This window comes from Ensifer sp. EB106-03-01-XG145 (assembly GCF_058792075.1).
Genome location: NZ_JBYTEC010000010.1, coordinates 111,429 through 168,353, shown reverse-complemented (window position 1 = coordinate 168,353; position 56,925 = coordinate 111,429). Strand labels below are relative to the sequence as shown.

The window sequence follows — 56,925 nt, the reverse complement described above, 5'->3', positions numbered from 1 at the left end:
GATCAAGGAAGTCGAGATCATCCCGCTCGAGATTGTCGTGCGCAACGTTGCCGCCGGCTCGCTGTCCAAGCGCCTCGGCATCGAGGAAGGCACCGTTCTCCCCCGTTCGATCATCGAGTTCTACTACAAGGCCGATGCACTGGAAGACCCGATGGTCTCCGAAGAGCACATCACCGCCTTCGGCTGGGCAAGCCCCCAGGAACTCGACGACATCATGGCGCTCGCCATCCGCATCAACGACTTCCTTTCGGGCCTGTTCCTGGGCGTCGGCATTCAGCTCGTCGACTTCAAGATCGAGTGCGGCCGTCTGTTCGAGGGCGACATGATGCGCATCGTGCTCGCCGACGAGATCTCGCCGGATAGCTGCCGTCTCTGGGACATCGAGACCCGCGAGAAGCTCGACAAGGACCGCTTCCGCCGCGACCTTGGCGGCCTCGTCGAGGCCTACCAGGAAGTCGCCCGCCGTCTTGGCATCATGAACGAGAACGAACCCGTGCGCGGCACCGGTCCGGTTCTGGTGAAATAACTTTCGGGGAAAATCAAAGTGATCAAGGCACGTGTAACCGTGACGCTGAAGAACGGCGTTCTCGATCCGCAGGGCAAGGCAATCGAAGGTGCGCTCGGCGCACTCGGCTTCGACGGCATCGGCCAGGTCCGTCAGGGCAAGGTTTTCGATCTGCAGATCGAATCCACAGACAAGGCCAAGGCCGAAGAAGACCTCAAGGCGATGTGCGAAAAGCTGCTCGCCAACACGGTGATCGAGAACTACAGCATCTCGTTCGCCTGATCGATCAGGCATGAAGATCGGTCCGTGCCTTCGGGCGCGGATCCAGACGTTAAGAAACGCCGAAGCAGCACGAACGCCCAACGGAGCGGTGCTGCGATCGGGAGATGCCTGGCTCGTCGGGGTGGGGCATCAAGATTTGATCTCGCCGCTAACGGAGACAGAGATATGAAGTCAGCCGTCGTTCAGCTTCCGGGCCTCAACCGCGACCGCGACATGATCGCGGCCCTCACCAAGATTTCCGGCAAGGCTCCGGTCACCGTCTGGCAGACGGAAACGGATATCCCCGATGTCGATCTGATCGTCATCCCGGGCGGCTTCTCCTATGGCGACTATCTGCGCTGTGGCGCGATCGCAGCGCGCATGCCGGTCATGCAGGCGATCAAGGCCAAGGCGGAAAAGGGCGTCAAGGTTCTCGGCGTCTGCAACGGCTTCCAGATCCTCGTCGAGGCCGGCCTCCTGCCAGGCGCGCTGATGCGCAATGCCTCGCTCAAGTTCGTCTGCCGCGAGATCAAGCTCGAAGTGGTCAATGCCGAGACCGACTTCACCCGCGCCTATTCGAAGGGCCAGATCATCCGCTCGCCGGTCGCCCACCACGACGGCAACTACTTCGCCGATGCCGAGACGCTGAAGACGATCGAAGGCAATGGCCAGGTGGTGTTCCGCTATGCCGAAGGCACCAACCCGAACGGCTCGATGAACGATATCGCCGGCGTGATGAATGCCGAGGGCAACGTGCTCGGCATGATGCCGCATCCGGAAAACCTGATCGAAGCGGCGCATGGCGGCTCCGACGGCCGCGGCCTCTTCGCTTCGGCGCTCGAAGTAATCGCCGCTTAACCATCCGGCTGATAGAAGGCATCCGACCGACCCCCCAAATGCGAGCGAGACCGTCGATGCCTTCATTTGTCCCTGCACGCCTGGCCGGCCTTGCCTGCGCAACGTTTGGCCTGACCCTTCTCGCTTCGTGCCAATCGCCGAAGCCGCCGGCACCGAGCCCGAACACGGCTGCACTGCCGACCATGGAGCGCGTGGCGCTTGGCGCCAACGGCTGCTGGTTCAAATCGGGCGATTCCGAGTTCAAGTCCTATCGCCTGGCGCCGGAGCTTAATTCCTTCTCCGGCCGCCCGCGCATACTGATCGTGCCGCGCAAATCGCCGGAAGCACGCCCGCTCGCCGTCGTTCAGGCTGAGGGCAACCCGGCACGCCTGCAGGCCTTCGGACCGTTAATGAGCGAACCCGTCGGCACGCGCATGGCCGCCGATATCAAGCGCTGGGCTGCCGGCGGACAGGGCTGCAAGTAGACCTCAGTCGAATTGGCGAATTGATCCAAGGGCCGGTGCACCTCAGCGATGCGCCGGCCCTTTTGTATTGTTCTTGAGTGGTTCTTGCCCGAAAGGCTAGCGCCAGAACGGGACAGTCGATTCCTGGCGCGCGTCCTTCTCGGAAACACCGATATCCCTGAGTTGCCAATTGCTCATTTCCCCGAGCGCCAGACGACCGCGTCGCTTCGCTGCCAGCTTGCAATAGAGCCCCCATAGGCGCTTCAGTACGCTTTCGCGTTCCTCTGAATAGTCGCCACCAAACAATGTGCTGGTGCGTTCGACGGACTTCGCTTCCGAGCGGGACAAACAAATTGTATCGATTGTACTCATTGATAACCCCAATGCAGCGATTGCTATCGCTGTATTGGTGATAATTGACATATTCCGCGCTGTAATCTAAAGAATTGTCACTATGACAAATTGGCTCCCGGACATTCAGCAGGGTCACGGTCCGCTTTATGCGCGGATTGCCGACCAGATCGAACAGGCAATTGGCAACGGCGCCCTGCCCGTCGGCGCCAAATTGCCACCGCAGCGCAACCTCGCCTACGACATCGGCGTGACAATCGGCACGATTGGACGCGCCTATAACATCGTCCGCGAACGCGGACTTGTGAGCGGTGAAGTCGGTCGCGGCACCTATGTACTAGATCATCCCGAAAGCCGTCCGCCGGAGCAGGCGGATCCGCTGACGACCTCGCTCGCCGGCACCCGGCCGCTTGTGGCGCCTGCCGGCAAGTTGAGGTTCGACAGCACAGCTGCACCCGATATCGGCCAAGGCACGGTCTTGAGCGAGGTGCTTGGCGAGATCAGTCACGACCACCATGCGGACATTGCAAGCTACGCCCGCAACTTCCCGGATCACTGGTTCGAGGCGGGTTGCCTATGGCTGGCGCGCGGCGGCTTCCGCCCGAAGCCGGAAAACATCGTGCCGACGCTCGGTGCCCATGCGGGCGTGGTTGCCGTCATCACTGCGGTTACCGCGCCTGGCGACCGTATCGCCTTCGAGACGCTCACCTATTCGCAGGTGAGCCGCAGCGCCGGCCTGGTCGGCCGCCGGACGACGCTGGTCGAAAGCGACGAGTTTGGCATGATCCCCGAGGATTTCGAGCGCGTCTGCGCGCAGCAACATCCGAAGCTCGCGTTCCTGATGCCCAGCGCACAGAATCCGACCGTCGCCGTCATGCCGCTCGCGCGCCGCCAGGCGATCGCCGACATCGCCCGCAAATATGGCGTCTGGCTCGTTGAGGACGATCTCTATGGCGCCATGACCGGTGATCAGACGCCGCTCTTGGCGGAGCTTGCGCCGGAACGCACCTTCCTGGTTGGCGGTCTTTCGAAGTCGGTCGCTGCCGGTGTCCGCGGCGGCTGGGTCGCCTGCCCTCCGCATTTCAGCCAACGTATCCGCATTGCCCACAAGATGGTGAGCGGCGGTTTGCCGTTCATCCTGGCTGAGCTCTGCGCGCGCCTCGTGCTTTCCGGTTCGGCTGCAATCCTGCGCAGCAAGGGCATTGAAGAGGTGCGCGCCCGCGAGGCGATGGCCCGCGAAATCTTCGAAGGCATCGAGTTCACCTCGCACCCCTGTATTCCGTTCCTCTGGATGAAGCTGCCCGACCCCTGGCTCTCCGGCACCTTCAAGCAGGCTGCCCTGCAGGAGGGCGTGCTCGTCGACGACGAGGACGAGTTCAAGGCCGGACGAACCGACCGCGTCTTCCACCGCATTCGCATCGGTTTTTCCTCGCCGCCGGACCGAGCCCAGGTAAGAGCAGGTTTTCAGGCGCTGAAGCGGCTGCTCGACAGCGGCCGGGCGGGCTACGATAGTTTTGAGTGACTACAGAAATCCTCGGGGTGACTTTCGGGCAAGCTTGCGCAACATACTACTTTAGCAGTTTTGCGCATATGATTCGCCTTTAAGGATTCCGCATGCCGCTACCGTTCAGCCCCGCCTCGTCGCGTCGCATCGCATATCTTTTTCTCGCCACGACCACGTTGACCTCCGCCGCCCCGGCCCTTGCCGCGGACGGCGTTTTCGACGAAATGCGCTTCGGCGTGACGACGTCGATCGCTGCCGGCGATAAACAGGAAGACGGGGTCTTTCCGTCATTCACCGTGTACTTCGACCCGTTCGACGCCGATGGGGCGACCGACCTCGGCGAAAAACTGCTGCGCCCACGGGTCTATACCGGCGCGGCGGTTGCGACGTCGTCTAACGGGGTCAATCAGGCCTATGGCGGTTTGAGCTGGACCTTCGACATGACCCAGCGCCTGTTTGTCGAATTCGGCGCCGGCGGCACGATTCATGACGGCGACCTCGATGACCCCAATGGTTCCGGTCCCCAACTCGGCTGCCGCCTTCTCTTCCGCGAATACGCCGCTGCTGGCGTCCGCCTCGACGAGCACTGGAACGTCTCGGCGACCGTGGAACATGCTTCGCATGCCAATCTGTGCGACGGTCCGAACAACGGCCTGACACGCGCCGGCCTTGCGCTCGGCTACAAGTTCTGACGCTGGTCGCCGCACTGCCTTCTGCAAAGCTTATACGGGCGTCAACCGCTGTTGATCGCCCGTATTTTTCTGTCGCGCCGCGCCGCAGCATAGGCTAAAGAAGCCGCAAAGCGCTCCCTGTGTCTGTTGCGGTTCGCACGCGCCATATTCCTCTTAAGTGGATTGCGCGCCGCCCGAAGGATTTGACGGTCGACGATGACGATTTCGAACACCCGCCCCATCACCCCGGACCTCATCGCATCGCACGGGCTGAAGCCCGACGAATACGAGCGCATCCTGAGCCTGATCGGGCGCGAGCCGACTTTCACCGAGCTCGGCATCTTTTCGGCGATGTGGAACGAGCACTGCTCCTACAAGTCCTCGAAGAAGTGGCTGCGCACGCTGCCGACCAAAGGCCCGCGCGTCATCCAGGGGCCGGGCGAAAACGCCGGCGTGGTCGATATCGATGATGGCGACTGCGTCGTCTTCAAGATGGAGAGCCACAACCACCCGTCCTATATCGAGCCCTACCAGGGCGCTGCGACCGGCGTCGGCGGCATCCTGCGCGACGTCTTCACCATGGGCGCCCGTCCGGTTGCTGCGATGAATGCGCTCCGCTTCGGCGCGCCTGATCATCCGAAGACCCGCCACCTCGTTTCCGGCGTCGTTGCCGGCGTCGGCGGCTATGGCAATTCCTTCGGCGTTCCGACCGTCGGCGGCGAAGTCGAGTTCGACGCCCGCTACAACGGCAACATTCTCGTCAACGCCTTTGCCGCCGGCCTCGCCAAGAGCGATGCGATCTTCTACTCCAAGGCCGAAGGCGTGGGTCTCCCCGTCGTCTATCTCGGCGCCAAGACCGGCCGCGACGGTGTTGGTGGCGCGACCATGGCCTCGGCCGAGTTTGACGAGTCGATCGAAGAAAAGCGCCCGACCGTCCAGGTCGGCGACCCCTTCACCGAAAAGTGCCTGCTTGAAGCCTGCCTCGAGCTGATGCAGACCGGCGCCGTCATCGCCATCCAGGACATGGGTGCGGCCGGCCTCACCTGCTCGGCCGTCGAAATGGGCGCCAAGGGCGACCTCGGCATCGAGCTCAACCTTGATAGCGTTCCCGTTCGCGAAGAACGCATGACCGCTTACGAGATGATGCTGTCGGAAAGCCAGGAGCGCATGCTCATGGTGTTGGAGCCCGCCAAGGAAGAAGTCGCCAAGGCGATCTTCGTCAAGTGGGGCCTCGACTTTGCCATCGTCGGCAAGACCACAGACGATCTGCGCTTCCGCATCCTGCACCAGGGCGAAGAAGTGGCGAACCTGCCGATCAAGGAACTGGGCGACGAAGCGCCGGAATACGATCGTCCCTGGACCCCTGCCAAGACCTCGACTCCGCTGGCAACCAACGACATCCCGGCTGCTGACGTCGCCGACGCACTCGTGAAGCTCGTCGGTTCGGCCAACAACTCCTCGCGCCGCTGGGTCTACGAACAGTACGACACCCTGATCCAGGGCAACTCGCTGCAGCTTCCGGGCGGTGACGCTGGCGTCGTGCGCGTCGAGGGTCACGTCTCCAAGGCGCTGGCCTTCTCCTCCGACGTAACGCCGCGTTACGTCGAAGCCGATCCGTTCGAAGGCGGCAAGCAGGCGGTCGCCGAATGCTGGCGCAACCTGACGGCAACCGGCGCGCTGCCGCTGGCAGCCACCGACAACCTCAACTTCGGCAACCCGGAACGCCCGGAAATCATGAGCCAGCTGGTCCATGCCATCAAGGGCATCGGCGAAGCATGCACCGCGCTCGACTTTCCGATCGTTTCCGGCAACGTCTCGCTCTACAACGAGACCAATGGCCAAGGGATCCTGCCGACCCCAACGATCGGCGGCGTTGGCCTGATCAAGGACTGGTCGAAGATGGCGCGCATCCGCTTTGCTGCGGAAGGCGAAACGATCCTGCTTGCCGGTGCACCTGTTGGCCTGGGCACCCACATCGCCCAGTCGGTCTACATGCGAGACGTTCACGGCCGCACCGACGGTCCGGCGCCGCATGTCGATCTGGCGCATGAACGCAAGGTGGGCGATTTCGTCCGCGGCCTCATCGTCGATGGCCTCGTGACGGCCGTTCACGATTGCTCGTCGGGTGGCCTGGCGCTTGCGGTCGCCGAAATGGCGATGGCCTCGGGCATTGGCGCCACGGTTGATGCCGTCGCCGGTCACGACCCGATCGCGACCTTCTATGGCGAAGATCAGGGCCGCTACGTCGTAACTGTTGCCGCTGGCGCACTCGACGCGGTTACCGCCCGCGCTAAGGCCGCAGGCGTTGCCCTGCCCGTCATCGGCAAGACCGCTGGCGATGCCGTCAAGCTCGGCGATGCCAGGGCGGTTTCGGTCGCTGAGCTGCGCTCGACCCACGAAGGCTGGTTCCCGGAATTCATGCAGGGCGATCTCGCTCCCGAGAACTGAGAAACGACGACGGGAGCCGCTGATCGGCGGCTCCCGTCTGGCTCTTCGCATGCCTCGAAAGGTGTCATCTGGGGACGCGATCAAGCGTGATCATCTGATCGTACCGGCGCCAGCAACTGGCCGCCCTCACCCAATTCAGCAATTGCGTTCCGCCCCTGAATCGTGGTTCCCTAATTTCATGGATGGCGTCGGCAGGCTGCTGACGTTGCAGAATAAAAAGGGAGTTGGCGTATCATGCCCATGACACCAGGCGACATCGAAGACATGATCAAGGCAGGGATTCCCGGTGCCAAGGTCACGATCCGCGATCTGGCCGGTGACGGCGACCACTATGCCGCCGAAGTCGTGGCCGAGGCGTTTCGTGGCAAGACCCGCGTGCAGCAGCACCAGATGGTCTACAACGCACTCAAGGGCAACATGGGCGGTGTTCTACACGCCCTCGCCCTGCAGACGAGCGCGCCGGAGTAAGCCGGAATGGCTGACCTGATCAAGGAACTCGTCAGCGGCGTCGTTGACAGTGCATTGAAGGAAATCCTCAAGAAGACCGGCGTCAAGCGAACCTCGACCAAGCGGACAAAGCGCCGGACGCGGACGACTTCGTCCGGCGGCGGCATCCTCGCGGATATCCTCGAAGCGGCCATTCGCAAGCCGGCCAAGAAGCAGGTCAGCCGTCGCAAAACGGCTGCGGCGCGCAGCAAGACCCGGCGCCGCACCGCTTGACTGCATGTTTCCTTAACTCGTCGCGGATTTATGGACGAAAACATGCAGAAAATCAAAGTGCTACAGCGACCTTTGCGCGCCTGAGAAGACGCGCGGCGCTGTAGTGGTAATAAAACCACATCTTGAGGCCCATCAATATTTGTTGCGATTGGGTGGTGAAAATCACCAATATGCATGCTATCTAGAACCCAATCGATATCCGGCCCTTGAAGCCGGCGCAGGAAGGAAGACGAGATGAGCGGAATTCACGAATTCATCGACAACGAAGTCAAGACAAACGATGTGGTGCTCTTCATGAAGGGTACGCCGCAGTTCCCGCAGTGCGGCTTCTCCGGTCAGGTTGTCCAGATTCTCGACTACATCGGTGTCGACTACAAGGGCGTCAACGTGCTCGCCGATGCTGACCTGCGCCAGGGCATCAAGGATTACTCCAACTGGCCGACGATCCCGCAGCTCTACGTCAAGGGCGAATTCGTCGGCGGTTGCGACATCGTGCGTGAAATGTTCCAGGCCGGAGAACTGCAGTCTCACCTTGAGGCGCAGGGCGTTGCCGTCAAGGGCGCCGCCGCCTGATCTAAGGATGCCTCGTCCCGATCTTTCGGAGAAGGCGGGCAACCGCCTTTTTTGATTCTGGCCGTAATTCCGCATCGCCTAATTTTCGTTGTCCTTCAGAAGGACTTGCGCGTGCGATTCGCGCAGGTGCCGCCAAGATACGTTCAGAGCGCGCTTCCTTCGGGGAGCGAAGGGCCGGATGTCCGGCCTGTCATGAATCGGTTGCGATCGTTCGGCATAAGCTGCCTGTAGAGGTTCTCGCCTCGCCCCCTTGGCGCCCGGAAAGTCCGGTCCCTGCCGCTCGACGCTTCCTTCGCTTCATGCCGGCCCGGTCCGTGCGGTTGGTTTCCAATCGCCCCGGTTGCCCCCGCTCAAATTCGATATGTCTGCTGGCATGGCGTCAGCCGACACCCTTCTTTTCCGGATTTGCTCCGGACCAACCTGTTTCGCTTGCGCCCGGTGCGCCGCTAGGACTTTTTGCAAATGACCAGCACGACCAACGAAGACGCCCGGCCCGGGGTCACGAAATTCCAGTTCATCGCGCTGATGGCCATGCTGATGGCAACCAACGCCATCTCGATTGACATCATGTTGCCAGGTCTGCAGCAGATCGGAGCCAGCCTCGGCGTCGCCTCTGAAAATGAGCGGCAGTACATCATCACCGCCTATCTGCTCGGCATGGGGGTGGCACAGCTGTTCTTCGGCCCGCTTTCGGATCGCTTCGGGCGTAAGCCACCGCTGATTGCCGGCCTTGCCCTCTATGCGCTCTGCGCGCTGGCGATCGCGATCGTACCGAGCTTCGGCCTCATGCTGGCGCTGCGCTTCGTGCAGGGCGCCGGTGCTGCGGCGACGCGCGTCATCACCATCTCGATCGTCCGCGACGTCTATGGCGGCCGACAGATGGCTGAGGTCATGTCTCTGGTCATGATGGTGTTCATGATCGTGCCAGTTGTGGCGCCTTCGATCGGCCAACTCATCATCAGCCTTGCCGATTGGCACATGATCTTTGTCGTCGTCGCACTCTATGCCGTGATGAACATTGCAATCGTCGTGTCGAAACTCGGCGAGACGCTCGATCCGGCCCATCGCCGCGCCTTCACGCCGGCGGTCATCCTCAGCGGTTTCCGCATGGTGCTGACGAACCGGGTGTCGCTGCTTTACACGCTCGCGACCTCGGTGATCCTTGGTGCACTGTTCGGCTTCATCAACTCGGCGCAGCAGGTGCTCGTCGGCGTCTACGACCTCGGCGTGTGGTTTCCGCTTGTCTTCGCCGCCTTTGCCAGTATGATGGCGGTCGCTTCCTTCACCAATTCCCGCCTTGTCCGCCGCTTCGGCATGCGGCCGCTATCCCATGCGGCACTCATCGGCTTCACGCTGGCGAGCTTCGTCTGGATGTCGGCCTCGCTCTATGCGCCGCTGCCCTTCCCGGTCTTCGTGGTCCTCTACTGCGCCACGATGTTCCAGTTCGGGCTGATCGCGCCGAACTTCAACGCCATGGCCATGGAGCCGCTCGGCCATGTTGCCGGAACTGCCTCCTCGGTTCTCGGATTCATGCAGACGATCGGCGGAAGCGTGATTGGAGCCTTCATCGGCCAGTCCTTCGACGGCACCGCAACGCCGCTCGCCACTGGCTACTTCACTGTCGCCGCGATCGGTCTCGTGTTCGTTCTGATTGCCGAACGCGGCAAGCTCTTCAAACCGCACCATCAGCCGGCCGGTTGATCCCAGAACCGGCCAGTCCTCATTTTTGAAGAATTTACGGGCTCATCCAATGACCACCATCACCAATCAATCCGAACATATCGACGGGGTTTCCGGGGCTCAGCGCCTCAACATGGGCATCGTCGAGTTCATCATCACCATCGCCGTCATGACGGCGAGTGTCGCCATCGCCATCGATAGCATGCTGCCGGCGCTGCCGGCGATCGGCCAGTCGCTGAATGTCGCCAACACCAATGATAGCCAGCTGGTGATCGGCGTCTTCTTCCTCGGCTTCGGCATTTCGCAGATCTTCTTCGGCAGCCTTTCGGATGCCTTCGGCCGTCGCCGCGTGCTGCTCGGCGGCCTCGCCTTCTTCACCGTGTCGATGTTTGCGGCCGCCCTCACCCAGAGCTTCGAGACGCTGCTCATCCTGCGTTTCATTCAGGGCATCGGCGCGGCCGCGATCCGCATCACCACCATGGCGATCGTGCGCGACTGCTTCGGCGGCCGCGAGATGGCGCGTGTGATGTCCTATGTCATGATCGTCTTCATGATCGTGCCGATCGTTGCGCCCTCGATCGGCCAACTCGTGATCCTTTATGCCAACTGGCACTGGATCTTCATCCTGATCGGCGTCATCGGCGCGATCCTGTTCGTCTGGGCCTTTTCCCGCATGAAGGAGTCCCTGCCGCGCGAGGAGCGCATGCCGCTCTCCGTCGGCGCAGTCGCGTCGGGTTTCAAGACCGTTCTCACCAACCGCATCACCTGCGGCTACATGATCGGCATGACGCTCTTCACCGCGGTCATCTGCGCCTACATCGTCACGGTCCAGCAGATCTTCGGCGAGGTCTATGGCCTCGGTGACTGGCTGCCGATCGCCTTTGCCGGCACGGCCGGCGGCATCGCGGTCGCGAACTTCGCCAACGGCTTCTTCGTCCGCAGCTTCGGCATGCGCCGGATCTCGCACGTCTCGATGATCCTGTTCACGCTGCTTTCGGTCGTCGGCTTCGTGATGTCGCTCTCCGGCACGCCGGCCTTCGTCGTCAGCTACCTGATGTTCTCGGTGCTCCTGATGTTCTTTGCGGTGATCGCGACGAACTTCACCGCGATCAGCCTGGAGCCGATGGGGCACCTTGCCGGCACGGCGACGGCGATCACCGGCTTTGTCTCGACCACCGGTGGCGCCTTGATCGGCGGCACCGTCGGCCAGCTCTTCAACGGTACGCTGCAGCCGCTCTTCGGCGGCTTCGCCCTCTTCGGCATCCTGACGGTTCTGGCGACGCTCTGGGCCGAGAAGGGTAAGCTCTTCACCCATCCTGGCGACAAGGACGTCACCATGGATCACGGCGGCGGCCACATGTAACCGGCGGCCGTATGGCAAAAAAGAAAGCCCGCCTGGAGCGATCCGGGCGGGCTTTTCATTTGCTGTCGGCTTCGAACGGCTTAGACCGTGAAGACCTCGCGGCGAAGCGTCTCCCAGCTCTCCTTGTCGGTCGCGAGCAGCAGGCCGCCGTTGAGATGGGCAGGCAGATAGGGCGAACCGTCGAAGCGGGCCGCATAGGCACCGGCTTCCTGCGAAATCAGCGTTCCCGCCAAGTGATCCCAGGGCATCAGCTTCTGGTACATCAGGAAGTGCAGATGCCCGGCGGCGAAGATGCGGTATTCGTGGGCCGCGCAGCGGTAGCTGGTGGCCATACGCACCTTGGCCATATTGGCCATGACTTCACGCCGTGCTTCCTGCTGATAAAAGCCTGTCGAGGCGCCACCGACCATGGCTTCGAGCGGTACGCCCGCCGTCACCGACATACGCTCCTGCGAGCCGTCAGGGCGGCACATCCAGGCGCCCGATCCCTTCTCCGCGATCACCCAGTCATTGCCGAGCGGATCGTAGATGATGCCGGCGACCGTTTCGCCCTTGGAGACCACGCTCGCCATCACGCCGAAGAGCGGCAGGCCAGCGGCGAAGTTGAAGGTGCCGTCGATCGGGTCGACGACGACGGCGAGATCGGCCTCGTTGAGCTTGTCGAGAAGGGTCGGATCGGCCGCGACCGATTCTTCGCCGACGAACAGAGCGCCCGGTGCCACCTCTTCGATACGTGACTTGATCAGCCGTTCGGCCGCCTCGTCGCCTTCGGTCACGAGATCGATCGCTTCCGACTTCATCCGGACATCGCCTGCATCAAGATTGCGGAACCGCGGCAGGATCTCTTTGACCGCCGCTTCCTGCAGGAGGTTGGCAAGGCCGGCGATGTCAACGGAATGGCTCATTCTTTGGGCTCCGGTGTAAGGGACAGGAAATCGAACAGCTTGGGATCGAGCAGATGCGACGGGTTCACGTGACCGAGCGCGCGCAGCATCGTGTCCTTGCGGCCGGGCATGCGCCGCTCGATATCGGCCAGCATCGCCTTCATGGCGTTGCGCTCGAGACCGTCCTGCGAGCCGCAAAGGTCGCAAGGGATGATCGGAAACTCCATCGCGGAGGCAAACTTGGAAAGATCGTCCTCGGCCGCATAGGCGAGCGGGCGAAGCAACATCAGATCGCCTTCGTCGTTCAGCAGCTTCGCCGGCATCGAGGCGAGCCGGCCACCATGGAAGAAGTTCATGAAGAAGGTTTCGAGGATGTCCTCGCGGTGGTGGCCGAGCACCAGTGCGTCGCACCCCTCTTCGCGCGCAATGCGATAGAGGTTGCCGCGGCGCAGCCGCGAACAGAGCGAACAGTAGGTCGCCCCCGTCGGTACCTTTTCCTTCACGATCGAATAGGTGTCGCGATACTCGATGCGGTGCTTGACGCCGATCGATTGAAGATATTCCGGCAGGATATGCTTCGGGAAGTTCGGTTGGCCCTGGTCGAGATTGCAGGCGATCAGTTCTACCGGCAGCAATCCGCGCCATTGCAGGTCCATCAGCAGCGCCAACAGGCTGTAGCTGTCCTTGCCGCCGGAAAGGCCGATCAGCCAGCGCTTCGCGCCCTTCAGCATGCCGAAGTCGTCGAGCGCCTGCCGTGTCTGGCGCAGCAGGCGCTTGCGCAGCTTGTTGAACGAGACGGAGGACGGCATGCGGCTGAACAGCGGATGCGTGCCGGCGTCGATCTCGCCCTCATCGAAAGTGGTTTCGGCCTGGTCTTGCGACACGTTAAGCGAAAGGTCCATGGCGGGGATCCTGTGCGGCAGGCACGGGCGCAACCCGCGCCCGGCAAATCTTGGCCTGCACTTGCCCGCTCCGGCCGTCAAGATCAAGGGAAATCGGCCGGATTGTGCTGGTTGCGATGCCGCAGAAGGTCCTAGGACCCGAAGACCGACCAGCCGGTGCGCGCTGCCAGCATCTCAAGCGCCAGCGAGCCGAGCAGCGAGTTGCCGTTTTCGTTGAGACCAGGAGACCAGACGGCAACCGACGCCTTGCCAGGCGCCACCGCCAGAATTCCGCCACCCACGCCGCTCTTGCCCGGCAGGCCGACGCGGTAGGCAAAATCGCCCGAGCCGTCATAGTGGCCGCAGGTCAGCATCAGCGCGTTGATGCGCCGCGCCCGCTGTCGCGAGACGACGTTATGGCCCGTCAGCGGATTGCTGCCGCCAGCGGCCAGAAACAGCCCGGCCTTGGCCAGCTGGCTGCAGGTCATCGCCAATGCGCAATGGTGGAAATAGACGCCGAGTACATGCTCCACCGGATGGTCGAGCTTGCCGAAGGAGCGCATGAAATTGGCGAGCGCGAAGTTCCGGTAGCCGGTAGCCGTCTCCGAACGCGCAACTTCGTGGTCGATGACGATCTCGTCGTCGTCGGCAAGGTAACGGATGAACTGCACGATTTCGCCGATCAGTTCCCGCGGCGTATGGCCGGCGAGGATCAGGTCGCTGATGGTGATGGCGCCGGCGTTGATGAAGGGATTGCGCGGCTTGCCGCCTTCCTGCTCGAGCTGGACGATGGAGTTGAAGGCCGAACCGGATGGCTCGCGGCCGACACGGTGCCAGATGTTCTCGCCATGTTTGCCGAGTGCCAGCGTCAGCGTGAACACCTTGGAGACGCTCTGGATCGAAAACGGCACTTCGGCATCGCCGACCCGGTAGAGCTTGCCGTCGGTGGTCACGATCGCCATGCCGAAATGCTTGGCGTCGACGCGCGCGAGCTGTGGGATGTAGTCGGCAACCTTGCCCTGGCCGAACCGCGGGCTCAGTTCCCGATGGATATCGTCGATGATCGCTTGCAAGTCTTGCGGAGCGTTCTGCTCAGGCATCGGCTTCCCTCTCACTCATCGCCTGTCGAAGGGATGAAATCGCGCCATGGACGGCAGCGCCACGGTAATCGCTACCGACAAAAAAACCGCCCGTTTCCGGGCGGTTTTCGATACGTCACAAGGCGTGAGCCCCGGATTAACGCGAATAGAATTCGACGACCAGGTGCGGTTCCATGACGACCGGGTACGGAACGTCAGAGAGGCCCGGAACGCGGACGAAGGTCGCAACCATCTTGTTGTGGTCGGCTTCGATGTAGTCCGGAACGTCGCGCTCAGCGAGCGAAACCGATTCCAGAACGGTTACGAGCTGCTTGGACTTTTCCTTGACTTCGATAACGTCGCCCGGCTTGCAACGGTAGGAACCGATGTTGACGCGGACGCCGTTGACCTTGACGTGGCCGTGGTTGACGAACTGACGGGCAGCGAAGACCGTCGGAACGAACTTGGCGCGGTAGACGATCGCGTCGAGACGCGACTCGAGCAGGCCGATCAGGTTTTCCGGGGTGTCGCCCTTGCGGCGGGAAGCTTCAGCGAAGATCGCGCGGAACTGCTTCTCGCGGATGTCGCCGTAGTAGCCCTTGAGCTTCTGCTTGGCGCGCAGCTGTACACCGAAGTCCGAGAGCTTGGACTTGCGGCGCTGGCCGTGCTGGCCCGGGCCGTATTCGCGGCGGTTTACCGGGGACTTCGGACGGCCCCAGATGTTTTCGCCCATACGGCGGTCAATTTTGTACTTGGACGATTCGCGCTTGCTCATCGCATTTCCTTTCAAACAGTTACACCGGCCTGTTTCCAAGCCGGATCAAGGAAACACGCCCTCCTCTGAACCCATTTTCGGGGTTCTGACAGGTTTCTCACGATCACGCTGACGGAGAAGCCACGGGACATGTCAAATGAAACACCGGACATTTCTGCCCGGCGTTGAGGCGGCTTTAGTGCGTCCGGCCCCTATTGTCAACGAAATTGTGACAAACCGGCATCCGTTCAAGCCGGATCAACGGCCTCGGCCCGCTCCAGCGAGACGAGCAGTTTCCTGAGGAGCGCCGCCAATGCGGCGCGATCCTCCTTGCTCAGCCCTGCGAGGTACTGCGCCTCGCTGGTCATATCCGCACGAATCGCCGTTTCCGCAAGCGCTATTCCTTTCTCGGTCAGTCCGACGACGCTGCTTCGGCCATCGGATGCCGAGCGTTCGCGCACGATCAGCCCTGCCTTTTGCAGCCGGTCGAGGCGATGCGTGAGCCCGCCCGACGAGATCATCAGCAATGTATAGAGGTCGGTCGGCGTCAGGCGATAAGGCGGGCCTGAACGCCTAAGCGTCGAGATCACGTCGAACTCGCCGCGGTCGAGGCCGAATGAAGAGAATGTCTCCTCGATCGACGGGCGCACAAGGTTGGAAAGGCGGTAGGCGCGCCCAAGGATGGTCATCGGCTCGGTATTGAGGTCGGGCAGTTCGGCCGCCCACTGCGCCTGCAGCCGGTCGACGTGATCCCTCGCCTCGTTCTCATTCTGCATTGCTCACCTCGGTAATTCATCAATATATCTTGACGAGAAGATAGTTTCGAATAATATCTTCTCGTGAAGATAATTCATCCACTGCAGGAAGCCAAGCCGACCGGAGATGGAGGCCAGCATGTTTCATGTCATTCCGCGTGCAGAGCAGAAGCAGAGCCCCAACCGAACCATCCTGTTTGAAGGCGGGCAATACGGCACGCCCATCTCGCTGTTCCTGATGGATGCAGCGCCCGGCCAGGGGCCTGCCCTTCACGTCCATCCCTATCCGGAGACCTGGATCGTGCATTCCGGCGAAGCGGAGTTCACTGTCGGTGAGCAAAAGATCATGGGCAAGGCCGGCGACATCATCGTCGTCGATCCCGAGGCGCCGCACCGTTTCGTCAACACTGGCACCAGCCGGCTGCAGATGACTTGCATCCACGCGTCGGATCGGGTGGTTCAGACCTGGCTCTAGCGTTCGTGCGCTTTTGGCTGTGACAGTAGCCCAAAGGCGCGGGAATCGGGAATGGAGGCGGCTTACTCGGCCGCCGTGGCCGTCGTGTTGCCCATATCCGGTCCGTTCGCATCCCCCGGCGCGGTTTCGCTGCCAAGGTCCGGAAAGGCGACGATGCGCTTGCCGGAGAAGTCCGCATGGATGACGATCAGCCCATGCTCCTCGAAATATCCAAGCAGTCGGCGCGCACGGCGCGCGGAATGCGTGCCGTAGGCGCGCGCGATCATCGCGTCTGAAGGACACGGCAGGCGGCGGACAGCGGCCTGCGCCATCATCAGGAACACGGCTTGCAGATCCTCGGTCACACGATCGGCAAGCAGCAAGGCCTGCGCCCAGGTCTCGGTCGCCGCCGTCTCGGCGTCGACACCGGAACGGGCAACCGCCATCTTGCGGCGGAAGGCACTGAGGGAAAGTGCTGCACCTGACGGCAGGCGGCGAATGCGGCAACGCACCAGGAAGTCCTGGAACAGTTCTGCATCGGGACGGAAGGCCGCCTCCGGATTGGTGAGGATTTCCGCGAAGACGCTGTCGAGCAGGCTTTCTTTCTCGTCAGCGGTCATCTCCGGCTGAACCGGCCTCGCCTCGATTGGCGCTGCTGCTTCCGGCCGCGGGCGTGATAGTTCGGCGAGGATATCCGTTGTCGGGCGCGGCGGCGCGACCGCGCGGCGCATGATCGGCCGGGTCAACTCGTCCGGGTCCGGCGTGAAGATCAAATCCTCGACGTCCTGCGGCGCCTCCGGCAGCGGCATGAGCTTCGGGCTCGTCGAACGGGCCGATGTCTCGACCGTGCCGATCGTCACCTTCAGCGGTCTGCGCGACAGCGCCGGGCCGAGTGCGACGAAGGAGCCGCGCTTCAGGTCACGGAACATTTCCGCCGTGCGCCGGTCCATGCCGAGCAGATCGGCCGCACGCAGCATGTCGATGTCGAGGAAGGTACGACCCATCAGGAAGTTGGAGGCTTCGGCCGCCACGTTCTTGGCAAGTTTCGCCAGACGCTGCGTGGCAATCACGCCGGCAAGTCCGCGCTTGCGGCCGCGGCACATCAGGTTGGTCATGGCGCCGAGCGAAATCTTGCGCACCTCTTCGGTGACGTCGCCGGCAACGGACGGCGCAAACATCTGTGCTTCGTCGACCACGACGAGCACCGGATACCAGAACTCGCGGTCGGCATCGAACATGGCGTTGAGGAACACGCCGGCATTGCGCATCTGCTGCTCGATATCGAGCCCTTCGAGCGAGAGCACGCAAGAAACGCGATGCTGGCGAATGCGGTTGGCGATGCCAATCAGCTCCGCATCGGTCCGCTCGCCCTCGACGACGACATGGCCGAACTTGTCGGCGAGCGTGACGAAGTCGCCTTCGGGATCGATGATGCATTGCTGCACCCAGGGGGCGGATTGCTCCAGCAGCCGGCGCAACAGGTGCGACTTGCCCGAGCCGGAATTGCCCTGCACCAGCAGACGGGTGGCCAGAAGCTCCTCGATATCGAGCGAGGCCGATGTCCCTTCGGACGTCGCTCCCATGTCGATGCCGACCTTCATTTCCACCTCTTGCTGAATTGATTCGCGCTCGGGCGCAGACCGCCGAGCCGGCGACACCTAGCACGCTTTTGCCGGAATGCGTGCCTCCGACGCAGAAAACCCACAGGGAATACATGCCGGAAAGTCACCCGGAAAGCACCGGCTGCACAATCCGCTCGCCGCAAGATAAAGTTGAGATTGGCTGATGGTCATACTTTTGCGAGCAAAGACGAATGCCCATATCGGTTATGGTCGAAGCGTTTTGCCAGGGGCAGTGATGGAACACTACGAAACAGAACAGCAAATGGAGATGTACAATCTCGATCAGCGCATGCGCGACGCTTACAAGGATGGGCAACGCATCACGTCAAGAGATGAAGCTGCATGCATCAGCCGTACGCACTTCCGGACCGCCTGCGTGCTGGCTGCCTTGATCGGAATTTCGCTGGCGATCTTCTTCTAGCCGATCGTCTCAGTCCGTCCCACCCGGTGTTCGACGGTCGCGTCCGGGGTTACCGTCAGGCCGAATCCCTGCATCAGCCGCCGCGTCGCAAAATCTGGCTTGCCGGAGGTAAAAATTGCCGGATCCTGGCCATTCAGCGGGTCGAAGCCGTTCGGCAGCGGCACGAGCGAACGCGCCCGCCGGGCAATCGCTTCGGCCGGATCCAGCCAGTCGACCGGCCATGGCGCGAGCTTTCGGAAGACATTGGCCATGAAGGGATAGTGCGTGCAGGCCAGCACGACGATATCGGTCTTCCTGCCGTCCATCTCGACGAAACACGGGGCGATTTCGGCGAGGACCGTCTCATCATCCAGCTTCTCGCCACGAATATAGGCCTCCGCCATCCTGGCGAGGTTCTCCGAGCCGACGAGGCGCACGTGACACTGGCTGGCGAAAGACTGGATGAGATCACGCGTATAGGCGCGCTTGACGGTGCCCGGCGTCGCCAGAACAGACACAAGACCGGAGCGCGTGCGCTCGGCCGCCGGCTTGATGGCCGGGACCGTGCCTACGAAGGTCATCTGAGGATAGGCCGCGCGCAGATCCGCGCCGACAAGCGTGAACGCGGTGTTGCAGGCGATCACGCAGATTTCCGGATCATGCTCGGAAAGCAGCCGGCCGAAGAGTTCGATCACCCGCGCCTTCAGCGCCGCCTCTTCCCAGCCGCCGTAGGGAAAGCCGGCATCGTCGGCCACATAGATGAAATGCCGCTCGGGCATCAGCACCCTCGCCTCGCGCAGCACGGTCAAGCCGCCGATGCCGCTGTCGAAGACGAGAATGGGTTTCAGTTCACTCGCTGTCACCTTTGTCTCGCGCTTTCCTGTTGTGCTCGCCCCTGCTGTGATCACCCGGAGCGCCGGAGCCCCGCGGGTTTTCCCGCGTGAACCGGTCGAGCGAAGAAATGACGCCGCGCAGCACCTGGATTTCGGATTCGGTAAAGGATGGTCTGGTCAGAACAGCGCGCAGGTTTTCGACCAATTTCGGCTTTTTGTCGGCGGAGCGGAAATAGTTGCGCGCGTCGAGCGCTTCCTCGACATGCTCGAAGAGCCCCTGCAGATGTTCCTTGGTTGCCGGCCGCTGCTCGATCGCCTGGAAGGAGGTCTGGTCCTCCGATTCCATGCCGGTCTTCAGCCACTCATAGGACATGAGCAGCACCGCCTGAGCGAGATTGAGCGACGCGAAGGCCGGGTTGACCGGAAAGGTCACGATTTCGTCGGCAAGCGCCACTTCCTCGTTGGTAAGCCCGGTGCGCTCGCGCCCGAACAGGATCCCGGTCTTCTCGCCGCCCTGGAAGCGCTGGCGCAGCGTGCGCGCTGCGACAATCGGAGAGCGGACCGGCTTGTAGCCGTCGCGGTCGCGAGCGGTCGTCGCATAGACGAAGTTGAGGTCGGCAATAGCCTCTTCGACCGAACCATAGAGCTTGGCGCTGTCGATGACGTGGTCGGCGCGGCTCGCAGCCGAGCGCGCCTTTTCGCTCGGCCAGCCGTCGCGCGGATTGACGAGCCGAAGCTCTGCCAGACCGAAATTCGCCATCGCTCGCGCAACCATGCCGATGTTTTCGCCGAGCTGCGGATAGGCGAGAATGATCGCCGGTCCTTCCACCAGAAGTTCGCGCTCGCTGTTCGTACCTGCCATTTTCCCGTGCCTTCGCCTGTCGTTCGGCGCTTCCCTTGCACAAATACCGCGGAAATTAAAGTCCACTACAAATGAAGCCGGTTGAGAGAGACGCCGATCATCTCGAGACCAAGCTCCGCATCGTCCTTCGAGATCGGCAGGTGCCGATCGACCGGCGCACCGATCCGGCCGACCTCGTAGAAATAGGCGGACGCCTTGTCGCGCACCGACCGAACGAGTTCGAGATTGGCGTCGATGTCCTCTTTGAAATCGGTGCCCTCCAGCTCCGCATCCGTGCCGACGCGTCGCGCGAAGACCCGTGCCCAGTAGGTGCAGGCCATGAAGATTGCCAGCGCCTGGCGCACATGGCCGGGGCGCGTCACCAGCTGCCACGGAAGCCCGAGCGGTTTTGCCGCCGCCGCGAGCTCGCGATAGGCCCGGTCGAGCGCCTGAGAGCGGGCAACGAGAACCATGCCGGAAGTGCCGTCCCGCGCAGCCTGCAACAGGCCGATCAGTTCGTCGCACCAGGTCGCGACAGCTGCATCGAGCGTGGTGCGGGTGCGCGTCGGAAAAACGACGAAGGCGACGGCCGCACCGGCGATCGAGCCGATCATGGTTTCCTCGAGACGAAGCTGCAGGAGGTGCGGCGTCAGCACGCCCATGAGGCTGTAGACCAGCGACAGCACGACGGAAATGAAGAAGGTCATCGTCGCGTAGGAAACGGCGAGGAAATAAAAGGCAAGAAAGACGCAGAGGGCGCAGAGCGGCAGCACGAGATAGATATTGCCGCCAACCAGCGTGCCGACGACGATGCCGACCACGATGCCGAAGAGGGTGCCTGCCGAGCGCTGCAGCGCTTTGACGGCCGTGTCGCCACGCGAACGTGTGTTGGTGAAGACCAGAAACGCCGCGAGCACCGCCCAGAACCAGCGTTCGCGTGACAGCATCAGCCCGAAGACCATGGCGATGCCGGAAGCGAGCGTGATCTGGATCGCTGCCTTCAGCGCCGGGTCGGCAAGCGATGGCTTCCAGCGGCTTGGTCCGCCACTCATGTGTGCCTGCGGCTCTTCGATGTCGGCCGGCGTCAGCTTTGCAAGGCTGCGGGCAAGCCTCTGCCTGACATTGCGAAGCCAGAGCAGCGCCTTCACGGTTTCCGCGCGCCGTGGTGCAGCATCGCCGAGCCGTGCGATCTCCTCGTCGATCCGCTCGCCGTCACGCGCCAGCATCGCCTCCACCAGCGCCGGCGGCGGCATCGACTGGAAGCTCACCACAATCACGCTTTCGGCCGCGAGATGCAGGTCGAAAAGATTGACGACGACATCGGCCGAGGCGAGGCCCGGCTCCGGTTCCGGCCGCTGGTTCTCGGTCGGAATGAAGCTTTCGGCCATCAGCACCGCTTCCTTCAATCGCTCCTCCGCCGTGTGCAGCCGACGCCGATCGACCTCGGAAAGAACCGGCTTACGGGCAATCTCCGCCAGTTGCAGCAGCATCTGGTCGACGCGGCGCTGCACGCTGGCGGTCGCCCGCAACAGGTCCTGGTAGCGATCATCCGGCAGCAGGCGTGTGCGAACGAGATGCGCGACCGTGGCGGAGACCGCCGCGCCGAAGAACAGCGCCGGCAGCTGATCGAGCGTCGGTCGCAGATAAGCGCCGGTGAAATAGGACATGAACGCGAACATGCCGACGGCAAAGCCGCGCGGCCCGAAGGACCGGCCATAGACGGCGAGAAAGATGATCAGCAGGAAAACGACATCAGATGCGTAGCGATGAGTCTCGAGAACCGATGCAAGCCCGACCATGCAAACACCGACGGCGACGGCGACGATGCGGGTCAGGCGCTGGCCTGCCACCGTCGTGTCGCGAACGGCGAGACCGCCTTCGATCGACAGCGACGCAGCGAGGCCGAAGGCGGCCGGCGGCAGCGGCGCCACGAGATAGTGAAACGCCATCAGGAGCAGAATGGAAACGACGATCGTCGCGGTGATGCGGGAGGCCTGCCGCAGGCGGGAGAAGGCCGGATCGTTGGCAAGAAGCCAATCGCGCATACGGGAACGAAATGCCATCGGATGCCTTTGTCTGTCTGCGTTCGCCTCACGTGCGCGTCGCTTCGCGGGGGTTCTTCCTGCATAGCGGCAGGCGCGATCTTTGCAAGGCCGGCGCGCTGAGAGCCCAGCCGGAAAGGCGTGCCGAAGCCTTGTGCGAGGCCAGTCGCAACCTCCATCCAAAGTTTCAACCAAGCACGCTTTGCCTTGCCGGTTCTGAGTGCTATAGGGCACAGGATTTTTCAGAGAGGAAGGGACATCGCTCCCGCTGTCCCGCATAAGCTACGAGGCATATTCATGGCAAAGATCAAGGTCGCCAATCCGGTCGTCGAGCTCGACGGCGACGAGATGACCCGCATCATCTGGCAGTTCATCAAGGACAAGCTGATCCATCCCTACCTCGACATCGATCTGGAATATTACGACCTCAGCGTCGAAAACCGCGATGCCACCGAAGACCAGGTGACGGTCGACGCGGCCAACGCGATCAAGAAGCACGGCGTCGGCGTCAAGTGCGCCACGATCACGCCGGATGAAGCCCGCGTCGAGGAATTCAAGCTGAAGAAGATGTGGAAGTCGCCGAACGGCACGATCCGCAACATCCTCGGCGGCGTTATCTTCCGCGAGCCGATCATCTGCAAGAACGTTCCGCGCCTGGTTCCGGGCTGGACCAAGCCGATCATCGTCGGCCGTCATGCCTTCGGCGACCAGTACCGCGCCACCGACTTCAAGTTCCCGGGCAAGGGCAAGCTGACGATGAAGTTCGTCGGCGAAGACGGCAAGGAAATCGAATACGACGTCTTCGACGCACCGTCGGCCGGTGTTGCCATGGGCATGTACAACCTCGACGATTCGATCACCGAATTCGCGCGTGCTTCGTTCAACTACGGCATCCAGCGCAAGGTTCCGGTCTACCTCTCGACCAAGAACACCATCCTCAAGGTCTATGACGGCCGCTTCAAGGACATCTTCCAGAAGGTCTTCGAGGAAGAATTCGCCGAGAAGTTCAAGGAACTGAAGATCTGGTACGAACACCGCCTGATCGACGACATGGTCGCCTCCGCTCTGAAGTGGTCCGGCGGTTACGTCTGGGCGTGCAAGAACTACGACGGCGACGTGCAGTCGGACATCGTGGCCCAGGGCTTCGGCTCGCTCGGCCTGATGACCTCGGTTCTGATGACGCCGGATGGCAAGACGGTCGAAGCCGAAGCTGCCCACGGCACGGTTACCCGCCACTACCGCCAGCACCAGAAGGGCGAGGAAACCTCGACCAACTCGATCGCCTCGATCTTCGCCTGGACCCGTGGCCTTGCGCACCGCGCCAAGCTCGACGGCAATGCCGAACTCGCGAAGTTCGCCGACACGCTTGAGAAGGTTTGCGTCGACACCGTCGAATCCGGCTTCATGACCAAGGACCTGGCGCTGCTCATCGGTCCCGATCAGCCGTGGCTCTCGACCACCGGCTTCCTCGACAAGATCGACGAGAACCTGCAGAAGGCCATGGCTGCCTGATAGGGCGCCAGACACTTCGAAAAACACGGAACCCGGCCATGCGCCGGGTTTCTTTTTTACCAGCACCGTCGCTCAGCTGATCTCCGCGGCGGCAAGCCCTTACGGGAACGACCGATGATCTCATTCAGACCGATGCTTGATAGCGAATACCCGGCCTATCTCGACTATTTCATTCCGGACTACGCCATTGAAATTTCGGCCAACTACGGCTTTTCCGACGCTGACGCGCTGGTGCAGGCAAGACGTGAAATCGCACAAGATCTGCCGCAGGGCGTGAAGACGCCGGGCAACGTGCTGCTCTGTGTGATCAATGAGACCGATTCCAGCCTCATAGGCTACCTCTGGTATAGACCAGACCTCGCCGGCCATTCGGTCTTCATCAGCGATTTCCACATCCTTGCCAGCCAGCAGGGGCAAGGTTTCGCCAAGCAGGCCCTCAATGCGCTCGAAACCGAGCTTTCAGCGAAAGGCTTTAAGCAGATAAAGCTGCGTGTCGCGGAGAACAATCGACGTGCCAAACACGTCTACGATGTCGCAGGTTTTCGCGTTACCGGCATCAATATGAGCAAGTTGATCAAGCCTTGCGGGCCGTGAGGGGCGAAAGCCGACGGCTCGATAGCATGCGATTGCTGGCCACGGATGTACCGGCACTGCAAAATGGCGGACGAGGAGAGGTCGGCTCAGCCGGCCCTTCTTGTTTGTGTGGCCGGATGTCTGCGCTTGGATCGGCAGGTGCCATCAGGAAAAGGCAGACAAGGCTTGAAACCTTGTCGGCCGTTCAGAGGTGTTCCACTTCGCCGATCGCAACCGACCACCGACGTCTTGCAAGCCTCACTTCAGCGGCAGGTAGATCTCGCTCAAAAGCTCCGTCGGCGCCACTTCGCGGGGATTGTTGAGATACTTCTCGAACATCAGGCTGTCGCGGATTTCACGATCTGACTGTGGCAGCCAGGTGCCGTAGAGCCATTGGTAAGCGTTCGGCATATCCGCATAGGGACCCTTGTGGCGCAGCACGGCGTAGCGGCCGCCGTCGAGGTGCTGCGGTGTCAGCGGCGTCTCCACCGGCATCTGTTCGCGAACGCTGACGCAGGCGAAGGAGCGCAGCTTGTCGGTCGGAACCAGTTCGGGGTCGTCGAGGTAGATGCCGATCATCTCCATGTCCGGCCGGAACAGCTGGCGCGAGAACAAGGTTCCGTAGAGCGTCTCGAACGCCCGCCCGATCTCCATGTAGGAGCCGCTATGGGCGACGCCGACGAGGTCGAAGGCCTCGACCTCCTTGAGGGTGACTTCATACATATCAGGGATTCCTTCCGTTGACGCGGTTTCAAAGGCGACATGGCTGCCCTCCTTCCGGTAGCGCGCCGGCGGCAGCCCGTAAGCTCCCTTGAAGGTGCGGTTGAAGGATTGGAGATTGGGGTAGCCAGAGCGCTGCGCGATCGCTTCGACAGGAAGATCGGACTGGGCGAGATCGGCCGAGGCCCGCTGCAGTCGCAGCCGCTTCACGGTTGCGGCCAGCGTCTCGCCATGGACCGCACGATAGATGCGGTGCCAGTGGTGCGGCGATAGACAGGCGATCTCGGAGAGACGATCGAGGTCGAGATCGCCGTCGAGATGGCCATAAATGTAGTCGCTGACCCTGTGCAGGCGCCGTTCATAGGTCGCCCACGCTACCCGATCGTCCATGTCTACCCTTTCGCGCTTTGCTCACGGATCGGTAGACCATAGATCAATTTGACAAATCCTGCGGACTTCTCCGGCGTACCGCCACAATTTTGCAAGCGCCGCGACTCAAGCTAGCTCTATTATCATTGCCGTCTTGCAGGCTCCGCCCGGGATCCACCGGACGGAACTCTTCTGGCCGAAGGCCCAGCCGATGACCGATACTCTTGTTCCGAAGATCGTAAGCGTTTTCACTGAAGGATATGACGGCGCCCGCCTGCGCGCCGACGCGATCGCCGGCCTCACTGTCGCAATCGTTGCCTTGCCCCTGTCGATGGCGATCGCCATCGCATCGGGCGTCACGCCTGATCGCGGCCTCTATACCGCCATTGTCGGCGGCTTTCTTGTCTCCTTCCTCGGCGGCAGCCGCTCCCAGATCGGCGGTCCGGCTGGCGCCTTCATCGTGCTGGTCGCTGCCACGGTCAATCGCCACGGCGTCGACGGTCTCCTGCTGGCGACGATGATGGCCGGGGTGATGCTGATTGCTGCCGGCTATTTGCGGCTCGGCAAATACATCAAGTTCATTCCCTATCCCGTCACCGTTGGCTTTACCGCCGGCATCGCGGTGATCATCTTCGCAAGCCAGCTGCGCGATCTTCTCGGGATCACGCTTGAGGGCAATGAGCCCGGCCCCTTCCTCGACAAGATCACCGCCCTCGCTGCCGCGATCGACACGATCAACCCGCCGACCGTGGCAACCGCAGCACTGACGATTGCTGTTATCTTCGTCCTACGCAAGCTGAGGCCGCATTGGCCGGGCATGCTGATCGCGATCGCCGTCGCATCTGTCGCCGTCGCCCTGTTACACCTGCCGACCGAAACGATCGGCACCCGCTTTGGCGGCATCCCCGGCGGCCTGCCGAGGCCGGCGCTGCCGCCGTTATCCTTCGACCGGGTCGCTGCGGTCTTCCCGGATGCAGTTTCGTTCGCGCTGCTCGGAGCCATCGAATCCCTGCTTTCCGCCGTCGTCGCTGACGGCATGACCGGCCGGCGTCATCGCTCCAGCGTCGAACTGATCGGCCAGGGCATTGCCAACATCGGTTCGGCACTCTTCGGCGGCATCTGCGTCACCGGCACCATCGCACGCACGGCGACGAATGTGCGGGCCGGCGGCACCAGTCCGGTGTCGGGCATGCTGCACGCGGCTTTCCTTCTCGCTTTCATGCTGGTGGCTGCTCCACTTGCAAGCTATATCCCGCTTGCAGCCCTTGCCGGCATGCTTGCGGTCGTCGCCTGGAACATGGTCGAGAAGCCGGCCTTCATGGCGTTGTTGCGATCATCAGGCGGCGATGCCGTGGTGCTGCTCGCCACCTTTGCCATCGTCGTCTTTCGCGATCTGACCGAAGGTATCGTCGTCGGCTTCGCGCTTGGAGCCGTTCTCTTCATCGACCGTATGGCCAAGAGCATCGCCATCGGCAAAGCGAAGCGCCCAGGATCCAGCGCGGAAGAAAATGGCGCCGAGGAACATCCCGTTGCCGCCGACGACCCGGATACGGTGATCTATCACATTTCCGGCGTCTTCTTCTTCGGCTCCGCGGCAACTGTTGGCTCGGTGCTGGACCGGATTGCCGACCAGCGCCGCAACTTCATTCTTGATTGCAGCGACGTGCCTTTCATGGATTCAACCGCGGCTAACGTGATCGAAGGCACCGTCCGAAAGGCCGAACGGACCGGCGTGCGCTTCATCGTTACCGGCGCCTCGCACCAAGTCCGGCGCATGCTGGCGAGCCACGACGTGCACGAGCCACGTGTCGCAACGTTTGCGTCCATCGAACTTGCGCTCGACAACATCCGCGGTGCGACGAAAGAATAGAGAATTCAGAGCGATGCCGACGTTTTCTAACAATTTGAGGACATCGAACAAAAAAGGGCGCCGAAGTGGCGCCCTTCTAGTTTCTGTCTTTGACGGTTACCCGGCCAGTGCAACGGCCACGGCCTCGATGGCTTCGGCCGCCTTCTCACCATCCGGACCACCGGCCTGGGCCATGTCAGGACGTCCGCCGCCACCCTTGCCGCCGAGCGCGGCTGATGCGACGCGAACGAGGTCGACGGCGCTGAGCTTCGAGGTCAGATCGTCGGTGACGGCCACGACCGCACTCGCCTTGCCATCGCCGGACACGCCGACGAAAGCGACGACGCCAGAGCCGAGGCTCTTCTTGCCGTCATCGGCAAGGCTCTTCAGATCCTTGGGCTCGACGCCCGAGACGACCTTGCCGAGGAAACGAACGCCAGCGATGTCGCGGGCTGCGTCGGCGGAACCCGCCTCGCCGCCACCGCCGAGCGCCAGCTTCTTCTTGGCTTCGGTCAGTTCGCGTTCCAGCTTGCGGCGTTCGTCGAGCAGCGCCTCGACGCGGCCGAGCACGTCGCCCGGCTGAACCTTCAGCGTGTTGGCGAGTGTCTTCACGCGCTCGTCCTGCTCGTTGAGATAGGCGCGTGCGGCTTCGCCGGTCAGCGCCTCGATGCGGCGAACGCCGGCGCCGACTGCGCTTTCCGAAACGACACGGACGAGACCGATGTCACCGGTGGCCGACACGTGGGTACCGCCGCAAAGCTCGACGGAATAGGCGCGGTTGGCCTTGGAACCGTGAATGCCGCGGCCCATCGAGACGACGCGCACTTCGTCGCCATACTTCTCGCCAAAGAGTGCCATCGCGCCTTCGGCGATCGCATCGTCGACGCTCATCAGGCGCGTGGTCACCGGCGTGTTCTGCACGATGATCTCGTTGGCCATTTCCTCCACGATCTTCAGCTCTTCCGCCGTCATCGGCTTCGGATGCGAAACGTCGAAGCGCAGGCGTTCCGGGGCTACCAGCGAGCCCTTCTGGGCGACATGGGTGCCGAGCACTTCGCGCAGCGCCTCATGCAGCAGGTGGGTTGCCGAGTGGTTGGCGCGCAGGCGCGAGCGGCGCGCATGGTCGACGTCGAGCTGCGCGGCGTCGCCGGTCTTCACCGTACCTTCAGCAACGGTCGCGAAATGAACGAAGAGCCCCTCGCCGCGCTTCTGCGTGTCGGTCACGACAAGCTTGCCGGTTTCGGTGGTGATCGTGCCGGTGTCGCCCATCTGGCCGCCCGATTCGCCGTAGAACGGCGTCTGGTTGAGCACCACCTGGACCGTGTCGCCCTTGGCTGCCGAAGCGACGACGGCGCCGTCGCGCACGATCGCCTGGATCACGCCTTCGGCGGTCTCGGTGTCATAGCCGAGGAAGTCGGTGGCGCCGTGCTTTTCCTTGAGCTCGAACCAGATCGTCTCGGTCGCCGCTTCGCCCGAGCCGGCCCAGTTGGCGCGGGCTTCGGCCTTCTGGCGCTCCATGGCGACAGAGAAGGCGTCGGTATCGACGGTGATGCCCTTGGCGCGCAGGGCGTCCTGGGTCAGGTCGAGCGGGAAGCCGTAGGTGTCGTAGAGCTTGAAGGCGGTTTCGCCGTTGAACTGGTCGCCTTCCGAGAGATCGGCAGATGCGTCCGAAAGCAAGTTCAGACCGCGCTCCAGCGTCTTGCGGAAGCGGGTTTCCTCAAGCTTCAGCGTCTCGGAGATCAGCGCTTCTGCGCGCATCAGTTCCGGATAGGCGCGGCCCATCTGGCCGACCAGCGCCGGCAAGAGCTTCCACATCAACGGATCCCGGGCACCGAGCAATTGCGCGTGGCGCATGGCGCGGCGCATGATGCGGCGCAGCACGTAACCGCGGCCCTCGTTCGACGGCAGCACGCCGTCGGCAATCAGGAAAGCGGACGAACGCAGATGGTCGGCAATGACACGATGGCTGGCGCGCTGGTCGCCCTCGGCCTTGACGCCGGTTGCTTCCTCGGAAGCTGCGATCAGGGCGCGGAAAAGGTCGATGTCGTAGTTGTCGTGCTGGCCCTGCAGCACCGCTGCCAGGCGCTCGAGGCCCATGCCGGTGTCGATCGACGGACGCGGCAGGTTGACCCGCTCTTCCTTGGTGATCTGCTCGTACTGCATGAAGACGAGGTTCCAGATCTCGATGAAACGGTCACCGTCCTCGTCGGCCGAGCCGGGCGGTCCACCCCAGATATGGTCGCCATGGTCGTAGAAGATTTCCGAGCATGGGCCGCAGGGCCCGGTATCGCCCATGGCCCAGAAGTTGTCGCTCGTCGGAATGCGGATGATGCGGTCGTCGGAGAAGCCGGCGATCTTCTTCCAGAGATCGAAGGCTTCGTCGTCGGTGTGGTAGACCGTGACCAGCAGGCGCTTGGCGTCGAGGCCGTATTCCCTAGTGATCAGGTTCCAGGCAAGCTCGATGGCTTTCTCCTTGAAGTAATCGCCAAAGGAGAAGTTGCCGAGCATTTCGAAGAAGGTGTGATGGCGCGCGGTGTAGCCGACATTGTCGAGGTCGTTGTGCTTGCCGCCGGCGCGCACGCATTTCTGCGCGGTCACGGCCGTCGAATAGGGACGCTGTTCCAGGCCGGTGAAGACGTTCTTGAACTGCACCATGCCGGCATTGGTGAACATCAATGTCGGGTCGTTGCGCGGCACCAACGGGCTCGACGACACGACCTCATGACCGTTCCTGCGGAAATAGTCGAGAAAGGTCGACCGGATTTCATTCACGCCGCTCATCTTGCGTCCTATTCTAAAGCACCGATTCCGGCCCGGATCCGGCATCTGCCGCGCCACTAAGCCATTGTCCTTAAACCCCGTGGCCATCCATGATGGCCACGCCCTCCAACGCCCTCGGTCGCCGGAACCAAAGGCTTTTATCGTTCACGTATCATACTGTCCAGACGGCAGCAAAAAACCGGCCGTCATAGGACGACCGGTTCTCCGGAAGCTTCAGTTCCTGGTGTTTCACGCCTCGGCGGCGTCGTCGCTGCCGTCGTCGGGTTCCGGGCCGCCGTTTTCGAGGAACCGGTCGGCGATCAGGCCGGCGTTCTGGCGCAGCGCCGTCTCGATCTCACGCGCCAGGTCCGGGTTGTCGCGCAGGAACGTCTTGGCGTTCTCGCGGCCCTGGCCGAGGCGCTGGCTGTTATAGGAGAACCAGGCACCGGATTTCTCGACGATGCCGGCCTTGACGCCGAGATCGACGAGTTCGCCGGTCTTGGAAACGCCTTCGCCATACATGATGTCGAACTCGACCTGCTTGAAGGGCGGCGCCATCTTGTTCTTGACGACCTTGACACGGGTCTGGTTGCCGACGACCTCTTCGCGCTCCTTGACCGAACCGATGCGGCGGATGTCGAGGCGGACCGAGGCGTAGAACTTCAGCGCGTTGCCGCCGGTGGTGGTTTCCGGCGAACCGAACATGACGCCGATCTTCATGCGGATCTGGTTGATGAAGATGACCATGCAGTTCGACTTGGAGATCGACGCGGTCAGCTTGCGCAGCGCCTGGCTCATCAGGCGTGCCTGCATGCCCGGCAGGCTGTCGCCCATTTCGCCTTCGATTTCGGCGCGCGGCACAAGCGCTGCGACGGAGTCGACGACGAGAACGTCGATCGCACCGGAGCGCACCAGCGTGTCGGTGATCTCAAGCGCCTGCTCGCCGGTGTCCGGCTGCGAGATCAGGAGGTTTTCGAGATCGACACCGAGCTTGCGCGCATAGATCGGATCGAGCGCGTGTTCGGCGTCGACGAAGGCGCAGATGCCGCCCTTCTTCTGTGCTTCGGCGATCGTCTGCAGCGCCAGCGTCGTCTTACCCGAGCTTTCCGGGCCGTAAATTTCAACGATGCGGCCCTTCGGCAGGCCGCCGATGCCGAGCGCGATGTCGAGGCTGAGAGAACCCGTCGAGACGGTTTCGATCTCGATGATGCTGTCCTTCCCACCGAGCTTCATGATCGATCCCTTGCCGAACGACCGTTCGATCTGGGAAAGTGCCGCTTCAAGTGCCTTGCTTTTATCCACCGATTTGTCCTCTACGAGCCGCAAAGAGTTTTGTGCCATTTGGTCCACCTTTAGGTTATTGAAGCTACCGAGGCAATGAAGCCGCCGCAGGAGTTTTTGTACATGTTTTGTTCCGTATTTGCAAGAGCAGGACAATATATTGAAAAACAATGATTATCTTGGTTTCGTTCTTTTCATGTTCACGGGATTGAAACCATAGGTTCTCAAATGCGCGCAGTACGTCTTCAAACCTGCCCCTCAGGGCTTGGCCGATTCGCCTGAGACGAAGAGATCGGGCGCATGGGTCCTTGGAATTTGGACCTCGGCCATTGCAGAAAGCCAACAGATATTTCGGCCGATGGGCCAAGCAGAGGAACATTCATGACGGAAGCTGAAATCGCCGTCTTCGGCGGAGCGCATATCGACAGGCGCGGCCGCATATCGGGGACGACCACACCGGGTTCCAGCAATCCCGGCACCTGGTTCGAAGAGGCTGGCGGTGGCGGCTTCAACGCGGCCCGCAACCTTGCGCGCCTTGGCCATGGCGTGCGCATGATCAGCACTCGCGGCGGCGATGCCGCCGGCGAGATGGTGACGGCGGCGGCGGCCGCAGCAGGGGTCATCGACAGCCCCCTCACCTTTCTCGATCGCCAGACGCCGAGCTACACCGCGATCCTTGAAAACGACGGCAATCTGGTGATCGCGCTCGCCGACATGGAACTCTACCGGCTGTTCTCGCCGCGACAATTGCAACGCCGGGCGCTCCGCGATGTCGTCGCCACGAGCAGGCTCGTGCTGACGGACGCCAACCTGCCGGAGGAAACGATCGCCGCGCTGGTCCAGTCGGCCGCGGGCAACGGGCGCCTCGTCGCCGGCATTGCCGTTTCGCCCGCCAAGGTCATCCGCTACCGGCCGTGCCTCCCCCATCTCTCCTTCCTGTTCATGAATGAATCCGAGGCACGGGCGCTGACCGGCAAGGACGCGGCCGAGGCGGAAGCATGGCCGGCGCTTTTGAGAAGCGCGGGCCTCAATGGCGGCGTGGTCACACGCGGCGGCCGCGCGGTCGTCGCCTTCGATGGCGACAGCATCTGCGTTGCCGTTCCGCCGGCGCTCCCGGCACTGGCCGACGTGACCGGCGCCGGTGATGCGCTTGCCTCCGGCTTCCTCTCCGCGCGCCTCGCCGGCTGCAATCTGACCGAGTGCCTGCGGCACGGCATCGCAGCCGCCGGAATCACATTGCGCTCTCCCTTGGCCGCATCCGAAGAGATGTCCGCGGCCAATCTCGAACAGGCGCTGGCTCTTGTGCCCACGCCCCAAATGCTGTCATGACAATTGCCAGCAGAACTCCCAAGGAAAGACCATGACCAAACCCGCTTCTCCCTCCCTGCCGATGGCATATTCCGACGAGGTCGCAGCCGCCAAGGCGCGTGGCGCGCCGATCGTGGCGCTGGAATCGACCATCATCACCCATGGCATGCCCTATCCCGGCAATCTGAACATGGCCCGCAGCGTCGAAGCGATCATCCGCGAACAGGGTGCCGTGCCGGCAACGATCGCCGTCATCCATGGCGTGCTGCATATCGGCCTTGATGACGCCAAGCTCGAGGAGTTGGCGAAGACGGAAGGTGCGATGAAGGTCTCGCGCGCCGACCTCGCCTTCGCGATCGCCGAGCGCCGCACGGGCGCAACCACCGTCGCCGCGACGATGATTGCGGCTGCCCGCGCCGGCATCCGCGTCTTTGCGACCGGCGGCATCGGTGGCGTGCACCGCGGCGCCGAACTCAGCTTCGACGTCTCCGCCGACCTCGACGAACTTGCCCGCACCGGCGTCATCGTCGTCTGCGCCGGCGCCAAGGCGATCCTCGACATTCCGAAGACGCTCGAAGTGCTCGAAACCCGCGGTGTCCCCGTCGTCACCTATGACAGCGAAGTCTTCCCGGCCTTCTGGTCGCGCGACAGCGGCCTCAAGAGCCCGCTGATGCTGAACAGCCCGGCGGCGATCGCCAACTTCCAGAACATGCGCGAACTGCTCGGCGTCGACGGCGGCATGCTGGTAGCCAATCCGGTGCCGGAGGAAAGCGAAATCCCGCGCGAAGAGATGGAAATCTACATCGCCCGCGCGCTCGACAATGCCGAGAGCGATGAGATCACCGGCAAGGCCGTCACGCCTTACCTGCTCGACAATCTCTTCCACATGACCGAAGGCCGCAGCCTCGAGACCAACATCGCGCTGGTCGAGAACAATGCGCGCCTTGCCGGCGAGATCGCGGTCGCGCTCAACGCCAAGTAATTCCGATAGGATACCAGACGAAAAAGCCCGGCACGCAAGCGCCGGGCTTTTTCATGTCCGGCTTCCACCGGCTGATGATTTCAGTGTCAGACCGCTGATCTAGGAGTCGAGCATTTCGCGCACGGAGACTGCGAGCTGCTTCAGCGAGAACGGCTTCGGCAGGAAGCCGAATTTCGCATCCGCCGGCAGGTTGCGGGCAAAGGCGTCTTCGGCATAGCCGGAAACGAAGATGAACTTCAGGTCTGGATACTTCTTCCGCAGTTCGGTCAGCAGCGTCGGTCCGTCCATCTCGGGCATCACCACGTCAGAGACGACGATATCCACCGCGCCATCGAGCTCTTCCATGATATCGAGCGCTTCGACGCCGGAGCCCGCCTCGTAGACTGTGTAGCCGCGCGTTTCCAGCATGCGCTTGCCGCCGCGGCGTACCGCCTCCTCGTCCTCGACAAGCAGGACGACGGCCGAATCCCCGGTGAGATCGGCCGGCTCCTCGGTCTTTGCCGCCGGTGCTGCAATTGTCTGCGCTACCCGCGCCGGAGCCGCCTCCGCCGTTTCTGTCGCCGCCGGGTTGGTCTCTTCGACCGCTACCGGCACCTCGATGTGGCGCGGCAGCAGGATGCGGAAGGTCGTACCCTTGCCGACTTCCGATTCCGGATAGATGTAACCGCCCGACTGCTTGATGATGCCATAGACCATCGACAGGCCGAGACCAGTGCCCTTGCCGACTTCCTTGGTGGTGAAGAACGGCTCGAAAATCTTGTCGAGGATCTCAGGCGGGATGCCGGTCCCCTGGTCGGCGACCTCGACCATCACGAAATCGTCGTCCGGCAACTCGCGTCGTCCGAAGGCGGCAACCTCGGCGGCAGGCAGGTTGCGCGTCCGAAGGGTGATCGTGCCGCCCTCCGGCATTGCGTCGCGGGCATTGACCGCCAGGTTCAGCAGCACCTGTTCGAACTGGCCGAGATCGGTCTTGACCGGCCAAAGATCGCGGCCATAGTCCACCTCGACCTTGACGTTGGTTCCGGTCATGCGGTCGACCAGCATGCGCAGGTCGCCGATCACATCCGTCATATTGAGCACCGTCGGCCGCATCGTCTGCTTGCGCGAGAAGGCGAGCAATTGGCGCACAAGCACTGCAGCGCGGTTGGCGTTGCGCTTGATCTCCATGAGATCGGCAAAGCTCGGATCTGCCGTACGGGCCGACAGGAGCAGGTGGTCGGACGACAGCAGGATCGCCGTCAGTACGTTGTTGAAGTCGTGCGCGATGCCGCCGGCGAGCGTGCCCACAGCGTTCATCTTCTGGGTCTGCGCCATCTGGTTCTCGAGCGCCTTCTGCTCGGTGATTTCAAGCGCATGGATGATTGCCGCTTCCTCTGGCGACTGATCGCTCTGGTCGATTACGGCGTTGATATAGAAGCGGAAGTGGCGCTCACCATCCTTCGGGTGCAGCGCATCGATCGGCGCGATGTCACCCTGCCGGTCCTTGGCTGCCGCCAGCGCCTCGTGCAGACGGCCCTTTTCGGTTTCGTGCACCACGGCTTCGATCAGCGCTCCGCGCTCGACCTCGTCCTGCGAGACGAGGCCGGAGAAGAGCTTCAGGAACGGCGCGTTGGTGCGCAGAATCCGGCCATTGCCATCGACGGAGGCGATCGCCATCGGCGTATTGTTGAAGAAGCGGGTAAAGCGCATTGCCGCGCTCGACGCCGATTGCTCGTTGTCCTCGCCGCCTTCGCGCGACATGACGATGGTGCGGCTTTCGCCGGGTGCCCCGTCGCGCGTCGAGGAGACCCGGTGGATCATGCGCACCGGCAGGCTCTGGCCGTTCAGCTTGCGCAGATCGAGGTCGAGCATCTTGGTTTTCTTCAGGCCAGGCTCCGCCTGCACGGCCTGAACCAGCGTCAGCCCCTCGCCGGCCACCAGGTCGCCGATGCTGATCGACCCCGGCTGGAACTTGGTCAGGTCGATGCCGAGCCAATCGGCGAGCGTGGCATTGATGTAGAAGATCTCGCCCTTGCGCCCGGCAGAGAAGAAGCCGGCCGGCGCGTGGTCGAGATAGTCGATCGCGTTCTGCAGTTCCTTGAAGAAGCGCTCCTGGTCGTCGCGCTCCGCCGTAATGTCGGCAATCTGCCAGAGATAAAGCGGATTGCGCTCGCTGTCTTCGAGCGGCAGCACCCGCGCCTTCAGCCGGAACCAATGGGCGCCGGAGCCGCTGGAGGTGCTGGTCGCGAGCGGCTTCAGCAGGCGGAATTCCTCATGCCCCTGCTTGCCCTCGTGTAGACCGTTCGTCAGCCGATAGATCGCTTCCGTCGCCTCGCGATTGCGCGACAGGATGGTTTCCAGCGACTGGATGCCGGCGGCGCTCTTGGCACCCGTCAGCGCGCCATAGGCGGCGTTGGCGTAGATGATCCGGCCCTTGCGGTCGGTGACGATCGTGCCGTCCTCATGGGCATCGAGAAAGGCGCGCGCCAGTTCGTCCGGGCGCGACTGCGGCATGACCTCGATGAAGCCGATGACGGAGGAGACGAGGAAGAAGATGCCGACCATGGCAAGAACGCCGAGGATGCCGAGAACGATCTCGTTTTCCATCTCGTTCTTGAAGATCACGAAGGCGATGGCTGACACGGTGAGGACGATCGCGAGCAGAACGATCCGCAGCACGGTGCCTGGCCTGACGCCACGGTCAACAACCGGCATCTGGTAGTCGCCTGACTGCCGCAATTTCGTCATCGGATCCTCTTATGCGGCCGGCACCGCGCGCGCGGGCCGGCACTTCCGGCCGGTATCCGCGTAATCCACCGGGCGAAATCGGTCATTCCCGATACGCCCTCGATCATTCGGACAAGAATCATCTTTAACAATCAGAGATAACAGCAAAAAGCACCTCTGCGGAAGCATTGCAGCCAATTCACAGGGAATGTCGGCGAAGTCCTTGTCCGGGCCCGAAAAAAGCCGTCAAATACTGGCACTCGAAAGGCAGAAGGAGTTCAGCCTATGATGGAAACGATCATCGCAGACAATGGCAGCCGGTTCGTCATCGCCGCCGCAGCCGTCGCGATCGGACTTCTCTGCCTCGTGGCCGTGCTCTGGATCATGCGCAATCGCCCCTCCTCGCCCTTCATTCGCGGCGGCAAGAACCGCCAGCCGCGCCTTGCCGTGCTCGATGCCGCTGCCGTCGACACCCGTCGCCGCCTGGTGCTCGTGCGCCGCGATGATGTCGAACATCTGATCATGATCGGCGGCCCGACGGATATCGTCATCGAGAGCCGGATCGGTGCGCCCGAGGAGCGCGCGGCCGTCGCGGAGCGCAAGATTGAGGAACCGCTGGCAGTGGACAGCCGGCCGGCAACGCGAGAGCTTCCGCAACAAGCCGCACCTTCGCTTGAAGCTGAAACCGTCGCCGCCGTAACGCCGGTCCGCCCCGTTGCCCAACCGGAGGAACAACCGGTCACCCGTATCGAGCCGGCCGCGCCGCCGCGCGTTGTCGTGGAGCAGCGCCCGGTCGCCGCACCCGTCCTTGCGGCCGAACAACGTCCGCCTGTCCGTCCGTCCGTGCAGCAGGCTCCGGAAATCCCGGCTGTCACGGCCGCTTCGGCGCCCCAGTCGAACTTCGAAATCGCCATAAACAGGTCCGCACCGGCGGTCCAGCAAGTCCAGGCGCAGCCAATCCCCGTACAACCCGTGCAGTTGCAGCGCCCGGCCCCCACCATCCAGCAGCCCCAGCCGACGCCGGCCACTGCCCTCACGGATTTCGAGCGCCTGCTCGATGCGGAGATCAGCGGCGACCTGCAGCGTCTTGGCCCGGCCACAGTACCGAACCCAGTCACCGTTGCCTCCACGAACATGGTGGCACCGGAGAGCCGCTCCCTGGCGCCATCCGGCCGTCAGGAGCCGACGCTTGGCGCCCCCGGCGCCGAAGGCGGCCGCAAGGAGCCGACCATCGAAGAAGAAATGAACCGTATGCTGGCCGATATCTCGGCCGGCCGGAAGCCATAGCTTCCCCTCGCGGGTGACGCCGCTGGGCATCGCGAAGCGGTCCACCCTTGGTAAGCAATCGGTCCAAAAGAAAAAGGCGCGGTTTGAGCCGCGCCTTTTTTCAGACAGTTCCGATAGTCGGATATCTTATTCGTCCCGGTAGACCTTTTCCCGACGCTCGTGACGCTCTTGCGCCTCGATCGACAGGGTTGCGATTGGCCGTGCGTCCAGCCGCTTCAGGCCGATTGGCTCACCGGTCTCTTCGCAGTAGCCGTAGGTGCCTTCATCGAGCCGTTGCAGCGCCGCGTCGATCTTGGAGATCAGCTTGCGCTGACGGTCCCGGGCTCTGAGCTCAATTGCCCGATCCGTTTCGGAAGAAGCCCTGTCTGCGAGATCGGGATGATTGGCGCTCTCCTCTGCCAAGTGATCCAGTGTCTCGCGTGCCTCACGAAGGATGTCATTTTTCCAAGCATTCAACTTGGCCCGGAAATACGCCCGGTGGTTGGCATTCATGAATTCATCGTCCTCGGATAGGACGAAGGTACTAAGATCGATCTTCTCACTCAACGCGATTCTCCTGAAGAACATCTCATTGCGGCGCTGTATAGACCTATGGAAGCCTTGATTCAAGCCTCGGAACAGGCACTCAACCGTATTTTAATATTGCTCGCGATTCAGGCTAACTGACGAATATTTCATCAAAATTACACATTGGAACTTGAATTCCTGCTTGTACGTACCGCTGCGTCCGGCCGTCCTCGCTGAAAAGTGACACTGATGTGTTTGCGTCATTGGATCGCCTGATCGCGACCGCGGCAAAGCGCAGCAGCTTGCCGATCCCCGGAAAAAAGCAGCCGGCAGCTTGATCTTTGCGGCTCCCGAGGGAAAAGGTGGAGGTCTGCCGGGCGACGCGCAAGCTGTGCCCGGACAACACCATTCGACCCTGCCGCCACAAGCGACAGGCAGCCACCGGAAACCGCTCGATGCAAGACAGCGCCCCCAAGGCCCTTCGCCTTTACCTTCTGCGGCACGCACGCTCCGGTTGGGCGTTGCCCGGGCAACGCGACTTCGACCGGGCGCTGGACGAGGTCGGTTATGTCGATGCGGAACGGCTCGCGCAGACGGCTGCCGACCGCGGCATCCGCCCCGAGCGCATCCTCTGTTCCACCGCCGTGCGCTGCCGCGAAACCGCCGAACCGTTCTTTCGCACCGTCAGTGAAAGTCTCGATATCCGTTACATCGATGCACTCTATTCGGGACCGGCAACGGTCTACTTCGATCTCATCGACGCCCATCGGCATCTGAATTCGCTGATGCTGGTCGGGCACAACCCGATGATCGAGCAATTGCTTCACCGGCTGATCGGAGACGACGCAGCGCGTGAGGCGTTTGCCTACGGTTATCCGCCGGGGGGGCTTTCGATCCTCGACCTGCCCGTCGTCGCGCCGAAAGATGGCGCAGCGGTCGCGACATTGGTCTCGATCCTGCTGCCCAACCAATAGAAGAATTGCCGGATCCTCGTTGCGACCGGGGAAATATTGCCTATATCGCGGTGGCTGCCTGCGTGCGACAGTTCTGCCGGACGACGCCAGCAGACGCCCCACGGAACTACGCCGCAAGAAAGAGCAAGATTTGGCGCCCAACCTGACCAGCTTCAAAGACGACGCCCTGATTGCGCTCGACAATCTGACCGACCGAGCCTCCGGCCTCGTCAATCCCTCCATCCGCCTCGGTGTCACCGGTCTGTCGCGCTCCGGCAAGACGGTTTTCATCTCGTCGCTGGTGCACAATCTCCTGAACGGCGGACGCCTGCCGGTGTTCGAGCCCGTGCGTTCCGGGCGGGTCTCGAAGGTCAGGCTTCAACCGCAGCCGGACGATGCCGTACCGCGCTTCCAATACGAGGACCACATCGCTGCCCTGGTGCGCGATCGCATCTGGCCGGATTCGACCCGCGCCATTTCGCAACTGCGCATCACGATCGACTATGAGAGTGCCAGCGGCTGGAACCGGCTGTTCTCTCCCGGCCGCCTGTCGCTCGATATCGTCGATTACCCCGGTGAGTGGTTGCTCGATCTGCCCCTGCTGGCACAGGATTTCCGCGCGTTCAGCAACAACGCCGTGGCACGCGCCCATGCCGCCAGCCGGAGCACCTTTTCGGCGGAGTGGCTGACGCTGGCCGCTTCGGCCGGACCGACGGCCGTTGCCGACGAGGCGAGCGCCCGCAGGCTTGCCGAAAGTTTCACGGGCTATCTGAGGGCCTGCAAGGCGGACGAACGCTCTCCTTCGACCCTCCCGCCTGGCCGCTTCCTGATGCCGGGCGATCTCGAGGGGTCGCCGGCACTCACCTTCTCGCCGCTTCCCGATCTCCCGGATGGCCGCGCACCGAAAGGTTCGCTCTGGGCGATGATGGAGCGGCGCTACGAGGCCTACAAGAAGCATGTGGTGAGCCCGTTCTTTCGCGAACACTTCGCACGGCTCGACCGCCAGATCGTGCTGGTCGATGCGCTCCAGGCGATCAACAATGGCCCCGAAGCGCTGCTCGATCTCGAGCAGGCGCTTGCCGACGTGCTCGCCTGCTTCCGCCCGGGAACCAACAGCTGGCTCTCCTCCTTCCTGACACGCCGGATCGACAAGGTGCTGATCGCCGCGACGAAGGCGGATCATCTGCATCACGAAAGCCACGACCGGTTGGAGCGCATCTCCGCGCGCCTGGTCGATCGCGCCGCGCAGAGCATCGGCATGAGCGGCGCCGGCCTCGAGGTCATGGCGCTTGCATCCGTCAGGGCGACCCGCGAAGCGACCGTCAACCACGACGGCCATGCGCTGCCGGTGATCGTCGGCACCCCGATCGCCGGCGAGGAGATCAACGGCGAAATCTTTGACGGCGAGAAGAAAACCGCAATATTTCCCGGTGACTTGCCGGAAGATCCTGAAGTGCTCTTCAAGGCGATCGAGATGCAGTCGGGCGGAACGACCTTCGTCGAAAGCGCCCACCCTCTGCCAGAGCTCAGCTTCGTCCGCTTCCGCCCGCCGCATCTCGAGGAAACCGGCGGCGGCTTAAAACTGTCGGTACCGCATATCCGTCTCGACCGAGCCATGCAATTTCTGTTCGGAGACCGGCTCGCATGAGTGACGATAGTAACGGCCGCAGCCGCCGACCCGGCGCCTTTTCGGTTGGAGAGGAGAAGCCTGTCCAGGCCGCCCCACAGTCGCGCGTCCCGCGTTCGCCCGCGAGCTTCGATGACAATGTGGTGCTGACGCCGGATGCGGAAGATCCGTTCCGCGAGACCACGCTGGCGGTCGAGGCGCTCGCGTTGCCGGAAGCAAGCCCGCGCAAGCGTCGCCTGTCGGTCGGCAAGATCGCGATCGGCGCGCTCGGCATCATCCTGTCGCTTGCCGCCGGGCTGTGGGTCGACCGCCTGCTGCGCGATCTCTTCACTCGCGCCGATTGGCTCGGTTACTCCGCCCTTGCCGTCGTCGCGATCGGACTGCTGGCGCTGCTGATCGTCGTTGCCCGCGAGCTCTCCGGGATGATGCAGCTTACCGCCATCCAGAAGCTGAAATCGGAAACGGAGGCTGCAGCGACCTCGGGCAACACCAAGCGCGCGCGGTCGGCGCAGACGAAGCTCGTCCATCTGCTGGCCAGCAACCCACGAACGGCACGCGGCCGCACGCGGCTGAAGGAAACCGAGGGCGAGATCATCGATGGGCCGCATCTGATCGAACTCACCGAACGCGAACTCCTGAGCCCGCTCGACCGCGAGGCCCGCCGCCTCATTCTTGCCGCCTCGAAGCGCGTATCGATCGTCACAGCCGTCAGCCCGCGTGCCTTGGTCGACCTCGGTTATGTGCTCTATGAATCCGCCCGCCTGATCCGCTCCATGGCCGAACTCTACGGCGGCCGCCCCGGCACGCTCGGTCTGCTGAGGCTGATGCGCGACGTCATCGCCCATCTTGCCGTTACCGGCTCGATCGCCGCCGGTGACAGCCTCATCCAGCAGGTGCTTGGTCACGGCCTCGCCTCGAAGCTCTCGGCGCGTCTTGGCGAAGGCGTGATCAACGGCCTGATGACAGCGCGTATCGGCATCGCGGCGATGGACCTCTGCCGTCCTATGCCGTTCCGCGCGTTGAAACGCCCTGGTATCGGCGATTTTCTGGCCGACTTAAGTCCGGGTGCCGGGCGCGCCGGCAGCGAAGGCGGCGAGAAATAGGGCATGTTCGGTTGGCACTGGAGCATCCCGCTTTCAAGTCGAATCACGTGAAAGCGGAAAGATGCTCCAGAAACGCGGAAAGATGCTCCAGAAACAAAGTGCCAGAGCGGCGTTAGTGCGTTCATCTGAACGCACGGCGCTCTAGATACCGGCATACCAGTCGTAGCCGAGATCTTCCCAATAGCCGCCGCGTCCTCCGCCAATCTTCGAGAGATCGGAGACCACTTCGATCGCCCGGATGTACTTCGCCATCTTGTAGCCGAGCTGGCGTTCGATGCGCACACGCAACGGCGCGCCGTTGGCGACTGGAAGCAGCGTTCCATTCAGGCCATGGGCCAGAATCGTCTGCGGATGGCGGGCGTCGATCATGTCGATCGATTCATAGTAGGCTGCCGAGCCCGCAAGCCCGAGCGACATGCTGTCGAAGCAATGGAAGACAACGTAACGTGCGTCGCTCTTCACGCCTGCCTCATCCAGCACTCGGGCCAGCGGCACGCCCGTCCACTTGGCGACGCAACTCCAACCTTCGACGCAGTCATGCCGTGTGATCTGCGTGCGTGACGGCATGTTGCGGAGTTCGTCGAGCGTCAGTTGCATCGGTCGCTCCACGAGCCCCGAGACATTGAGCCGATAGGCAGCAAACTCCGCGTCCTTCAGCGCGAGATAAGCCGGGTCGGTCGGGTCCGTCGAGCCGTTCGGCCGCTGCCCCTGACGGATCTCGCTTTCCGAGAACTCCGGTGCGAGCCGATCCACGGGGATCAAAAGTCGCTGCAACCGGTAGGTCAGTGTGTTGGCCGATGCGAGAAAGCCACGCACCGGATCGTCGCCCGCAAGCAACCCATCGAGCATATCGCAGCCGGCAAGCGGAACGGTGGATGCAGCCACCCCGGCGATGCCCATGAAACGACGGCGACTGACGAACAAGCGCGTCATCTCGCATTCCCTCCCTTGTGTCGATCGTCGAGACGGTAGCGGCCGGTAATCATCGACCGCATCTCGTTGATCGGCCCGGCGGCAAACACCATGAACAGGTGCACGACGAAGAACCCGACGAGAAGGAGCATAACGACGAAGTGGATCGTGCGGGCCGTCTGCCTCCCGCCGAAGAGGTCGAGCAGCCACGGCCAGGCAGCGTTCATGCCCGGTGACATCGTCAGGCCCGTCAGGATCATCAGCGGGAAAAACAACAGGAGAACAAGCGCGTAGGAGAGTTTCTGCAAGCTGTTGTAGCGCCCATCGTGGTCGAAGTGAAAGCGAATGTGCTCGGTCAAGGTGTGCGGCAACGCGCGGATATCGCCCCAGCCGGGAAGGATATCGCGCCTCAGGTGCCCATTGATCACGCTTGCCATGAACCAGATGGCGTAGACCGTCGCAAAGACCCAGGCGAAGAAGAAATGCACGACCCGTCCCGTAGCAAGGTCCTGGTAAGATGGCACGGTCAGCCAGGCGGGAAAGGCCCTGTAGGCGCGTACCTGCTTGGCCCCGCTGACGCCGAGGACGCCGGTGGTATCGAAGTTTCGCCCCAACACGGTCGTTATACCCCGGACCTCGCCATTCCGGTCGCGACTCGGCTGGATTGAAAAGACGCCGTTGTCGAAGGCGAAGCCGGATTGCTGGCCAATATAGAGCGCCGGATGCGCGTTGAAGATTTGCAGGCCGCTGAGCAGCAGCAAGAACAGGGCCACCGCCCACGCCCAATGGGTAAGACGCGTGACAAGTCGGTGCCGCCGGATCGTCAGTCTTGCCTGCGCGCGTGTCGTGATCGTCTGGGGATCATATTCCGTCGTGTTCATGGGAAATCTCCCGTTTCCCATGACTATACGTAGGGCGGTCGGGACAAGTTTCACACGCGTCCGCTGCGTCCGGCAGAGCACTTCCGGCCGGTGGCTCCGACACGCCGGAGACCCTGTGAACAATCGCCCCGACGGCCACAAAGAAGCCACAACATCAGGCGCCCGGAAACCGTCCGTTAACCATTTGCGCGCAAATGTGGCTTCCAGTTTCGGACGTTGACCCATCAAGGATCGTTTATGTTCTCGCGCCCCTCTTTGATCGCTCGCGGCACTGCCGCCATCGCGCTTGCGGCTACCGTCGGCGTTGCGACGCCAGCCCTTTCCGGCGCCAAGGACAAGGCCTTCTTCGAGAAGGTTGCCGGCCAGTGGAAAGGCCCGGGCGAGATCGTCGCTGGCAAGTACAAGGGTACCAAGTTCACCTGCGATCTCTCCGGCGAACCGGTTGCCGGTGACGACACGGGCATCAAGCTCGACGGCTTCTGCCGCGTCGGCGTGTTCAAGCAGCCGATGTCGGCGGTGATCACCCGCAAGGGCAACAGCTACAGCGGCAAGTTCCTCGACGGCGCCGAAGGCAAGGGCCTCGATGTCGTTTCCGGCAATGTCGCCAAGGACAAGGTCGTCGTCGGCATCAACCGCAAGAAGCTGAACGGCGCCATGATCGCCCGCCTTCAGGACGATCAGACGATGAACATCACCATTTCGGTCAAGGTCGAGGAGACGATGGTTCCGGTCATCGGCGTCAGCCTCAACCGCCAGCTCGATGCGATTGCCGTCGGCTCGATCAAGTAACTCCAAAGCACAGTCAAACAATAAAGCCCCGGCAGTATTTGCCGGGGCTTTATCGTTTTAAAAAGGTCTCATCGACTTGATGGGAGAGGTCAGGTGTCTGCGCGCCACCAGGTCATGTCGCCATCGGCAACCTCTATGCCTGCTACATCCGCCCCACCCAACCAGTCGCCGACCGTGCGCCCGCGCACCGGCAAATCGGCGGCGATGTCGGCAAGCGGCATCAGCACGAAGCCCCGGTCCGTCATTCTCGGGTGCGGCAGTTCCAGCCGTGTTTCAGCCTGGGCCACCTCTTCATAGGTCAGAACGTCGATATCCAGCGTGCGCGGTCCCCAGCGCTCGTCACGCACCCGCTTCATCGAACGTTCGATGTCGAGACACGTATCGAGCAAAGCCTCGGGCTTCAAAGTCGTCCTGACCTGAGCACAGGCGTTGAAGAACCAGGCCTGATCGGTCTTTCCCCACGGTGGTGTGCGATAGAGCCGCGACACAGCCTCGACGACGCAGTCGTCGCGCGCATCGAGAGCCCGCAGCGCCTCGGCCATCGCCTTGCGCGGATCGCCGAGGTTGCCGCCGAGGCCGAGTGTGGCGACCCGCCAGCCCGCCTCAGACGACATGCTCGACCGTCACTTCGACATAGTCGAGCACGCCGGGCACGGGCGCGTTCGGCTTGCGGATCGAGACCTTGGCGCGCTTGATCTGCGGAAATCGCACACAGAGCGTCTTGGCGACTTCCAGCGCCAGCGCCTCGATCAGGTAACGGCGGCGCCCCGTGACGATGCGCTCGATCTCCTGAAAGGCAATGCCATAATGGACGGTGTCTTCGATCGAATCATCGACGAGCGCCGTTCCCTGCTCGACTTCGAGCTCGGCATCCACGAAGAAGCGCTGCCCGAGGAGCTCTTCTTCGTCGAAGACGCCATGGCGCGCGAAGAAGGCACAGTTCTTGAGAGTGATTGTGTAAGTCGGGCTCATGCTTCTCCGTCCCGTCGGCTTTTCTGGGATCACGCTGATATTGGGTCAGGCCGACCTAATTCATGACGTGATCGATTCTGATCGGTTGCAGTCGGATGCGGGAAAAGAGCCGCACGCGCTTTTCCTCATTCCGCCCTGGCCTTGAGCATAGCATCGGCCATGGCCAGCGCATCCCTGCTGTTTGCGACATCGTGTACGCGGAAAATCGAGGCGCCGGCAGCACGCAGCAGCGCGGTGGTCGCCGCCGTCGCCACATCCCTGTCGCCCGCCTCGCGGCCGCTCACCGCCCCAACGAAGCGCTTCCGGGACGTTCCGACCAGGAACGGAAGCTCGAAACGGTGCAACTCGGCAAATCGCGCCATGAGTTCGAGGTTTTCATCCGTATCCTTGGCAAAGCCGAAGCCCGGATCCAAGACGATATGGTCGCGCGTGACACCGGCGGCTTCGGCGATTTCGAGGGATCGTTCGAGGAAATGGAACTGATCGTCGATCACGTCGGCGAGCTTTTGCCGGTCGCGGCCCGTATGCATGATGCAGAGCCCTGCTCCGGTATCCGCGGCAACGGTCGCGATGTCCGGCTCGCGCTGCAGGCCGTGCACGTCATTGACGATGTGCGCGCCTGCCTCGACCGCCAGCCGCGCCGTCGAAGCGCGGTAGGTATCGACGGAGATCAGTGCATCGGTGTCGCGGCTGAGCGCGGAGATCACCGGCAGGATGCGCGCCTGCTCCTCCTCGGCGCTCACTGTCGCCGCATCCGGCCGGGTCGATTCACCGCCGATATCGAGGATCAATGCGCCCTCCTCAAGGCACCGCACGCCCTGCGCCGCCGCTGCAACAGCATCGATGAAACGTCCGCCATCGGAAAAAGAATCCGGGGTAACATTGACGATCGCCATCAAAACGCCACGCGGCCCGAGTTCCAGGCTGCGCCCATGCGCCAGCTTCCAGCTAATTTTCTGAAATGGATTGTAAGTCATTTTCCCTCACGATCCGCATTCGGCCGAGAGCCCTCGATTTGCTGTTGCGCCGGTCGTGGCTATGCCCCAAGCTTGATCGAAGTTCAACTGAAGAGAACCACGCATTGATGTCCCGAGTACGCGTCCCGTTCAAAGCCGCCCTCCTCGCTCTCCTGGTCGCCGCCCCCTTGAGCGCTGCGTCGGGCGAAACCGTGATCAACAAGAGCTTTTCCTATTTCACGATCGGTGGACGGACTGCGGAGGAACTCGACAAGGCGCTTTCTGCCGGCGGCCCGATGATGAAATCCACCGGCGCGCGCCACCCGGGCGCCACCCGGATAAAGTTCGGCGGCTCCATCACCTACGTCAACCGTGGCGGCCGCTGCGCGGTCGGCTCGGCGCGCGTAACGCTCAGCACCCGCATCATCCTGCCGCGCTGGAAATACCGCCGTCAGGCCGGTCGTGACCTGGCTCTGGTCTGGGACACACTCTCGAGCGACATCAAGCGCCATGAGGAGCGGCACGCTGAAATTGCCCGCAACCACGCTCGCCGCATGGAAAAGATGTTCCTCGCCCTGAAGCCGGAAGCGGATTGCGAACGCATGCAGGCAAGCGTCGCGCGGGTCAGCATCACGGCGATCGAAGCGCACGACAAGGATCAGGCGCGCTTCGATCGCACCGAAGCCGCCAATTTCGACAAACGCATGATCCGGCTCCTGCAATACCGGCTCGAAGCGCTGAAGAAAACGCAACAATAGGTAGCGGGGGCCATACCCTGAAGAAGAGCCTGACTATAGTCCGGCTCGGCGCGATTTCAGCGCCAATACCCACAGTATTTTATTGGTGAAATATAACGATGGCTGGCAGCCGCCGACTCATCTATATTGAAACCATGGAGCGAGGGGCCAGGGTCAAGACTAGCCTCCGCCGAATGAGCGGGTTAAGCGCGGCGCAGTAGTTGTGCGAAGAGCTTAAATGTTGCCATTACTTTAGTTTAGGCGGCGTTGTTCAATATTAAAAAGAAGAAATTGAACAGCGAGGCCAAAGTGGGTTCTCCTGGCGTGTCTTGGTGCTGCAGATGTCCCCTCCCTCATCTGTCAGCGATGCGCCCTCCTCGCCTCGCTTGTCCAACGACTGGCGAGGCGCTTTTTTTGTGGGTCAGCTACGAATTGGAGGGTGCCTGAGCATGTCGCGCAAAAAACCGTGCAGCGGTTCTGCGACAACGACATGCGAAATACCAATAACTTAAGGCGCAAGGAGCGAATTTGAGAACTCGCGGCGCGCTTTAGGCCTGGCGCTCCGGCACATGCACGACGAGACCGTCGAGTGCGTCGCTCATCTTGATCTGACAGGAAAGCCGCGACGTCGGCCGGACATCGTAGGCAAAGTCCAGCATGTCTTCTTCCATGGCTTCCGGAGCGCCGACCGCAGCCGACCAGGCGTCGTCGACATAGACATGACAGGTCGCACAGGCGCAGGCTCCGCCGCATTCGGCTTCGATGCCGGGAACCGAATTGCGAACGGCATTTTCCATGACCGTCGAGCCGTTTTCGACATCAAGTTCATGGCGCGCGCCATCAAAGGCAACGATCGTAAGTTTTGTCATGTCTCTTTCCGGAATGAACTGCTGGGACTGGCAAGGCGCAAAGCCTGTTCAGAACGCACGCCGCTCGGGCGCAAATTCAGTGGAAGTTCTTCCAACAAATCCGCCGGCCAGTCAACAACGGCAATCGCCGGGTGCCTCGCGCGCAGCAGGCGCGAGGCCGCTATCTTGAAATGTGGGACGCCGGGAGAGCGTTGGCCGTCTCCGGCGACGTCGGGCCGCGATTTAGCGGCTGAGCTTCAATATGAAGAGCTCGGCCTCCAGCACAGCGGCCGAAAGCGTGTCGGAGAGCGAGGCGTCTGCCGGGTCCTGCTCGATCGCGCCGGCAATGCTGGCAACATCGACGGCGCCGACTGCAAGTGCAGCGCCCTTGAGCCGATGGGCAGCCTGAGCGCGAAGCGTGCTCTCTCCCTCGACGATCTCTTTCATGACCTGGCGCGCCTGGCGCGCGAAGAGTTGCAGCACTTCTATTTCAAGTGCCTTGTCACCCATCGTCTGTGCCGCAAGGTGGGCGAAGTCGATCGGCTTCTTGCCGGTCGCTGCAGAGTTTCCCGGGGTGTCCGGAGCTTCGAAGGCAATCCTGAGGGCCGCCATGAGCCAAATTCCCTATTGTTTATTGCATGTTGGTCTTGTTTTCGGTGTCGCCATATTGCCCACACCTACACGCGCAAACTCAGATACACATCCTTTGCGGGTGCGGGCTGCTATCAGCTTAAATCGGGGCGCAATATGGGCAGGAATCTGGGGAAATGGTTAACGGCTGTTAAACCGTCTGATTTCCTTGTATTTTCTGGCTTTGGCACCGCTATCGCATTAAGATTTCATTAGGATTTTAATCAAGCCCGAGCGCTCATAATTGTAAGAACCCAGCTAATGTGTCACTACGATACGCTCAGGAACTTGCCTGCGTACGAAAATGGCAACCGTTCCGGTGGATAAGCTCAACTCGTGGTCCCTTTCGGCCACAAATGTGACTATCCGTCGAGGCAATGCAGTGTGTGATCAGTAGGGTATTGCGTAGATCCGATGCGCGTATCTTGCCGTCACAGCCCGCGAGGAAGGAGCCGGCCCGCCCGTTGTGCGCGAGCGCTGGCAGCTTTGTCGCTGGCAAAAGGTAATGAGGCGTATCCCTATGGCGACGAAAAAGAGCAATGAGTCAATCGACGAGAAGGCCTTCCAGGCTTTGGAAGCGGCCCTGACGATCGATTTCGACGAGCTTAACTCGAGCCCGAACGACAAGACTTCCTTGGATGATCCGGAGGAAAATGTGTCTCAGCCCGGCAATCAGGCGCCCGCGCCCGATCAGAATAAAAGAGCAAAGTCTCAACCGGAGCCATCCCGCGCTGCGCGTGCTGCCGAAGCGGCCAAGACGCTCGCCCCGGAACCTGCGCCCAAATCCCCTTCCCTTTCCGCCGCCAACGACGATGGCCGCCGTTCGCCGGCTGCGATGCTGCGCGCACTCGACGTGCGCTCCAATCGCGCCGCGATCCGGGTTGCCGCGCTGGTGTCGATCATGTGGGCCATCGCCGGCCTCGGCATTGCCAACCTGCTCTATGGCCCGCAGATCTGGCAGATCCGCTCCCTGAGCGATCTGGCTGCGACGCCCGGCGCCATTGGCGTTGCAATCGGCATCCTGCTGCCGGTCATGCTTTTCTTCTCCTTCGCCATCATGATCGCCCGTGCGCAGGAACTGCGCAACGCCGCCCGCTCCATGGCTGAAGTGGCATTGCGCCTTGCCGAGCCCGAAACAGCCGCAGCCGATCGCGTCATGACTGTCGGTCAGGCCGTTCGCCGCGAAGTCTCGGCGATGAACGAGGGTATCGAGCGCACCATCGCACGCGCCACCGAACTCGAAACGCTTGTTCATTCCGAAGTCAACGCGCTCGAGCGCAGCTACAGCGAAAACGAACTGCGCGTCCGCACGCTGGTCCAGGAACTCGGCCTCGAGCGCGAAGCGATCATTGGTCATTCGGAGCGTATCCGCTCGGCCATATCTGGCGCCCACGGCAAGCTGAAGGATGACCTGGAACAGGCGAGCGACGACATCGCCTCGCGCATCGCGATTTCGGGCGAAGCCTTCGCCTCGCTGATCGACACGCGCGCCGCAGCCCTTAGCGAAAAGTCGGACACCGCCCTGCAGTCGATCGGCACCATGCTGTCATCCCGCACGGATGCGCTGCTTTCCGGCCTGACGGCGGCCGGCCTTGGCCTCAGCACCGAATTCGATACACGGCTCGACCAGTTGAGCGAGACGCTGACGAAGCGCGGCGACGACCTGCTCAGCCAGTTCGAGACGCGCGCCTCCTCGCTCGACGCCAGCACCGAAAGGCTGAACGCGGCATTGAACGACCGCGCACGCCAGCTCAACGAGACGCTGATCGCCCGCACGCGTGACCTGAACGAAAGTCTCAGCGTCGGCCAGCAGGCGATCACCGGCGGCCTCGATCATGTCCTCGCCTCGCTCAACGCCACGCTCGACGAGAAAGGCGCAAGCTTCCGTCAGAGCCTGCGTTCCAGCGCCGACGATGCGATCATGGATCTTGACCTGCGCGGCGGCTTCTTCGAAGAAAAGCTGCAGACCACCGTCGGCCAGCTCGCGACCGCCTTCGACGAGCGCTTCCACGAGTTTGCCTCGGCCTTCGACAAGCGCGCAAGCATGCTCGACACCAAGCTCATGGAAAGCCTGCACCGCATCAACGAGACCGTCTCCGGCGGATCGGAAGCGATCGGCGGCGCGCTCGACAGCAGCATCGAGAAGATCGGCTCCGCCCTCTCCGACCAGTCGTTGACGCTGGCCGCGACGCTCGGCGCGACCCAGGACTTCATCGAGGAAACGATCACCAGCCGGACCTCGGAGCTCGGCAACCTGGTCGGCGATGCGCACAGCCGCATCGACAGCGTCCTTTCCGAGAAGACCAGCGGCCTCATGGGCGCGCTCTCCCAGGCGCAGGAGCGCATCGAAAGCGGCTTCGGCCAGCGCGCCGACGCCCTTGCAAGCGCGCTCACCACCAGCGAACAGCGCCTGACCGAGGGGCTCGACACCCGCACCGCCGCCTTCGTCGACGGCCTGCACGCCGCCCATGCCCGCATCGAACAGACGCTCAGCGGCTCGACCGACGAAATCACCAGCGCGATCGCTGCCAGCCAGCACCGCCTGGACAACACGCTCTCCGAGCGCACGCTCACCCTTTCGACCATTCTGTCCATGGGCGCAGACTCGATCGACAACGCCGTCAGCGGCACGGCCGACCGGCTGGAGCGCGTTCTGTCCGAGCGTGGCGAAGCGATCTCCGAAGCGCTCACGACCCAGACGTCGGCCCTCGATGGCGTCCTCGCCGAACGTGCCGCCGCCATTACCTCGACGATGTCGTCGCGCGCCAATGAAATGGCCAACACGCTGAGCCGCCACGCCGAAGACGTGGCCGACAGCCTGACGTTCCGCGCAACGGCCGTCGCCGAAACCATGACCGACCGCGTCGGCGATATCGAGCAGAAGCTCTCCGAGAGCGTCAGCTCGATCGCAGAAAACCTCGGCGGCCGCGTCAGCCTGATCTCCGATACCCTCACCCAGACGAGCGCCCGCATCGCCGAGGATCTCAGTGGCCGCGTCGGCAAGATTTCCGACACGCTGACCGAGACCAGCGCTCACATCGCCGATGCCCTGACCGCACGCACGACCGAGGCGACCGCCTCGCTCGCCGGCAAGGCAGCCGAAATCGAGCAGACGCTGAGCGGCCGCGCCGAGCATCTGCGCGATACGCTGTCGTCGACGCACGAACAGATCCGCGCCACGCTCGACGACCGGATCAATGCGATCAATCTCGCTGTCGGCCAGGGTCGCGATCAGCTCGAAGGCATGCTGGCCGATCAGTCGACGGCTATCGCCACCACGCTCGCCACCAGCGCCAGCATGCTGGAAATGTCGCTGGAAGAGCGCCAGTCCGCGCTTGCCGGCGTCATCGACCGCAGCGGCGAAACGCTCGACACGCGCATGCGTTCGACGACGGGGCACATCGCAGAGCGCCTGGCCGAGACCGCCAACCAGATCAGCCTCGCGGCCGACAGCCTCACCAACCGCGTCGACATGTCGATCAACGGCATCAACGACCGCCTCGACGATACCGGCCTGCGCATCGAGACGAGCCTTGGCTCCCTTGAGGAGCGCATGCGCGAAAGCGCGGGCAACATCGGCTCGATCGTCGACGAAACGGGCATGCATATCGAAACCCGCGTCGGTGTGCTCGAAGATCGCATTCGCAACACCGTCGGCAATGTCGGCACGGTCGTCGACGACACCGGCGCCCGCATCGAAAGCAACCTCGGCGCGCTTGAAAACCGCATCCGCGGCAGCGTTGCCAATGTCGGCTCCGTCGTCGACGATGCCGCTGCCCGTGTCGAAGGCGGCCTCAGTGCGCTGGAAGATCGGATCCGCGGCAGCGTCACCAGCGTCGGTTCGGTTGTCGGCGATACCGGCACCCTCATCGAAAACAGCCTCGGCGCCCTGCAGGACCGCATCCGCGGCAGCGTCAACGACGTCAACGCCCTGGTCGACGATACCGGCCTCCGCCTGGAAGTCAGCCTCAGCTCGCTTGAAGAACGCGTCCGTGACAGCGTCGGCAGCGTCAACGAGGTCGTCGACGGCGCCGGCCAGCGCATCGCCGACAGCCTCGGCGACCGGGCGGGCGACATCGATCGCATGAGCGAGACGGCGGCAAGCCGGATCTCCGGCGCCATCGAGGCTGGTGCGGAACGCATCGCCGAACGCCTCGGCACCATGGATCGTGCCCTGAACATCGGCCTTGAAAACGTCAACCGGACAATCGAAGGCAAGGCTGCCGTTCTCGTCAGCAGCCTGCGTGGTGCGGTCAGCGAAGCGACGCAGGATCTGGACGCGGAAGCCTCCCGCCTCGAAGGCAAGACCACCGATCTCGTCAGCAATCTGCGCAGCGCAGTCGGCGACGTGGCTCAGGAGTTCGATGCAGAGACCGTCCGCATCGAGGACAAGGCTTCCGGCCTCGTCACAACGCTTCGCGGCGCAGTCGGCAACGTGGCCAAGGAGTTCGATGCAGAAGCCGTCCGCATCGAGGACCAGGCCGCCGGCCTCGTCACCACGCTTCGCGGCGCTGTCGGCAACGTGGCCCAGGAGTTCGATGCAGAAACCGCTCGCATCGAGGACCAGGCTGCCGGCCTCGTCACCACACTTCGCGGCGTTGTCGGCGACGTCGCTCAGGAACTCGGCGCAGAAGCCATCCGCATTGAGGACAAGGCTGCTGGCCTCGCCACCACCCTTCGTGGCGCCGTCAGCGACGTTGCCCGGGAGATCGACGCGGAAGCGGCACGCTCGGCCGAACTCCTCTCCAGGGCCGGCGACGACTTCGCTTCGGCGCTCGCGGCCCGTCAGGCTGAGTTCGCCAACACGATCGACCAGACGGCAGCGGCAACCGCCGCCCGCCATGCGGACCTTGCCAATACGATCGAGCAGAAGGCTGCTGCCAGCGCAGCGCGTCACGCCGATCTTGCCCGGTCGATCGCCGACGCGGCCGATACGGCAACGGCACGGCTTGCTGCCACGCACAGCCAGATCGCCAGCCACGCCGACAACATCCACCAGGGCCTTGCCAACACCGAGAAGGCACTGGAAGCGCGCGGCGAAGCGATCCGCAACACACTCGACGACCGCACCCGCGAGCTCAACTCGATGCTCGCCGGCCGCTCGCTGGAGCTGTCGCGCCTGATCGACGAGCAGGCCCGCCCGGTCATCGACCAATATGCCGCCACTGGCCGCGAGGCCGCCGAACGCATCGCCGCCGTGACCCAGGAAAGCGCCGATCGCCTGCGCGCGGAAAATGCAGCCCTGGTCAACGCCATTGCCGAGCGCACGGGTGAAACGCTGAACGCGATCTCGCACCGCGCCGAGGAAACGGCGAAGGCGATGAAGATGGTCGAGAACCGTCTGCAGTCGACCGCCATGGGCCTGATCGACCAGCTCGCCAACAACAACGCTGCGATCGCCACGGTCATCGACCAGGCAAGCAACAACCTCGGCGAAATGGACCAGCGTCTGGAATCGACGATAGCCCGCGTGTCGGAATCGACCCGTCAGGCCTCCGACATGCTCTCGACCTCGACCCGCCTCATCGAAGGCAAGGTCGACAAGCTGTCCGACATTTCCGCCTCCACCCTGTCGAAGATCGGCGGCATCGTCGGCCGCTTCGAGGACCATTCGAAGGTGCTCGGCCAGGCGTCCGACCTGCTCGGCGCCGCCCAGTCGAACCTCGTCAGCACGCTCGAAGAACGCCAGGATGCATTGCGCACCCTGTCGGTCGGGCTCGTTCAGCGCTCGGAAGAGATCGAACGGACGATGCGTGCGCTCGAAGGCTTCGTCGATGGCGCCTTCCAGCGGGCCGAAGAACGCTCGGGCCTTGTCGCCGGCAACCTGCGCAGCGGCATCCAGCAGTCCTTCTCGGATGTTGGCCGCCTGCTGACCAGCGCCGAACAGCGCGCAGCCGAAGCAGCCGAAGCGATGCGAAACACGCTGGCCCAGGCCGGCGACGAAGCAGGCGCCTCGGTCGAGCAGGTCTTCAGCCGAGCCGAGGAGCGCTCGCGCCAGATCGCCGACACGCTCCGCTCCGGCGTCGAGACCTCGTTTGCCGACGTCAACAAGACGCTCTCCTCGGTCGAGGGCCGTGCGCTCGGCGCCTCCGAAGCGCTGCGCCAGGCGATCGCCAAGGTCGGCGAAGATGCCGGTGCATCGATCGAAGGCGCATTTGCCAACGCCGAGGAACGCTCCAAGGAAGTCGCCTCGCGTCTGCGCGGCAGCGTCGCAGCCTCGGTGTCCGACATCGAGCGCATGCTCGCCGAAAGCGGCAAGAAGTCTGACGGCGTCGCAGGGCAACTGCGCGACGCGGTTCGCGTTGCGATCGACGAGGCTATCGGCCGCTTCAGCGGTGCGACCGACGAAATCCGTCGCTCTGCCGGCGAGATCCGCAAGGAACTCGATATGACCCGCGAAGAACTGAAGCGCGGTGCCTTTGACCTGCCGGAAGAGGCCAAGGAAAATGCGGCGGTCATGCGTCGCGCCGTCGGCGAACAGATCAAGGCGCTGCAGGAACTGTCCGACATCATCGGCAAGTCCTCGACGCAGCTCGAGGTCGCCCAGCCGCTGCGTCAGCAGCCTGCCGCCGCTCCGGTCGCTCGTCCGCTGCAGCAGCAGCCGGCGCCGCAGCCAGTCGTCCAGCCCCAGCCTGTTGCCCAGCAGCCTGTGGTGCAGCAGCAGGTCGAGCAGCCGCGCCGGCAGGAACCGGCCCCGGCGCTGCGCGGCAGCCTCGGCATCGAACAGCCGGCCGTTCGCCAGCCCGCGCCATCGCAGGCGGTGACCAGCGAGGTTGCAGAAGGTGGTGGCTGGATGCGCGATCTGCTGCGTGCGGCATCGCGCGAAGAGGCCCCCTCGCCGGCGCCACAGCGCCCGGCCGAAGCACAGCCTGCGGCGCGCACCGGCGACAGCCGCAACCCGCGCCACGTCGTCGAGTCGCTGAACTCGCTCTCGGTCGACATCGCCCGCGCCATCGATCACGATGCCTCGGTCGAACTGTGGCGCCGTTACCAGCGCGGCGAGCGCGACGTCTTCACCCGTCGCCTCTATACGCTGAAGGGCCAGCAGACCTTCGACGAGATCAAGCGCAAGTATGATCGCGAACCGGAGTTCCGCACCGCCGTCGACCGCTACATCGCCGACTTCGAGAAGCTGCTCGCCGATGTTGCCCGCAACGATCCGGACAAGCGCATCACCCAGACCTATCTGACTTCGGATACCGGCAAGGTCTACACGATGCTCGCCCACGCCGCCGGCCGCTTCAGCTAAGCGGCGCTGGCATACGATAAAGAAACGGCCCCGTCGCAAGACGGGGCCGTTTTCGCATATGCAAACCCGCCAAGACCAACCGGTGCTACCTTCGTGCATGGGCTCGGCCGTCGCGCCGACCGCCATTACTACCGCTCAAAAAGCAGGCGTCCTCCGCTATAATGTACCGGAAGCAGCGCGGCCCATCCGGCAGCGTCTCTCCGTTTTCAGATCAGGAGGCGGACATGAAACCACGGTTGAAAGTCCTCACGCTCGCGGTAAACGATCTCGAAAAGTCTCTGGCCTTCTATCGCGACGGCATGGAGCTGCCGACGAAAGGAATTATCGGCCAGGAGTTCGAAGACGGCGCAGTGGTCTTCTTCCATATGGGCGACGACCTGATACTGGCGCTCTATCCCGCGCCGTCACTTGCCAAAGACGCAAAAATATCCGCGACGCAGACGCGGCTCGGTGCAGTGTCAATCGGGCACATCGTCAAATCAAAGGAGGAGGTCGATGTGGTCATGAAACAGGCCGAAGACGCCGGCGCGACCATCACCGATCGCCCACACGACCGCTTCTGGGGCGGCTATTCCGGCTACTTCCAGGATCCCGATGGCCACCTTTGGGAGATCGCCTGGAACCCGCAATGGACTGTCGCGGATTGAAAGGCACGGGTGGCGCCCGCTACGATCAACAAAGCGGCCGGCGGTGTTAGAAAACACAACGGCCCGTCGCAAGACGGGGTCGATTTCATTTGCGCGATCATCACGAAGCAAATCTGCTGCTAGCTTCCGCTGCCACGTTCCTTCGAAGATGCCGTTGTGGAGGGGCGTTCCTCAGTCGCGGGGTCGTCGCGGCTTGTGTCGGCTTAGTTGAAAAGGCTTGAAACGCTTTGCTCTCTCGCCGTGCGGGCTAGCGCTTCGCCTATCAACGGCGCGATGGTGATGCGTCTGATGTTGGTGGTCTCACGCTGCTCTTCGGTTTCGTGAATGGAGTCGGTCACGACCAATTCCTTGAGCTGGCTGGCACCAATGCGTTCGCAGGCACCTTCGGAAAGAACGCCATGGGTAATATAGGCCGAAACGTCCTTGGCGCCAGATATCAACAACGCTTCAGCCGCGTTGATCAACGTGCCGCCGCTATCGACGATGTCGTCGACCAGAAGACATCTTTTCCCGGAAACATCGCCAATAATGTTCATCACTTCCGACACGCCAGCACGGGGTCGACGTTTGTCGACGATCGCAAGATCGGTACCGATGCGCTTGGCGATCGCACGAGCGCGCGCCACGCCCCCCACATCCGGCGAAACGACCATTAAGTTCTCGATGTCGTAGTGCTGCTCAATGTCACGGGTCATCACGGGTGCTGAATAAAGATTATCGGTGGGGATATCGAAAAACCCCTGAATCTGGTCGGTGTGGAGATCGAGCGTTATCACGCGGTTGACGCCTGCAGCGGCAATCATATTGGCTACCAACTTCGCCGAGATCGGTGTACGGCCAGTGGC

General features: G+C 62.7%; 50 protein-coding genes (2 of these 50 running past the window's edge). 27 read left to right on the top strand and 23 right to left on the bottom strand.

What is annotated here, in order from left to right; genetic code table 11:
- The 4 genes from purC to AC3WWH_RS22690 form a co-directional block, all read left to right on the top strand.
- A protein-coding gene (purC, locus tag AC3WWH_RS22705) for a phosphoribosylaminoimidazolesuccinocarboxamide synthase (protein ID WP_057248960.1) crosses the window boundary here: on the top strand, window positions 1–526 show its 3' portion. 239 nt of this gene lie to the left of the window's left edge; 526 of the gene's 765 nt are visible here — the last part of the coding sequence; the start codon falls outside the window, past its left edge; its stop codon occupies window positions 524–526.
- An 18-nt stretch (window positions 527–544) separates the two neighbouring features.
- Entirely contained in the window at window positions 545–787 is a 243-nt protein-coding gene (purS, locus tag AC3WWH_RS22700; protein ID WP_057248959.1) for a phosphoribosylformylglycinamidine synthase subunit PurS, read from the top strand.
- Window positions 788–952: 165 nt separating this feature from the next.
- Window positions 953–1,624, top strand: coding sequence for a phosphoribosylformylglycinamidine synthase subunit PurQ (gene purQ / locus AC3WWH_RS22695; protein ID WP_058324126.1), 672 nt, complete (start codon window positions 953–955; stop codon window positions 1,622–1,624).
- Window positions 1,625–1,680: 56 nt separating this feature from the next.
- On the top strand, window positions 1,681–2,088 hold the full coding sequence (locus tag AC3WWH_RS22690; protein ID WP_058324125.1) for a hypothetical protein: 408 nt from the start codon (window positions 1,681–1,683) through the stop codon (window positions 2,086–2,088).
- 96 nt (window positions 2,089–2,184) lie between these two features.
- On the opposite strand, the gene AC3WWH_RS22685 is transcribed toward AC3WWH_RS22690, so the two are convergent.
- Window positions 2,185–2,439 carry a DUF1127 domain-containing protein gene (locus tag AC3WWH_RS22685; RefSeq protein ID WP_492377283.1) on the bottom strand — a complete coding sequence of 85 codons (255 nt, stop codon included), beginning with the start codon at window positions 2,437–2,439 and terminating at the stop codon, window positions 2,185–2,187.
- 82 nt (window positions 2,440–2,521) lie between these two features.
- On the opposite strand from AC3WWH_RS22685, the gene AC3WWH_RS22680 reads away from it, so the two are divergent.
- The 8 genes from AC3WWH_RS22680 to AC3WWH_RS22645 all read left to right on the top strand — a co-directional run bounded on the left by AC3WWH_RS22680 (window position 2,522) and on the right by AC3WWH_RS22645 (window position 11,377).
- Window positions 2,522–3,940 (top strand): aminotransferase-like domain-containing protein, encoded by a 1,419-nt coding sequence (locus AC3WWH_RS22680; RefSeq protein ID WP_058324124.1) that lies wholly within the window; start codon window positions 2,522–2,524, stop codon window positions 3,938–3,940.
- Window positions 3,941–4,032: 92 nt separating this feature from the next.
- A complete protein-coding gene (locus AC3WWH_RS22675) occupies window positions 4,033–4,614 on the top strand; it encodes an acyloxyacyl hydrolase (protein ID WP_113398893.1) in 582 nt (193 codons plus the stop codon).
- Window positions 4,615–4,809: 195 nt separating this feature from the next.
- Entirely contained in the window at window positions 4,810–7,041 is a 2,232-nt protein-coding gene (gene purL, locus AC3WWH_RS22670; RefSeq protein WP_057248941.1) for a phosphoribosylformylglycinamidine synthase subunit PurL, read from the top strand.
- Between the two features lie 234 nt (window positions 7,042–7,275).
- A complete protein-coding gene (locus AC3WWH_RS22665) occupies window positions 7,276–7,509 on the top strand; it encodes a BolA family protein (protein WP_057248940.1) in 234 nt (77 codons plus the stop codon).
- 6 nt (window positions 7,510–7,515) lie between these two features.
- Complete coding sequence (locus AC3WWH_RS22660; RefSeq protein ID WP_057248939.1) at window positions 7,516–7,761, top strand: hypothetical protein; 246 nt, start codon at window positions 7,516–7,518, stop codon at window positions 7,759–7,761.
- Between the two features lie 234 nt (window positions 7,762–7,995).
- Entirely contained in the window at window positions 7,996–8,334 is a 339-nt protein-coding gene (grxD, locus tag AC3WWH_RS22655) for a Grx4 family monothiol glutaredoxin (RefSeq protein ID WP_057248938.1), read from the top strand.
- Between the two features lie 462 nt (window positions 8,335–8,796).
- Window positions 8,797–10,035: a multidrug effflux MFS transporter gene (locus tag AC3WWH_RS22650; protein ID WP_058324123.1), complete on the top strand. Its 1,239-nt coding sequence runs from the start codon at window positions 8,797–8,799 to the stop codon at window positions 10,033–10,035.
- 49 nt (window positions 10,036–10,084) lie between these two features.
- Complete coding sequence (locus tag AC3WWH_RS22645) at window positions 10,085–11,377, top strand: multidrug effflux MFS transporter (RefSeq protein WP_057248936.1); 1,293 nt, start codon at window positions 10,085–10,087, stop codon at window positions 11,375–11,377.
- An 80-nt stretch (window positions 11,378–11,457) separates the two neighbouring features.
- On the opposite strand, the gene AC3WWH_RS22640 is transcribed toward AC3WWH_RS22645, so the two are convergent.
- The 5 genes from AC3WWH_RS22640 to AC3WWH_RS22620 form a co-directional block, all read right to left on the bottom strand.
- A complete protein-coding gene (locus AC3WWH_RS22640) occupies window positions 11,458–12,282 on the bottom strand; it encodes an inositol monophosphatase family protein (protein ID WP_058324122.1) in 825 nt (274 codons plus the stop codon).
- The gene (ttcA, locus tag AC3WWH_RS22635) at window positions 12,279–13,163 is read right to left on the bottom strand and encodes a tRNA 2-thiocytidine(32) synthetase TtcA (protein WP_058324121.1); all 885 of its coding nucleotides are present in this window, start codon (window positions 13,161–13,163) and stop codon (window positions 12,279–12,281) included. The genes AC3WWH_RS22640 and ttcA overlap by 4 nt, the downstream gene beginning before the upstream one ends.
- Window positions 13,164–13,294: 131 nt before the next feature.
- Complete coding sequence (locus AC3WWH_RS22630; RefSeq protein ID WP_058324120.1) at window positions 13,295–14,242, bottom strand: glutaminase; 948 nt, start codon at window positions 14,240–14,242, stop codon at window positions 13,295–13,297.
- Between the two features lie 136 nt (window positions 14,243–14,378).
- Window positions 14,379–14,996, bottom strand: a complete 618-nt coding sequence (gene rpsD, locus AC3WWH_RS22625; RefSeq protein ID WP_057248932.1) for a 30S ribosomal protein S4 — start codon at window positions 14,994–14,996, stop codon at window positions 14,379–14,381.
- 227 nt (window positions 14,997–15,223) lie between these two features.
- Window positions 15,224–15,751, bottom strand: a complete 528-nt coding sequence (locus tag AC3WWH_RS22620; RefSeq protein ID WP_058324119.1) for a MarR family winged helix-turn-helix transcriptional regulator — start codon at window positions 15,749–15,751, stop codon at window positions 15,224–15,226.
- Between the two features lie 118 nt (window positions 15,752–15,869).
- On the opposite strand from AC3WWH_RS22620, the gene AC3WWH_RS22615 reads away from it, so the two are divergent.
- The gene (locus AC3WWH_RS22615) at window positions 15,870–16,205 is read left to right on the top strand and encodes a cupin domain-containing protein (RefSeq protein WP_058324196.1); all 336 of its coding nucleotides are present in this window, start codon (window positions 15,870–15,872) and stop codon (window positions 16,203–16,205) included.
- 62 nt (window positions 16,206–16,267) lie between these two features.
- Here the strand turns inward: AC3WWH_RS22615 and AC3WWH_RS22610 are convergent, their stop codons facing one another.
- Window positions 16,268–17,785, bottom strand: a complete 1,518-nt coding sequence (locus AC3WWH_RS22610; protein ID WP_058324118.1) for a helicase HerA domain-containing protein — start codon at window positions 17,783–17,785, stop codon at window positions 16,268–16,270.
- Between the two features lie 184 nt (window positions 17,786–17,969).
- Here AC3WWH_RS22610 and AC3WWH_RS22605 point away from each other — a divergent pair, with 184 nt between their 5' ends.
- Complete coding sequence (locus tag AC3WWH_RS22605; RefSeq protein ID WP_162752542.1) at window positions 17,970–18,227, top strand: hypothetical protein; 258 nt, start codon at window positions 17,970–17,972, stop codon at window positions 18,225–18,227.
- Here AC3WWH_RS22605 and murI read toward each other — a convergent pair.
- From murI to AC3WWH_RS22590, 3 genes are all read right to left on the bottom strand, one after another.
- Window positions 18,224–19,069: a glutamate racemase gene (murI, locus tag AC3WWH_RS22600; protein WP_058324117.1), complete on the bottom strand. Its 846-nt coding sequence runs from the start codon at window positions 19,067–19,069 to the stop codon at window positions 18,224–18,226. The genes AC3WWH_RS22605 and murI overlap by 4 nt on opposite strands.
- Window positions 19,056–19,901 (bottom strand): RNA methyltransferase, encoded by an 846-nt coding sequence (locus AC3WWH_RS22595; protein WP_057248928.1) that lies wholly within the window; start codon window positions 19,899–19,901, stop codon window positions 19,056–19,058. Before AC3WWH_RS22595 ends, murI begins: the two co-directional genes overlap by 14 nt.
- A 65-nt stretch (window positions 19,902–19,966) precedes the next feature.
- Complete coding sequence (locus AC3WWH_RS22590) at window positions 19,967–21,943, bottom strand: FUSC family protein (protein ID WP_058324116.1); 1,977 nt, start codon at window positions 21,941–21,943, stop codon at window positions 19,967–19,969.
- A gap of 276 nt (window positions 21,944–22,219) precedes the next feature.
- On the opposite strand from AC3WWH_RS22590, the gene AC3WWH_RS22585 reads away from it, so the two are divergent.
- Together AC3WWH_RS22585 and AC3WWH_RS22580 are read left to right on the top strand one after the other, a co-directional pair.
- Window positions 22,220–23,434, top strand: coding sequence for an NADP-dependent isocitrate dehydrogenase (locus AC3WWH_RS22585; RefSeq protein ID WP_058324115.1), 1,215 nt, complete (start codon window positions 22,220–22,222; stop codon window positions 23,432–23,434).
- A gap of 132 nt (window positions 23,435–23,566) precedes the next feature.
- Window positions 23,567–24,028, top strand: coding sequence for a GNAT family N-acetyltransferase (locus AC3WWH_RS22580; RefSeq protein WP_197417423.1), 462 nt, complete (start codon window positions 23,567–23,569; stop codon window positions 24,026–24,028).
- A gap of 237 nt (window positions 24,029–24,265) precedes the next feature.
- Here the strand turns inward: AC3WWH_RS22580 and AC3WWH_RS22575 are convergent, their stop codons facing one another.
- Entirely contained in the window at window positions 24,266–25,117 is an 852-nt protein-coding gene (locus AC3WWH_RS22575; RefSeq protein WP_058324114.1) for an AraC family transcriptional regulator, read from the bottom strand.
- A gap of 190 nt (window positions 25,118–25,307) precedes the next feature.
- Between AC3WWH_RS22575 and AC3WWH_RS22570 the strand changes: the two genes are divergently transcribed.
- Window positions 25,308–26,966 (top strand): SulP family inorganic anion transporter, encoded by a 1,659-nt coding sequence (locus AC3WWH_RS22570; protein ID WP_058324113.1) that lies wholly within the window; start codon window positions 25,308–25,310, stop codon window positions 26,964–26,966.
- Between the two features lie 96 nt (window positions 26,967–27,062).
- Here the strand turns inward: AC3WWH_RS22570 and alaS are convergent, their stop codons facing one another.
- Window positions 27,063–29,726, bottom strand: coding sequence for an alanine--tRNA ligase (alaS, locus tag AC3WWH_RS22565; RefSeq protein ID WP_058324112.1), 2,664 nt, complete (start codon window positions 29,724–29,726; stop codon window positions 27,063–27,065).
- Between the two features lie 228 nt (window positions 29,727–29,954).
- The gene (gene recA / locus AC3WWH_RS22560; RefSeq protein WP_057248921.1) at window positions 29,955–31,046 is read right to left on the bottom strand and encodes a recombinase RecA; all 1,092 of its coding nucleotides are present in this window, start codon (window positions 31,044–31,046) and stop codon (window positions 29,955–29,957) included.
- 321 nt (window positions 31,047–31,367) lie between these two features.
- On the opposite strand from recA, the gene AC3WWH_RS22555 reads away from it, so the two are divergent.
- Both AC3WWH_RS22555 and AC3WWH_RS22550 read left to right on the top strand, forming a co-directional pair.
- On the top strand, window positions 31,368–32,315 hold the full coding sequence (locus AC3WWH_RS22555; protein ID WP_058324111.1) for a carbohydrate kinase family protein: 948 nt from the start codon (window positions 31,368–31,370) through the stop codon (window positions 32,313–32,315).
- 31 nt (window positions 32,316–32,346) lie between these two features.
- Entirely contained in the window at window positions 32,347–33,276 is a 930-nt protein-coding gene (locus tag AC3WWH_RS22550) for a pseudouridine-5'-phosphate glycosidase (protein WP_058324110.1), read from the top strand.
- A gap of 99 nt (window positions 33,277–33,375) precedes the next feature.
- On the opposite strand, the gene cckA is transcribed toward AC3WWH_RS22550, so the two are convergent.
- Window positions 33,376–36,003: a cell cycle histidine kinase CckA gene (cckA, locus tag AC3WWH_RS22545; protein ID WP_113398895.1), complete on the bottom strand. Its 2,628-nt coding sequence runs from the start codon at window positions 36,001–36,003 to the stop codon at window positions 33,376–33,378.
- A gap of 264 nt (window positions 36,004–36,267) precedes the next feature.
- On the opposite strand from cckA, the gene AC3WWH_RS22540 reads away from it, so the two are divergent.
- On the top strand, window positions 36,268–37,269 hold the full coding sequence (locus AC3WWH_RS22540; protein ID WP_058324109.1) for a flagellar biosynthetic protein FliO: 1,002 nt from the start codon (window positions 36,268–36,270) through the stop codon (window positions 37,267–37,269).
- 126 nt (window positions 37,270–37,395) lie between these two features.
- On the opposite strand, the gene dksA is transcribed toward AC3WWH_RS22540, so the two are convergent.
- Complete coding sequence (gene dksA / locus AC3WWH_RS22535; RefSeq protein WP_034794589.1) at window positions 37,396–37,815, bottom strand: RNA polymerase-binding protein DksA; 420 nt, start codon at window positions 37,813–37,815, stop codon at window positions 37,396–37,398.
- A 416-nt stretch (window positions 37,816–38,231) separates the two neighbouring features.
- Here dksA and AC3WWH_RS22530 point away from each other — a divergent pair, with 416 nt between their 5' ends.
- The 3 genes from AC3WWH_RS22530 (at window position 38,232) to AC3WWH_RS22520 (ending at window position 41,459) form a co-directional block, all read left to right on the top strand.
- A complete protein-coding gene (locus tag AC3WWH_RS22530; protein ID WP_058324107.1) occupies window positions 38,232–38,750 on the top strand; it encodes a SixA phosphatase family protein in 519 nt (172 codons plus the stop codon).
- A 130-nt stretch (window positions 38,751–38,880) separates the two neighbouring features.
- The gene (locus AC3WWH_RS22525; protein WP_058324106.1) at window positions 38,881–40,377 is read left to right on the top strand and encodes a YcjX family GTP-binding protein; all 1,497 of its coding nucleotides are present in this window, start codon (window positions 38,881–38,883) and stop codon (window positions 40,375–40,377) included.
- Complete coding sequence (locus tag AC3WWH_RS22520; RefSeq protein ID WP_058324105.1) at window positions 40,374–41,459, top strand: YcjF family protein; 1,086 nt, start codon at window positions 40,374–40,376, stop codon at window positions 41,457–41,459. Before AC3WWH_RS22525 ends, AC3WWH_RS22520 begins: the two co-directional genes overlap by 4 nt.
- A gap of 141 nt (window positions 41,460–41,600) precedes the next feature.
- Here AC3WWH_RS22520 and AC3WWH_RS22515 read toward each other — a convergent pair whose 3' ends face one another.
- On the bottom strand, window positions 41,601–42,392 hold the full coding sequence (locus AC3WWH_RS22515; protein WP_058324104.1) for a molybdopterin-binding protein: 792 nt from the start codon (window positions 42,390–42,392) through the stop codon (window positions 41,601–41,603).
- Entirely contained in the window at window positions 42,389–43,252 is an 864-nt protein-coding gene (locus tag AC3WWH_RS22510) for a cytochrome b/b6 domain-containing protein (RefSeq protein WP_057248911.1), read from the bottom strand. Before AC3WWH_RS22510 ends, AC3WWH_RS22515 begins: the two co-directional genes overlap by 4 nt.
- A 237-nt stretch (window positions 43,253–43,489) precedes the next feature.
- Here AC3WWH_RS22510 and AC3WWH_RS22505 point away from each other — a divergent pair, with 237 nt between their 5' ends.
- Entirely contained in the window at window positions 43,490–44,041 is a 552-nt protein-coding gene (locus AC3WWH_RS22505; protein WP_057248910.1) for a hypothetical protein, read from the top strand.
- Window positions 44,042–44,130: 89 nt separating this feature from the next.
- Here AC3WWH_RS22505 and folK read toward each other — a convergent pair whose 3' ends face one another.
- From folK to folP, 3 genes are all read right to left on the bottom strand, one after another.
- A complete protein-coding gene (gene folK, locus AC3WWH_RS22500; protein WP_058324103.1) occupies window positions 44,131–44,655 on the bottom strand; it encodes a 2-amino-4-hydroxy-6-hydroxymethyldihydropteridine diphosphokinase in 525 nt (174 codons plus the stop codon).
- The gene (gene folB / locus AC3WWH_RS22495) at window positions 44,645–45,013 is read right to left on the bottom strand and encodes a dihydroneopterin aldolase (RefSeq protein ID WP_057248908.1); all 369 of its coding nucleotides are present in this window, start codon (window positions 45,011–45,013) and stop codon (window positions 44,645–44,647) included. Before folB ends, folK begins: the two co-directional genes overlap by 11 nt.
- A gap of 125 nt (window positions 45,014–45,138) precedes the next feature.
- The gene (gene folP / locus AC3WWH_RS22490; protein WP_058324102.1) at window positions 45,139–45,990 is read right to left on the bottom strand and encodes a dihydropteroate synthase; all 852 of its coding nucleotides are present in this window, start codon (window positions 45,988–45,990) and stop codon (window positions 45,139–45,141) included.
- Between the two features lie 107 nt (window positions 45,991–46,097).
- Here folP and AC3WWH_RS22485 point away from each other — a divergent pair, with 107 nt between their 5' ends.
- Complete coding sequence (locus AC3WWH_RS22485) at window positions 46,098–46,727, top strand: DUF922 domain-containing Zn-dependent protease (RefSeq protein WP_058324101.1); 630 nt, start codon at window positions 46,098–46,100, stop codon at window positions 46,725–46,727.
- 527 nt (window positions 46,728–47,254) lie between these two features.
- On the opposite strand, the gene AC3WWH_RS22480 is transcribed toward AC3WWH_RS22485, so the two are convergent.
- Window positions 47,255–47,575, bottom strand: a complete 321-nt coding sequence (locus AC3WWH_RS22480) for a 2Fe-2S iron-sulfur cluster-binding protein (RefSeq protein ID WP_058324100.1) — start codon at window positions 47,573–47,575, stop codon at window positions 47,255–47,257.
- A 222-nt stretch (window positions 47,576–47,797) separates the two neighbouring features.
- Window positions 47,798–48,166: an Hpt domain-containing protein gene (locus AC3WWH_RS22475; protein ID WP_057248904.1), complete on the bottom strand. Its 369-nt coding sequence runs from the start codon at window positions 48,164–48,166 to the stop codon at window positions 47,798–47,800.
- A gap of 538 nt (window positions 48,167–48,704) precedes the next feature.
- Between AC3WWH_RS22475 and AC3WWH_RS22470 the strand changes: the two genes are divergently transcribed.
- Window positions 48,705–55,433, top strand: coding sequence for an apolipoprotein A-IV repeat region-like domain-containing protein (locus tag AC3WWH_RS22470; protein WP_492377282.1), 6,729 nt, complete (start codon window positions 48,705–48,707; stop codon window positions 55,431–55,433).
- A 224-nt stretch (window positions 55,434–55,657) separates the two neighbouring features.
- Window positions 55,658–56,080: a VOC family protein gene (locus tag AC3WWH_RS22465; RefSeq protein ID WP_058324098.1), complete on the top strand. Its 423-nt coding sequence runs from the start codon at window positions 55,658–55,660 to the stop codon at window positions 56,078–56,080.
- Between the two features lie 203 nt (window positions 56,081–56,283).
- Here AC3WWH_RS22465 and AC3WWH_RS22460 read toward each other — a convergent pair whose 3' ends face one another.
- Window positions 56,284–56,925, bottom strand: the 3' portion of a protein-coding gene (locus AC3WWH_RS22460; RefSeq protein WP_058324097.1) for a ribose-phosphate pyrophosphokinase. It continues 291 nt past the right edge of the window; only the last 642 of its 933 coding nucleotides appear in the window; its start codon lies beyond the right edge, outside the window — the gene reads right to left on this strand; its stop codon occupies window positions 56,284–56,286.

Excerpts from the sequence above, each read along its gene's own strand:
- purQ (WP_058324126.1), top strand. The coding sequence starts at position 953 with ATGAAGTCAGCCGTCGTTCAGCTTCCGGGCCTCAACCGCGACCGCGAC.
- AC3WWH_RS22690 (WP_058324125.1), top strand. The coding sequence starts at position 1,681 with ATGCCTTCATTTGTCCCTGCACGCCTGGCCGGCCTTGCCTGCGCAACG.
- AC3WWH_RS22685 (WP_492377283.1), bottom strand. The coding sequence starts at position 2,439 with ATGAGTACAATCGATACAATTTGTTTGTCCCGCTCGGAAGCGAAGTCC.
- AC3WWH_RS22680 (WP_058324124.1), top strand. The coding sequence starts at position 2,522 with ATGACAAATTGGCTCCCGGACATTCAGCAGGGTCACGGTCCGCTTTAT.
- AC3WWH_RS22675 (WP_113398893.1), top strand. The coding sequence starts at position 4,033 with ATGCCGCTACCGTTCAGCCCCGCCTCGTCGCGTCGCATCGCATATCTT.
- purL (WP_057248941.1), top strand. The coding sequence starts at position 4,810 with ATGACGATTTCGAACACCCGCCCCATCACCCCGGACCTCATCGCATCG.
- AC3WWH_RS22665 (WP_057248940.1), top strand. The coding sequence starts at position 7,276 with ATGCCCATGACACCAGGCGACATCGAAGACATGATCAAGGCAGGGATT.
- AC3WWH_RS22660 (WP_057248939.1), top strand. The coding sequence starts at position 7,516 with ATGGCTGACCTGATCAAGGAACTCGTCAGCGGCGTCGTTGACAGTGCA.
- grxD (WP_057248938.1), top strand. The coding sequence starts at position 7,996 with ATGAGCGGAATTCACGAATTCATCGACAACGAAGTCAAGACAAACGAT.
- AC3WWH_RS22650 (WP_058324123.1), top strand. The coding sequence starts at position 8,797 with ATGACCAGCACGACCAACGAAGACGCCCGGCCCGGGGTCACGAAATTC.
- AC3WWH_RS22645 (WP_057248936.1), top strand. The coding sequence starts at position 10,085 with ATGACCACCATCACCAATCAATCCGAACATATCGACGGGGTTTCCGGG.
- AC3WWH_RS22640 (WP_058324122.1), bottom strand. The coding sequence starts at position 12,282 with ATGAGCCATTCCGTTGACATCGCCGGCCTTGCCAACCTCCTGCAGGAA.
- ttcA (WP_058324121.1), bottom strand. The coding sequence starts at position 13,163 with ATGGACCTTTCGCTTAACGTGTCGCAAGACCAGGCCGAAACCACTTTC.
- AC3WWH_RS22630 (WP_058324120.1), bottom strand. The coding sequence starts at position 14,242 with ATGCCTGAGCAGAACGCTCCGCAAGACTTGCAAGCGATCATCGACGAT.
- rpsD (WP_057248932.1), bottom strand. The coding sequence starts at position 14,996 with ATGAGCAAGCGCGAATCGTCCAAGTACAAAATTGACCGCCGTATGGGC.
- AC3WWH_RS22620 (WP_058324119.1), bottom strand. The coding sequence starts at position 15,751 with ATGCAGAATGAGAACGAGGCGAGGGATCACGTCGACCGGCTGCAGGCG.
- AC3WWH_RS22615 (WP_058324196.1), top strand. The coding sequence starts at position 15,870 with ATGTTTCATGTCATTCCGCGTGCAGAGCAGAAGCAGAGCCCCAACCGA.
- AC3WWH_RS22610 (WP_058324118.1), bottom strand. The coding sequence starts at position 17,785 with ATGAAGGTCGGCATCGACATGGGAGCGACGTCCGAAGGGACATCGGCC.
- AC3WWH_RS22605 (WP_162752542.1), top strand. The coding sequence starts at position 17,970 with ATGGTCATACTTTTGCGAGCAAAGACGAATGCCCATATCGGTTATGGT.
- AC3WWH_RS22595 (WP_057248928.1), bottom strand. The coding sequence starts at position 19,901 with ATGGCAGGTACGAACAGCGAGCGCGAACTTCTGGTGGAAGGACCGGCG.
- AC3WWH_RS22590 (WP_058324116.1), bottom strand. The coding sequence starts at position 21,943 with ATGGCATTTCGTTCCCGTATGCGCGATTGGCTTCTTGCCAACGATCCG.
- AC3WWH_RS22585 (WP_058324115.1), top strand. The coding sequence starts at position 22,220 with ATGGCAAAGATCAAGGTCGCCAATCCGGTCGTCGAGCTCGACGGCGAC.
- AC3WWH_RS22580 (WP_197417423.1), top strand. The coding sequence starts at position 23,567 with ATGCTTGATAGCGAATACCCGGCCTATCTCGACTATTTCATTCCGGAC.
- AC3WWH_RS22575 (WP_058324114.1), bottom strand. The coding sequence starts at position 25,117 with ATGGACGATCGGGTAGCGTGGGCGACCTATGAACGGCGCCTGCACAGG.
- AC3WWH_RS22570 (WP_058324113.1), top strand. The coding sequence starts at position 25,308 with ATGACCGATACTCTTGTTCCGAAGATCGTAAGCGTTTTCACTGAAGGA.
- alaS (WP_058324112.1), bottom strand. The coding sequence starts at position 29,726 with ATGAGCGGCGTGAATGAAATCCGGTCGACCTTTCTCGACTATTTCCGC.
- recA (WP_057248921.1), bottom strand. The coding sequence starts at position 31,046 with ATGGCACAAAACTCTTTGCGGCTCGTAGAGGACAAATCGGTGGATAAA.
- AC3WWH_RS22555 (WP_058324111.1), top strand. The coding sequence starts at position 31,368 with ATGACGGAAGCTGAAATCGCCGTCTTCGGCGGAGCGCATATCGACAGG.
- AC3WWH_RS22550 (WP_058324110.1), top strand. The coding sequence starts at position 32,347 with ATGACCAAACCCGCTTCTCCCTCCCTGCCGATGGCATATTCCGACGAG.
- cckA (WP_113398895.1), bottom strand. The coding sequence starts at position 36,003 with ATGACGAAATTGCGGCAGTCAGGCGACTACCAGATGCCGGTTGTTGAC.
- AC3WWH_RS22540 (WP_058324109.1), top strand. The coding sequence starts at position 36,268 with ATGATGGAAACGATCATCGCAGACAATGGCAGCCGGTTCGTCATCGCC.
- AC3WWH_RS22530 (WP_058324107.1), top strand. The coding sequence starts at position 38,232 with ATGCAAGACAGCGCCCCCAAGGCCCTTCGCCTTTACCTTCTGCGGCAC.
- AC3WWH_RS22520 (WP_058324105.1), top strand. The coding sequence starts at position 40,374 with ATGAGTGACGATAGTAACGGCCGCAGCCGCCGACCCGGCGCCTTTTCG.
- AC3WWH_RS22515 (WP_058324104.1), bottom strand. The coding sequence starts at position 42,392 with ATGACGCGCTTGTTCGTCAGTCGCCGTCGTTTCATGGGCATCGCCGGG.
- AC3WWH_RS22510 (WP_057248911.1), bottom strand. The coding sequence starts at position 43,252 with ATGAACACGACGGAATATGATCCCCAGACGATCACGACACGCGCGCAG.
- AC3WWH_RS22505 (WP_057248910.1), top strand. The coding sequence starts at position 43,490 with ATGTTCTCGCGCCCCTCTTTGATCGCTCGCGGCACTGCCGCCATCGCG.
- folK (WP_058324103.1), bottom strand. The coding sequence starts at position 44,655 with ATGTCGTCTGAGGCGGGCTGGCGGGTCGCCACACTCGGCCTCGGCGGC.
- folB (WP_057248908.1), bottom strand. The coding sequence starts at position 45,013 with ATGAGCCCGACTTACACAATCACTCTCAAGAACTGTGCCTTCTTCGCG.
- folP (WP_058324102.1), bottom strand. The coding sequence starts at position 45,990 with ATGACTTACAATCCATTTCAGAAAATTAGCTGGAAGCTGGCGCATGGG.
- AC3WWH_RS22485 (WP_058324101.1), top strand. The coding sequence starts at position 46,098 with ATGTCCCGAGTACGCGTCCCGTTCAAAGCCGCCCTCCTCGCTCTCCTG.
- AC3WWH_RS22480 (WP_058324100.1), bottom strand. The coding sequence starts at position 47,575 with ATGACAAAACTTACGATCGTTGCCTTTGATGGCGCGCGCCATGAACTT.
- AC3WWH_RS22475 (WP_057248904.1), bottom strand. The coding sequence starts at position 48,166 with ATGGCGGCCCTCAGGATTGCCTTCGAAGCTCCGGACACCCCGGGAAAC.
- AC3WWH_RS22470 (WP_492377282.1), top strand. The coding sequence starts at position 48,705 with ATGGCGACGAAAAAGAGCAATGAGTCAATCGACGAGAAGGCCTTCCAG.
- AC3WWH_RS22465 (WP_058324098.1), top strand. The coding sequence starts at position 55,658 with ATGAAACCACGGTTGAAAGTCCTCACGCTCGCGGTAAACGATCTCGAA.